Raw genomic sequence first — 57,120 nt, 5'->3', positions numbered from 1 at the left:
CGATGATCGCCATGGCCATCGCCAACGACCCCGACCTGCTCATCTGCGACGAGCCGACCACCGCGCTCGACGTCACCATCCAGGCCCAGGTGCTGGAGGTGCTGAAGACCGCGCAGCAGGAGACCGGCGCCGGCATCGTGATGATCACCCATGACCTCGGCGTCATCGCCGGCATGGCCGACCGGGTGCTCGTCATGTACGCGGGCCGGCCGGTCGAGCAGGGGCCGGTGGACGACCTCTACTACCGGCCGCGCATGCCGTACACGATGGGCCTGCTCGCCTCGATCCCGCGGATCGACGGCGAGGAGGGGCCGCTGGTGCCGATCGAGGGCAACCCGCCCTCGCCGTCGTCGCTGCCGCCCGGCTGCCCGTTCGCGCCGCGCTGCCCCATGCGGGTGGACATGTGCGACGACGAGGAGCCGCCGCTCATCCCGTTCGGACCCGGCGGCGGGCGCAGCGTGGCCTGCATCCGCTCCCACGAGATCGAGCACAAGGGCCTGACCGGCGCCGACGTTTTCCCCGTGCCGGTGATCCCGCCGAGCGAGGTGGTCCGGGTGCCGCGCGCCGAGCGCGCGACGGTCCTGGAGCTGGACGACATGATCCGGCACTACCCGCTCATGAAGGGCGCGGTGTTCAAGCGCCGGGTCGGAACGGTCTACGCCGTGGACGGCATCACCCTCGACATCGCCGAGGGCGAGACGCTGGCCCTGGTCGGCGAGTCGGGCTGCGGCAAGACCACCACGCTGCAGCAGATCATGCAGCTCGCGCCGCCGGAGGGCGGCCGGGTGGTGGTGCTCGGCAAGGACAGCGCCAAGATCGACAAGGCCATGCGCCGGGCGCTCCGCCGGGACGTGCAGATCGTCTTCCAGGACCCGATGGCCGCGCTCGACCCGCGCATGCCGGTCCAGGACATCATCGCCGAGCCGCTGCGCGCCCACGGCCGCAAGGACGTGCGCGCCCGGGTCGCGGAGCTGCTGGAGCTGGTCGGGCTGTCGCCGGAGCACGCCGAGCGCTACCCGAGCCAGTTCTCAGGAGGCCAGCGCCAGCGCATCGGCATCGCCCGCGCGCTCGCGCTGGAGCCGAAGCTGCTCGTCCTGGACGAGCCGGTCTCGGCGCTCGACGTCTCCATCCAGGCGGGTGTGATCAACCTGCTGGAGGAGCTGAAGAACACCCTGGGGTTGTCGTACCTCTTCGTCGCCCACGACCTGGCCGTGGTCAGGCACCTGGCCGACCGGGTGGCCGTGATGTACCTCGGCAAGATCGCCGAGATCGGCACGGTCGAGGAGGTCTACGACCGCCCCGCGCATCCCTACACGCAGGCGCTGCTGTCGGCGATCCCGCTTCCGGACCCCGAGATGGAACGCACCCGGAAGCGGATCCTGCTCGAAGGCGACCTGCCCAGCCCGGCCAACCCGCCCACGGGTTGCCGGTTCCGCACCCGCTGTCCCAAGTTCGCCACCCAGCTCAACGAGGCGGAGCGGCAGCGGTGTGTGGATGAAGAGCCCTCGGTTGCTCGGCTGGCGGGCGCCGTGGACCACGGCGCCGCCTGCCACTACGCGGAGGAGATCGAGGTCATCACGGCCTCGGACGATCAGGAGGAAAAGTGAAGGTTCGTTACCAGGCGACCGCGGGGCTCGCGGTTCTGGCCCTGGCCGTCGCGGCTTGTGGCGGTGGTGGCGGCGAAGCCAAGAAGCCGAGCGCCGAGCAGACGCAGCAGGCTCAGGAGCAGATGTCGCAGACTCCGTCCATCAGCATCAACCCGGTGCCGTACGAGCAGGTCAAGGACGGCGGCACGCTGACCCTGGCCGTCGGCCAGTGGCCGCAGCAGTGGAACGGCAACCACGTGGACGGCAACCAGGCCGACACGGCGGACATGCTCGACGTGATCCTGCCGCAGCCGATCGTGTTCGACGAGCAGGCCCAGTGGTCGGCCAACCCGGACTACCTCTCCGACGTCAAGAACGAGCTGAGCGCCGACAAGCACGTCGTCACGTACACGATCAACGACAAGGCGAAGTGGTCGGACGGCACGCCGATCACCTGGGAGGACTTCGAGGCCGCCTGGAAGGTCAACAGCGGCAAGGACAAGAAGTACAAGCCGGCCTCCACCGACGGCTGGGACCGGATCGAGTCGGTCACCAAGGGCGACACGGACAAGGTCGCCGTCGTGACCTTCTCCAAGCCGTACCCCGAGTGGATGGGCCTGTTCTCCCGCTCGCCGCACCTGTACCCGGCCAAGCACATCCTGGACCCGGACAAGTACGAGAACGACTACAAGGGCAAGATCCCCGTCACCGCCGGCCCGTTCAAGGTCGAGAAGATCGACGAGGGCACCAAGTCGCTCACGCTGGTGCGTGACGACAACTGGTGGGGCAAGAAGGCCAAGCTCGACAAGATCATCTTCCGTGGCATCGAGTCGCCGGAGGCGCAGGTCAACGCCTTCGCGAACGGCGAGATCGACGGCGTCGAGATCCCGTCCGGCGCCCCGGCCGAGCTGAAGCGCGCCAAGGAGGTCCCGAACGTGGACATCCGCAAGGCGCTCAGCCCGAACTGGCGGCACATCACGGTCAACAACGTCAGCGAGAACCTGAAGGACAAGACGGTCCGCCAGGCCATCGCGTACGGCATCAACCGTGACGTGATCACGCAGTCCGACCTGAAGGACATGGACTGGCCGCTGCAGACGCTCGGCAACCACGTCTTCATGAACAACCACAAGGGCTACGTCGACAACTCCGGCGACCTCGGCAAGTACAACCTGGAGAAGGCCAAGCAGCTCCTCGACCAGGCCGGCTGGAAGCAGGAGGGTGAGTACCGCAAGAAGGACGGCAAGGAGCTCGAGCTGAGCTTCGTCATCCCGACGGGCACCCCGGTCGCGCAGACCGAGGGTGAGCTGACCCAGGCCATGCTGAAGGAGGCCGGGGTCAAGGTCAACATCCGCCCGGTCCCGGTCGACAAGTTCTTCGTGGACTACGTCATCAAGGGCGACTTCGACCTGGTGCCGTTCTCCTGGATCGGCACGCCGCTGCCCATCGGCGGCCTGTCCCAGATCTACAAGACCGGCTCCGAGAGCAACTTCCCCAAGGGCAGCGACCCGGCCCTGGACGAGGCCATCGAGGCGGCCGTGAGCGAGCTCGACCCGGAGCAGGCCATCGTCAAGGCCAACGCCGCGGACAAGCTCATCTGGGACATGGTGCACACGATTCCGCTGTACCAGCGTCCCGACATCCAGGCGGCGAAGAAGACCCTCGCCAACTGGGGCGCGAAGGGCTACAAGTCCTACGACTACTCGATCGTCGGCTTCACCGGCTGATCTCGGTCAACCCCTGGAAAACCCCCGTCCGGCCTCCCGCCGGGCGGGGGTTTCCCCTTTTCGCGAAGTCAAGGGTCTTGTACGGCCTTGGTGATCGTTCTTCAATGGGTGAGCCTCGGCACCCTCAGGAGGACAGATGCGCCGCTTACAAGCGTCCGCCGCCGTTCTGACGCTGACCCTCGCGACCCTGACCGTCGCCCAACCTCCCACCCCGGCCGCCGTCGCCGGGCCCGCCGACCCCGAGCCGGCCTCGCTGGTCACGCTCTCCGTCCCCGACCGCGCCGCGATGGAGCGCCTGGTCGCCTCCGGCGCCGACCTCACCCACCGGGTACGCCCCCAGCCCGACGGCAGCGTCCAGGTGGACGCCGTGCTGACGCAGAGCGAACTGGACGGCCTGCGCGCCCTCGGCGCCACCCTCGCCGCCGAGGGGCCGTCCGCGAGGCGCGGCAGGCCCACGCCCGCGCCCACGGCAGGGCGGGACCAGGTCGTGATCGAGCGGGCCGTGTGGTTCAGGTCCCGCGACGGCTACTTCCTGTCCGTCGAAGCCTCCAGCAGCCTCGCCCAGGCCGCCACGCTCACCGTGAGCTGGCGCGGGAAGCAGGGCTCGGCCGGGCAGGCGGAGCTGGTGCCGTACGTGGACGCCGGCGCCTACCTCGGCCACCAGCTCAGCACCCCCGTCCCGGCGACGGCCCGCCCCGAGTGGGTCACCGTGACCTCGGCGGGCGGCGGCAAGGCCGACGCCCGGGTCGCGGAATGGCCCGACGGGGACGCGCCCGACCGGCGGGCGAAGGGCTACCGGACCGACTTCGTCACCCAGTACATGCCGCCGGACCAGCTCAACGAGCGCATCAAGGCCCTCCACAAGGAGTTCCCCCGGCTCACCGAGCTCGTCACACTGCCGTACCCGACCAACGGCTACCGCCGCAAGGCCCAGGCCCTGCTCGGAACCCCGCCCGGCGCGGCCGTCGTGGTCACCTCGGCCGCGTACGGCTCCGAGGGCGGCAACGACCTGGCCGTCGAGCTGACCGATCCAGGCGCGCCCGGCCGCGCCCTGGAGGTCACCGTGGACGGCAAGATCATCAGGGTCGCCCTGGCCACCGACGGCTCCGGCGCGCTCACCAGCACCGCCGCTCAGGTCGTGGCCGCGATCAACGCCACCCCCGGCGTCCCCCTGCGGGCCTCGCTCTACCGGACCGACCCCGGCGCGGGTGTGCTGGCCCCGGCGCCGCTCACCCAGCTCAGCGACTTCCTGCGCGCGCCGGCCGACGTCTCCAGGGCGCCCGCCAGGGTGCTGGCGCTGCGCATCGGCGCCCACCGCGACGGCTCACGCACCGGCGTGCTCGCCTACGCCCAGGAGCACGCCCGCGAGTGGGTGGCGCCGCTGGTCGCGATCGAGGCGGCGGAACGCCTGCTGCGCAACCACGACCGCGACCCCGCCACCCGTCGCCTGCTGGAGCGCACCGACGTGTTCATCGTGCCGACGGTCAACCCGGACGGCGCGAACTACAGCTTCTACGACTTCAACGGCCAGCGGAAGAACCTGACCAACCACTGCCCGGACAGCCAGTCCGACCCGGCGCTGCGCAACAACTGGGGCGTGGACGTCAACCGCAACTACGCGGCCGGCTCGCTGTCCGACGGCTACTTCGGGGCCTCGGCCAGTTGCACGAGCGGCACCTACGCCGGTCCCGCCGAGCGCTCCGAGCCGGAGAGCCGCAACGTCATGTGGCTGGCCGAGCGCTACTCCAACATCCGCTTCGCGATGAACATCCACAGCTACGGCGGGTACTTCATGTGGCCTCCGGGGGCGTACAAGCTGGACGGGCGGGTCACCCTGCCCCGTCCCGCGCCGCGTGAGGAGGCGTACTTCCTGGAGTCGGCCCGCACGATCGAGCAGGCCATCGCCGCCGAGCGCGGCACGGTCATCTGGCCGCAGCAGACCGGTCCGGTGACGGACGTGCTCTACTCGGCGGCCGGCAACTCGGCCGACGAGCTCTGGTACGACCACGGGATCTACGGCTGGGACTTCGAGGTCGGCGCCGACCTGTGGAACGCCTCGACGGGCGCCTGGGAGGGCGTCGGCTTCCAGCCGCCGTTCGCCGAGGGACACCAGGAGGCGCTGGAGTTCGCGGCCGGGCTGATCGCGCTGATCGGCATCGCGGCCGAGCACCGCGACAGGCGCTGACCCACGCGCGCCCCGGAGAAGGTGAAAGTTTCACCTTCTCCGGGGCGTTCGCGCTGGTGCCGGGGGAGGGGCGGGCGGCGCGGATGGGCGCGCTGGTGCCGGTGACCTACAGTGCGCTTGGGAGCGCTCCCAAAACAGTGCCGGCAGCCAGGGGTGGAGGGTCATGCGAAGCAGGATCGGGAAGTGGGCGGCGGGGGTGGCGGTGACGCTGCTCGCCCTCGCGGTGCTGAACGTGCCGGGCACGCCGGCCGGCGGGCCGCGAGCGTACGCGGTGGCGGCGCTGCCGTACCAGGATCCGACGCTGCCGGTGCCCACCCGGGTGAGCGACCTGATGTCCCGGATGTCGCTGGACGACAAGATCGGCCAGATGACGCAGGCCGAGCGCGGCTCGGTGAGCGCCGCCGACGTCACCGCCTACCGGCTCGGCTCGGTGCTGTCCGGCGGCGGCTCCGCGCCCTCGCCGAACACGGCCACGTCCTGGGCCGACATGTACGACAGATTCCAGAACGCAGCCCTCGCCACCCCGCTCGGCGTCCCCATCCTGTACGGCGTGGACGCCGTGCACGGCCACAACAACGTCGCAGGCGCCACGATCTTCCCGCACAACATCGGCCTCGGCGCCGCCCGCGACCCCGCGCTGGTCCAGCGCATCGGCCGGGCGGTCGCCGAGGAGGTCTCCGGCACCGGCGTGGACTGGAACTTCGCACCCTGCCTCTGCGTGGCGCGCAACGACCGGTGGGGGCGCACGTACGAGTCGTTCGGCGAGACGCCCGCCCTGCCGTCCGAGATGACGACGTTCATCACCGGCCTCCAGGGCACGGCGCTGAACGGCCCCGCCTCCGTCCTCGCCACCGCCAAGCACTACGTCGGCGACGGCGGCACCACGGGCGGCGTCGACCAGGGCGACACCCAGCTCTCCGAGGCCGAGCTGCGGGCGATCCACCTGCCGCCGTTCCGCGCCGCCGTCGAGAAGGGCGTCGGCTCGGTGATGATCTCCTTCAGCAGCTGGAACGGCGCCAAGCTGCACGGCCACCAGTACCTCGTCACGACCGTGCTCAAGGGCGAGCTGGGCTTCACCGGCTTCGTCGTCTCCGACTGGAACGGCATCGACCAGATCGACGGCGCACCCGGCGCCTCCGCCTCCGACGTGCGCACCGCCGTCAACGCCGGCATCGACATGGTCATGGCGCCGACCTCCTGGCGGCAGTTCATCGACCTGCTGCGGGCCGAGGTCCAGGCCGGCCGGGTGAGCACCGCGCGGATCGACGACGCGGTCCGCCGCATCCTCACCAAGAAGTTCGAGCTCGGCCTGTTCGAGAAGCCGCTCACCGACCGCTCCTACACCGCGACCGTCGGCTCCTCCGCGCACCGCGCCATCGCCCGCGAGGCGGTCGCGAAGTCGCAGGTCGTGCTGAAGAACAGCGGGAACGTGCTGCCGCTCGCGCCCGGCGGCAAGATCTTCGTGGCCGGCAAGAGCGCCGACGACATCGGACTGCAGAGCGGCGGCTGGACGATCTCCTGGCAGGGCTCGGCCGGCGCGATCACCCCCGGCACCACCATCCTCCAGGGCATCAGGAACGCCGCCGGCTCCGGCACGACCGTCACCTACAGCCGCGACGGCGGCGGCATCGACGGCTCCTACCGGGTGGCGGTCGCGGTCGTGGGCGAGACGCCGTACGCGGAGGGCGAGGGCGACCGGCCCGGCTCCCTGGGCCTTGACAGCGCCGACCTCGCCACGCTCGCCACCCTGCGCGCCGCCGGCGTCCCGGTCGTGGTCGTGCTGGTCAGCGGCCGGCCGCTGGACGTCGCCGCCCAGCTCCCCGGCTGGAACGCGCTGGTCGCCGCCTGGCTGCCGGGCACCGAGGGCCAAGGGGTGGCCGACGTGCTGTTCGGCGCCGTCAAGCCCACCGGCAAGCTGCCCGTGACCTGGATGAGCAGCGCCTCCCAGCAGCCGATCAACGACGGCGACGGCAAGACGCCGCTGTTCCCGTACGGGTTCGGCCTGACCTACGGCGGCTCGCCCGGCGACACCACGCCGCCCACCGCACCCGGCACGCCGTCGGCCGGCGACGTCACCTCGTCGTCGGTCCGGCTGACCTGGGCCGCCGCCACCGACGACGTGGGCGTCACCGGCTACGACGTGGTCCGGGTGACGGGCTCCGGCGAGACGGCCGTGGCCTCCTCCGCCACGCCCGCCGCGACGGTGAGCGGTCTCGCCGCGAACACCGCGTACACGTTCGCCGTGTACGCGAAGGACGCGGCGGGCAACCGCTCGCCCCGCTCGGCCACGGTCGCCGTGACCACCCGCCCCGACGGAGGGACGGGCGGCTGCTCGGTCACGGCGAGCGTGCAGAGCCAGTGGGGCAACGGGTACGTCGTCCAGGTCACCGTCACCAACACCGGCACGAGCGCGCTCACCGGCTGGGCCGTGACCTTCACGCTGCCCGCCGGCCACCAGGTGACCGGCTCGTGGAACGCCGGCCTGACGGCGAGCGGGCAGAGCGTCACCGCGAGGAACGCCGCGCACAACGGGTCGCTGGGGCCGGGCGCGAGCACGTCCTTCGGCTTCCAGGGCAGCCGCCCGGCCGGCGACACGCGCCTGCCGGACGGCTACCGGTGCGGGTGAGTCGTCAGCGGTCCACGTGCAGCCGGTCGAACTCGACGAGCGGCGCGGCGGAGCCGATGAAGGCCCGGTCCACCGCCGCCCGCTCGGCGGCGCTCGGGTAGGCGTTGGTGCAGCTCGTGGGCGCGCTGGAGCCCGACATCAGATCGCTGCACAGGCCGGTGCGCCGGTCGGGCAGGCCGAGGATGTGGCCGATCTCGTGGGCGGCGATGCGGACCGGGTTGTAGCCCTGGGAGGTGGCCTCGCGGCCCATCCAGACCGTGCCGCGGCCGAGGCTGGTCGGCAGGGCGCGGGGCCAGCCGTTGTCGGCGATCACGGTGAAGTGCGCGGGCGTGCCCTTGACCAGGCGCACGTTCGACACACTGGAGTTCCAGATCGCGGCGGCCTGGTCCACGGCCGAGACGAACTCGGCCGCCCGGCTCGAGTCGTACCGGAGCACCGTGACCAGGGCGGTCGCGCGGGCCGGGGTGGCGACCGCGAGCAGGGCGAGGCCGAGGACGAGGGAGAGCGCGAGACGTAAGCGTCGGGGCATGGGGGTCCTCCGAGGGGTGGGGGTGGCTGTCACGGTATGCGCGCCCCCGCGCCTCGGCACCTGTCAGCTTGCCCCTATCACGGTGTTATGACCTTCGCCGACGGCGAGTCTGTCGGTCCGGGCGGGCACACTCACCTCATGCCCGAAGATCCCCCCGAACCCAGCCCCCGGCCCGTGCCCGAGCCGGATCTCGAACTCGGCGAGATCGCGCCCTCCACCTTCCACTTCCACCACGACACCATGGCCGCGGTCGGCTTCCTGACCATGGCCAGGCGGCTGCCCTCGCTCATCGCCGAGGCGCTGCGCCTGGCGTGGTCCGCCAGTCCCCGCGACACCGTGTCCACCGTCTCGCTCAGCCTGCTCGGCGGGATCGTCACCGCGTTCGGGCTGCTGGCCACCACGGGCGCGCTCACCGCGCTGCTCAGCGAGGGCCCGACCCCGGACCGGGTGATGGCCGCCCTGCCCAGCCTGGTCCTGGTCGGCGTGGCGGCCGTGGCCCGCGCGCTGCTGCAGGCGGGCGCCGGATGGGCCGAGGCGCGGCTCGGCCCGCAGCTCGAACGGGCCGCCGAGACGCGGCTGTACGGGCTGACCAGCAAGGTCGAGCTGATCGCCTACGACGATCCGGAGTTCCACGACGCGCTCGAACGCGCCGAGGGCTACGGCATGAACACCGTCGGCGTCGTCGTCTCCGCCGCCGTCGACGTCGTCACCTCGCTCGTCGGCATCGTGGCGGCGGCCGGCGTGCTCGGCGTGCTGCACCCGGTGCTGCTGCCGCTGCTCCCGCTGGCCGTGCTGCCCGACGCCTGGGCCGCGATCCGTGCCGCCCGCCAGCGCTACACCACGGTCAACGGGCTCGTCCCGGCCCGCCGGCGCAAGTACATCATCAGCCGCCTGCTGGCCGACCGCGACTGCGCGGCCGAGGTCCGCGCCTTCACCATGCGCGCGTTCCTGCTGCGCGTCTACGACACGGTGGCGCGGGCCGAGCAGCAGGAGATGCTCAAGCTGGTCAGGCGGCAGACCCTCACCCGGCTGACCGGGCAGGCGCTCGGCGGCCTCGGCAGCGCCCTGGTCTACGTCGCGCTCGGCGTGCTGCTCGCGCTCGGCGCGATCCCGCTGGCCGTGGCCGGCACCGCCGTCCTCGCCATCCGGTCGGCCCAGGGCTCCCTGTCCAGCCTGCTGTTCACCACCAACACGCTGTACGAGCAAGGCCTCTACTTCACCGACTTCCTGCGCTTCTGCGCCGACGCCGAGGGCCGCCTGGTCCCGCCCCGCCCGCGGCCGGCCCCCGAGGGCTTCGACCGCATCGCCGCCGACCACCTGACCTTCACCTACCCCGGCGCGGAGCAGCCCGCGCTGCGCGGGGTGTCCGTCGAGATCAAGCGGGGCGAGATCATCGCGTTCGTCGGCGAGAACGGCTCCGGCAAGACCACCCTGTCCAAGATCCTCGCCGGCCTGTACGAGCCCGACACGGGGACCGTCCACTGGGACGACACCGACCTGCGCGAGGTCGATCCCGAGGCCCTGCGCGCCCGCACCGCCGTCATCGCCCAGGACCACACCCGCTGGCCGCTCGCCGCCCGCTACAACATCACGATGGGCACCGACAAGGGCGAGCAGGCCCTGCACTCGGCGGCGACGGTGGCCGGGGCCGACGAGGTGATCGCCGGGCTGCCGCACGGCTACCGCACCCTGCTCGACCGCCGGTTCAAGGACGGCCACGAGCTGTCCGGCGGGCAGTGGCAGCGCATCGCCGTGGCCCGCGGCTTCCACCGCGACGCCGACCTGCTCATCTGCGACGAGCCCACCGCCGCGCTCGACGCCCGCGCCGAGCACGCGCTGTTCGAGCGCATCCGCAGCCATGCCGACGGCCGCACGGTGCTGCTCATCACCCACCGCCTGGCCAGCGTCCGCCTCGCCGACCGCATCTACGTGCTGGAGCACGGCAAGGTCGTCGAGCAGGGCGACCACGACGCGCTCATGGCCAGGGGCGGCCTCTACGCCGACCTCTACAGCCTCCAGGCCGCCGCCTACCGGTGAGCTACGGGAGCGGGGTGGAGGCGGTGGCGGTGTGGACGAAGGCCAGGCCGTCGAACTCCTCGCCCGGCACCACGGGCTTGAACGCCAGCGAGGCGGTGAGCCGGCCGGCGACCGCGCCGAACGACCGGACGTGCGCGGTGCCCGCCAGCCACTCGGCCACGGCCGCCGGCCGCTCCCCGCCGCGCAGGTCCACGACGTGGTCGGCGGCGCAGGCGGCGGCCAGCCGCGTCTCCACGGCGAGCGGCGTCCCCGCGGGCGGCACCCGGAACGTCCGCGTCGTCACCCGGTCCTCCGGAGAGGGAGCGCCGAACCGGAGGAACCAGGGCCGGCGGCGCAGCCGGGACTTGGGGACGGCGCGGAACTCGCCGGAGCCGAAGAGGGCGCCCAGGGCGTAGTAGGCCGGGCCGTGGGCGCCGGCCAGATGGTGTCCCATGGTGGCGGCCCCGCCGATGCGGCCCTTGCCGATGTGGCCGTTGTGCGCCCACAGCACGACCTTCGCGCCGGGCTCGGCGAGCAGCAGGCTCGCGTTCTCGGCCATGTAGCGGTCGCGGGCCGCGCCCAGGGTCAGCTCCGGATCGGTGTGCGTGAAGGGACGGCACGACAGGTCGGCTGCCTGACGGACGACGCGGGCGGCTTCACGGACAACGCGGGCGGCCTCGCGGGCTTCGGCGCCGCTGGCCTGGTCGGTGCCGTGCAGGCCGGGCTCCAGGCCGTGCTCGGGGCCGTGATCAGCAACATGCTCGGCCACGTGATCAGCCAGCCGACGCGCCGCGGCCTCGACCTCGGGCCCCAGCGGCTCGTCCCGCCCCCACCGCGACCGGGCGAGCACGTCCAAGGGGCCGAGCAGCTCCTCCGCCGCCCCTCCCAGGTGCTCGCGCAGGCTCCGCAGCGCCGCGCCCGGGTGCTGCGGATCGACGCCGACGAACCGTACGGGCCGCTCGGCGGTGCGGTTGTGCTCACGCAGCCACTCGACCACGGCCAGCATCTCGGCGGTGTCCAGCGTCCAGAAGCCCAGCCCGGCGACCACCTGCCTGGCGTCCCCGCGGCCGGTGCGCACGTGGTCGTCCACGGCCCGGGCCGCCGCCGCGCTGGCCTCGATCGCGAAGATGGTGAAGCCGAGCTCCCGCACCAGGAGCTCGGTCAGCCGCCGGCGCAGGGAGAAGAACTCGGCGCTGCCGTGCGTGGCCTCGCCCAGCCCGGCCAGCCGCACCCCCTCCAACGCGGCTTTCAACGTGGCGCGGAAGGGGGCCGGCTCGTCGAGCGGGACCGCCCGCCCGGCGAGCCATCGGGTGATCTCGTCGTCGGTCACGCGCCCAAGTTACTTGCTGAACCCCGCGGTCAGGCCGGCGAGGAGCTGGCGGCGGCCCAGCACGTACAGGACGAGGATGGGCAGCGTGGTCAGCACGACCGCGGCGAGCACCGCCGGCACGTTGATGCTGTACTGGCCCTGGAAGCTCGCCAAGGCCAGCGGCAGCGTGCGCTGCTCCGGGCTCTGCGTCAGGATCAGCGGCAGCAGGAAGCCGTTCCAGATGGCGAGCGCGTTGTAGATGGTCACCGTCACCACGGCAGGACGGGTCAGCGGGAGCGCCAGGTGCCACAGCGTGCCCCACTCGCTGGCGCCGTCCAGCCGCATCGACTCGAACAGCTCCTTCGGCACGTCCCTGATGAAGTTCGACAGGACCAGCACCGACAGCGGGATCGCGAACGCGATCGACGGCAGGATCAGCGCCAGCAGCGTGTCGTACAGGTGCAGCCTGATGATGATCAGGTAGATCGGGATGACCGTGGCCTGGAGCGGGATGGCCAGCCCCATGAGGAACAGCGAGTTCGTGGAGCGCAGGAAACGGCTGCCGCCGCCGCGCACGATCGCGTACGCCGCCATGAACGACACCGCGACCGCCGGCGCCACCGCCCCGATCGCCACCACCAGGCTGTTGATGAAGTAGCGGATGAAGCCCGACTCGATGACGAGGTCGTAGTTGGCGAGGGTGGGCTCGGCCGGCGGCGCGAACGGGTTCTCGGCGTAGTAGTTGCTCTGCGACTTGAAGCTCGTGATGACGATCCAGTAGATCGGCACGATCACGACGAGCAGCCAGATCCAGCTGATCGCGCCGCCCAGCCAGTTGGGCCGATCCCCGAGGCGGCGCCGGGGCGGGCGGGCGTGCTGGGCCGCGGTCCGCGACGGCTCCTTGGTCAGCGTCGTCGCCATGTCAGGCCCCTTCCAGCTGGCTGGCGCTCGCGTCCCGGCCGCCGAGCCGGCGCAGCAGGAGCGCCAGGACCAGGCCCACCAGAACCAGGATGCAGGCGATCGCGCTGGCCGGGCCCATGAGGTTGGCCTGGAAACCGCGCTTGTACATGTCGATGGCGAGGACCCGGGTGGCATCGCCGGGACCGCCCGCGGTCAGCACGAAGATCAGGTCGAAGAACGTCAGCGAGCCGACGACCATGAGCGTCGAGGACGTGATGATCGTGTACTTGAGCTGCGGCAGCGTGATGCTGAAGAACTTGCGCACCCGGCCGGCGCCGTCCAGCTCGGCCGCCTCGTACATCGAGCGGGGGATCTGGCGCACGCCGCCCTGGTAGATCAGCGAGTGGAACGGGATGAACTGCCACGACACCACGAAGATGATCACGCCCATCGCCAGGGCGGGCTCGCCGAGCCAGTCCTGCACCAGCAGGTCGATCTGCAGCCCGGCGCCGAGCCCGAAGTTGGGGTCGAGCAGCGCCTTGTAGGTGATCGCGATGGCCGCCGAGCTGAGCAGCAGCGGGATGAAGTACAGCACCGCGAGCACCGCGCGGTAGCGCTGCTGCCCGGCCAGGAACACCCCGATGAGGATGCTCGCCGGCGTCTGCACCAGCCACGACAGGGCCATGACCAGGAACGTCACCCAGAGCGCGTGCGGCAGCCCGGGGTCGGCGAGGACCGCCCGCCAGCTGTCGAAGCCCGTGACGTTGATGTCGCCGAGCCCGTCCCATGAGGTGAAGCTGAGCAGGAGCACCCCGATGAGCGGGATCACGCCGAAGCCGACGAAGAACACCAGGGCCGGGACCGCGAGCCAGGGGAGCGCCGAGGCCCCCCGGCCGCCGGACGAGGCGGCCGGGGGAACGTTCCGCCCGGACGGGAGGGGGATGACGCTCACTTGCCGATGACCGCGTTCATGTTCGAGGTGAACTGCTGCGGCGAGATCGAGAGCTGGAACAGCTTGGCGATGTTGTCCAGCAGCACCTCGGCGGCCGTCGGGCTGAGCGCCTGGTCCCAGGACTGCGCGAAGGACTTGGCGTTGACCGCGATGCCGTAGACGAACTTGAGGAACTCCGCGTCCGGCGAGGAGGTGAACATCGAGTCGGCGCCCTTGACGATCGGCACCGCGCCGGTGCCCACCCACTCCTTGGCCGAGGCGTCGCTCATCAGCTCGGTGGCGAAGAACTTCTTGGCGATCTCCTTCTGCTCGGGCGTGGCCTTGGAGGAGATCGACATGTACTGGCCGGGGTTGCCGACGGTGTTGCCGGGGTCGCCCTTGCCGCCGTCGACCGGCGGGAAGTTCATGTAGCCGAGGTTGCCGCCGGAGACGAAGTCGCCGCCGTCGGTCTTCATGCTGCCGTACGTCCAGCCGCCGTGCAGCATCATCGCGGCCTTGCCGGTGTAGAGCAGGGCCTGGTCGGCGTTGGAGTCGGCGGTGATCGAGGAGAAGCCCTTGATGAAGCCGTTGGCCTTGATCAGCTCCTGCATCTTGGTCAGGGCGTCGAGGGCTGCGGGGTGCGACCAGGCGTCCTTCTCGCCGTCGAAGACGGCCTGGAAGACCTCGGGGCCGGCGATGCGGTCGAAGAGGAACTCCAGCCACATCATGTTCGTCCAGCGCGACTGGCCGCCCAGCGAGAACGGCGCGATGCCCTTGGCGTTGAACTTCGGCACCAGGTCCATGATGTCGCCCCACGTCTGGGGCGGCTGCGCGCCGATCTTCTCGAAGGCGCGCTTGTCGTAGTAGAGGACGATGGGCTGCATGGTCTCGCACGGCATCGCGTAGATCTTGCCGTCGATCGTGGCCGCGCCGAACGAGGAGGGGAAGAGCCGGTCCTTCAGCTGCTGGTTCTGCTCGAAGAACGGCGTGAGATCGTCGACCTGGCCGGCCTGCACGTAGCTGCGCAGCGTGCCGCCGCCCCAGCCCCAGATCAGCGTGGGGGCCTGGCCGGCGCCGATGGCGGTCTTGATCTTCGTCTTGAAAGCGTCGTTCTGGAAGGTCGTGCCCTCGATGGTGCCGTTGGGGTTGGCCTTGTTGAAGCGCTCCATGGTCCTGGTACGCACGCCCTCCTGCGGCTGCGTGGACAGGTACCAGTAGGTCGCGCTGCTGCCGCCCCCTCCGCCGCCGGTGCTGGCGGCGGTGCCGGGCCTGGTCGGCCCCGAACTGCCGCAGGCGGCCAGGGCGGCTCCCAGGGGAACGCCCATGGAGAGGCTGAGGAACGTGCGGCGGGAAGTTGTCCTGGTCTCCACGCTGATCTCCGTACTCGAACGCCGGGGGGTTGGGCGCGCGTCCCCTTGAACCAGGGATGCGAGGTGAGCTTGTCGAAACATTTGCGACATGCCGCGTGGCACGCCAATCTAGGTTTCGGGAATGTGCCTGTCAAGACCGCCGCTGTGCGATGCCTCCCTATTCGAACAGGGGTCGAGTAAAGTACGCTGGCGCGGCGCTTAGCTGCTCATCTGGTGACGAGGAGGTCTCGCTCAGAGGTCGCTGACGGCGTCGAAACATTTCGAAAAATTAGCGCTGGTATTCGGCTTTTAAGGAGCACAGATGACGGCCGTCGAGCGAACTTCCGAGGTGGCCGCGGACCGCCCTTGGCAGGACTCCGCACTCCCCGTGGCGGACCGGGTGGAGGCGCTCCTCGCGGAGCTGACCCTTGAGGAGAAGATCGGCCAGCTCGGCAGCCGGTGGATCGGCAACGACATGCAGTCCGAGCCGGCGGCCGGTGCTGACGATGTTGATCATGGCGACGTTGATCATGGCGACCCCGGTGATGACGCCGCCCTCAACGTGGCCCCCATGCAGGACGTGTTCGCCGCGTCCGGCACCGTGCCGTTCGCCGAGGCGATCCGGCACGGACTCGGCCACCTGACCCGGGTGCACGGCAGCGCGCCCGTCACGCCCCAGGAGGGCGCCGCCGAGGTGGTCAGGTTGCAGCGCCAGGTGATCGCGGCCTCACGGCTCGGCATCCCGGCCATCGTGCACGAGGAATGCCTGACCGGGTTCACCGCGTACGGCGCGACCGTCTACCCGGCCGCCATCGCGTGGGGCGCGACGTTCGACCCGGAGCTCGTCGAGCGGATGGCGGCGGCGATCGGCCGCGACATGGCCGCGGTCGGCGTCCACCAGGGCCTGTCGCCGGTCCTCGACGTGGTGCGCGACTACCGGTGGGGGCGGGTCGAGGAGACGATGGGCGAGGACCCCTACCTCGTCTCCATGCTCGGCGCCGCCTACGTGCACGGCCTGGAGAGCGCCGGCGTCATCGCCACGCTCAAGCACTTCGCCGGCTACTCGGCCTCCCGCGCGGCCCGCAACCACGGCCCGGTGCCGATGGGGCGGCGCGAGCTGATGGACATGATCCTGCCCGCGTTCGAGACCGCGATCGCGCTCGGCGGGGCCCGCTCGGTCATGAACTCCTACTCCGACGTGGACGGCGTGCCCGCCGGGGCCGACCCCTGGCTGCTCACCGAGGTGCTGCGCGACGACTGGGGCTTCACCGGCACCGTCGTCTCCGACTACTGGGCGGTCCCGTTCCTCGCCACCATGCACCGGGTGGCCGCGGACGCCGAGGAGGCCGGCGCGCTCGCCCTGGCCGCCGGCATCGACGTCGAGCTGCCCGACACCCTCGGCTTCGGGCAGCAGCTGGCCGAGCGGGTGCGCCGCGGCGAGCTGTCAGAGGAGCTGATCGACCGCGCCGCGCGCCGCCTGCTCACCCAGAAGGCGCAGCTCGGGCTGCTCGACGCCGGCTGGACGCCGGAGCGGTCCGTGACCGGGGCCGCCACCGTCGACCTGGACGGGCCGGGCAACCGGGAGCTCGCCCGCGAGCTGGCCGAGCGCTCGATCGTGCTGCTCGACGCGGGCAGCGCCCTGCCCCTGATGGACGAGGGCCGGCCCGCGCCGCGCCGGGTGGCCGTCGTCGGGCCCTGCGCCGACGAGCCGCGCACGTTCATGGGCTGCTACGCCTTCCCCAACCACGTGCTGCCCCGCCACCCCGGCCTCGGGCTCGGCGTCGAGGCCCCGAGCCTGCTCGACGCGCTGCGCGCCGAGCTGCCCGGCACCGAGATCGTCCACGAGCGGGGCTGCGACGTGCAGGGCGGCGACCGCTCCGGCTTCGCCGCCGCGACCGCCGCCGCCCGCGAGGCCGACCTGTGCGTGGTGGCCGTCGGCGACCTCGCCGGGCTGTTCGGGCACGGCACGTCGGGGGAGGGCTGCGACGCCGACGACCTGCGGCTGCCCGGCGTGCAGGAGGACCTGGTCACCGAGCTGGCCGCCACGGGGACGCCGGTCGTCGTGGTGGTCGTGTCCGGGCGGCCGTACGCGCTGGGCGAGGTGCACGCCGTCGCCGCCGGGCTCGTGCAGGCGTTCATGCCCGGCGAGGAGGGCGGCGCGGCCATCGCCGGCGTGCTGTCCGGACGGGTCCAGCCGTCGGGCCGGCTGCCGGTGCAGATCCCGCGCGGGCACGGCGGCCAGCCGGGCACCTACCTGCAGCCGCCGCTCGGCGCCGACAGCGCCGGCATCAGCAACCTCGACCCGACCCCGCTGTTCCCCTTCGGCCACGGCGCCTCCTACACCGCCTTCGCCGTCGACGACCTGCGGATCAGCGACGCCGAGGTGCCGACGGACGGCGAGTTCACGGTGGCCGTACGGGTGCGCAACACCGGCGGGCGGGCCGGCGACGAGCTCGTCCAGCTCTACCTGCACGACGTCCTCGCCCAGGTCACCCGACCGGTACGCCAGCTCACCGGGTTCGCCAGGGTCCGGCTGGAGCCCGGGGCGGCGGCCCGCGTCACCTTCCGCGTGCACGCCGACCGCACCGCCTTCACCGGACGCGATCTGAGGCGCATCGTGGAGCCAGGGGACATCGAGGTGCTCGTCGGCACGTCCGCCGCCGACCTGCCGTGCCGCGGCGTGGTCCGGCTGACCGGCCCCGTACGGGCCGTCGGCCACGACCGCCGCCTCGACACGCCCTTCTCCGTGGACGTTCAGGAGGGAATCGATGCCGGCCACTCCTAGGCGCGCCACCCTCGCCACGGTCGCGGCCTCGGCCGGGGTGTCGGTGGCGACCGTGTCCAAGGTGCTCAACGGGCGCAGCGACGTCGCCCCGGCGACCCGCTCGCTGGTCGAGTCGCTGCTGCGGCAGCACGACTACGTGTCGCCGTCGCCGCGCCGGGGTGAGAGCGCCGGGACGGACACGGTCGAGGTGCAGTTCGACGACGACATCAACGCGTACTCGACCGAGATCATCCAGGGCCTGGTCACCGCCGGGGCCGAGCTCGGCGTCGGGGTCGTGGTCAGCGTCAGGCGGGACGCGGCCCGCCCCGGCTCCTGGGCCCGCGAGCTGGCCGCCGCCGGGCGGCGGGCGCTCATCGCGGTCACCAGCGAGCTGACCAGCGGGCAGCTCACCGCGCTGGCGCGGGCTCGGGTGCCGCTGGTCGTCATCGACCCGCTCAACCTGCCGCGCACCCGCGTGACCAGCGTCGGCTCGACCAACTTCGCCGGCGGGCTGGCCGCCACCCAGCACCTGCTCGGGCTCGGGCACCGGCGCATCGCCTACATCGGCGGCCCGGCCACCGCGGCCTGCAACCAGGCGCGGCTGCACGGCTACCGGGCGGCGCTGGAGGCCGAGGGCGTCGTCGTGCCGCCCTGCTACACGCACTTCGGCCACTTCCGCTACCAGGACGGGCTGAAGTACGGCGCCACCGTGCTCGACCTGCCCGAGCCCCCCACCGCGATCTTCGTCGGCTGCGACGAGACCGCGCTCGGCGTCATGGAGGCGGCCCGCGCGCGGGGCCTGCGCATCCCCGAGGACCTCAGCATCGTGGGCTTCGACGACACCCAGATCGCCCGGATGGTCTCGCCGCCGCTGACCACCGTCCGCCAGCCGCTGCGCGAGATGGGCAGCGTCGCGCTGCGCACCGCGCTGCGCCTGGCGGCGGGCGAGCCCATCGACTCCCATCACGTCGAGCTGGCCACCGAGCTGATCGTGCGCGGCTCGACAGCGGAGGTGACCTGCGCGCGTCAGGGCTGAGAGACGCCCCGCCCGGGTAGGACCCGGTGATCGGGGGGTGGGGCGTCATGCGGGGCGACGGGGACCCGGGCGTCGAGGACGGCGACGGGCTCGGCGACGGCGACGAGGTCGGTGAGGGGATGCTCGGCGCGCTGCTGCGCGACGGGCCGCCGGCCTCGCTGGAGGACCTGCCCGAGCTCGTCACCGAGCACGCCGGCCGCGCCGGGCTCGCCCACCCCATGCTGTACGTCGCCGACCTCCAGCAGCAGTTCCTGCTCCCGCTGCCGGGCCAGCGCGACGAGACCGGCGCCCCGCTCGACCGCATCCCGATCGACACGACCATCCCCGGGCTGGCGTTCCGCACGCTGGAGCCGGTGCAGGCCCGCACCGCCGTCGCCGCGGGCGAGCCCGCCGAGCCCTTCACCGGGGAGGGGCCGCGCCGGCTGTGGGCGCCGCTGCACAGCGGCACCGAACGCCTCGGCGTGATCGGGGTGATCGTGCCGCACTCCGACGGGGACGTCCTCACGCGCCTCACCCGGCTGGCCGGCCTGGTCACCCTGCTCGTGCAGAGCAAGCGCGGGTTCAGCGACGGCTACGCCCAGCTCGTCCGCACCCGGCCGATGGCCCTGTCCGCCGAGGTGCTGTGGAACCTCATGCCCGGCGCGACCTTCGCCAACGACCGGGTGGTGGTGAGCGCGGCGCTGGAGCCCGCGTACGAGGTGGGCGGCGACGCCTTCGACTTCGCGCTCAACGGCGACGTGCTCCGGCTGTCGATCTTCGACGCGATGGGCCACGACACCTCGGCCGGGCTGACCGCCACCATCGCGGTCGGCTGCTGGCGCAAGCACCGCCGCGAGGGCGCCGACGTGGTGGCCGCGGGGGAGGCCGTGGACGACGCCATCGCCCGGCAGTTCGGCACCACCCGCTTCGCGACCGGCGTCCTCGCCGACCTGGACACCCGTACGGGCTGGCTGGTGTGGGCCAACCGGGGGCATCCCCCGCCGGTGGTGCTGCGCCGGGGCCAGCTCGTCGCCACCCTCGACGCCGCGTTCGGCGCCCCGATGGGGCTCGGCCTGGGCCTGCCCACCGAGCCCGGCCGCTACCAGCTCGAACCGGGCGACCGGCTGCTCCTCTACACCGACGGCGTCATCGAGGCCCAGGACCCGCAGGGGGAGCTGTTCGGGCTGGAACGGTTCATCGACTTCGTCATCAAGCGCGAGGCCGACGGCGTGTCCGCGCCCGAGACCCTGCGCCGCCTGATCAACGCGATCCTCGACCACCAGCGGGGCTGGCTCCAGGACGACGCGACGGTCCTGCTCGTCGAATGGCGTCCCCCGTCCTCGCCCTGACGCCCTTACGCGGCCTCGCCGGGGAGGTGCGCGCGGACGGCGGCGAGGCACCGCTCCACGGCCGGGCGGGGGTCGAAGGCGTACGTGCCCGGCCCGAACAGCTCGAACGTCAGATGTCCGGCGTACCCTCGCCGGTCCAGCGCCTCCAGGTAGTCCGCCAGCGGCAGCTCCCCTTCGCCCCACGCCAGGTGCCCGGTGGGCCGCCCGTCGATCAGGTGCACGTGCCTGACCCGGTCACCGAGCGCGTCGAAGTATCCGTCCACGGTGTCGCCGGCGGCCGCCATGGCGACGGTGTCGAGCACCGCCCCCAGGTTGGGCGCGCCGATCTCGCCGATCATCCTGGCCAGCCCGGCGGCGTCGTTGACCAGGTTCGACTCCACCCGCTGCAGCGCCTCCAGCACGCACGTCACGCCGAGCGTCGCGGCGTGGGCGGCGATCTCGCCGATCGCGTCGGCCGAGCGCCGCCAGGCGGCCGCCACCGGCTCGTCCTCGAAGCCGCGCCCCGGCGTGAGCAGCAGCAGCTCCGCGCCGAGCTCGGCGGCCAGCTCGGCGGCGCGGCGGAACATCGCGATGCTCTCCTGCCGCAGCCACGCCTCCGGCGAGGCCACGTTGACCGGGTACATCACCTGCTCGGGCGTCAGGCAGCGGACGGCCAGCCCGCGCGTCCCGGCCGCGCGGCGCACCGCCCGCGCCTCGGCGTCGCTCATCCGCGGCACGTGGAGCTGCGGCGCGATCCCCCACAGCTCCAGGCTCTCGCGGCCGAGCGCGGCGGCGTCGTCGAGGAAACGCTCGAAGGGCAGGTGCTGGTAGGAGAAGTTCGAGCCGGTGAACCGGGCGAGCGACAGTGCCATGAAGACAGACTCCCTTACTTGCCGACTTACTTGCCGACGCCGTCGGCGAGACCCTTGACGATGTAGCGCTGCCCGAACAGGAACAGCAGCACGACCGGCAGCGCCGCGATCACCATCCCGGCGAACACCACCGGGTACTCGGTGCCGTGCTTGCTCATCAGGCTGGTCAGCCCGACCGGCAGCGTCTGCACGCCGGTCCCGCTGGTGAAGACCATCGCGAAAAGGTACTCGTTCCAGGTGAACAGGATGTGCAGCAGCACCGTGGAGACGAGGATCGGCTTGCACATGGGCAGCGTGATCCGCCAGAAGCAAGTCCAGCGGCTCGCGCCGTCCATCGACGCGGCCTCGTCCACCTCGCGCGGCAGGTCGATCATGTACGCCCGGATGAGGAACGTCGTGAACGGCACCCGGAAGGCGGTGTAGAGGATGAGCAGCGCCCAGAAGGTGTTGTACAGCCCCATCGCCTGGAACATCTTGACCAGCGGCACCAGCGCCACGGTCGGCGCGAGCATGAGCCCGCCCAGGATGATCCCGGTCAGCCCCCGCCCGAACGGCAGGTCGGCGCGGGTCAGCCCGTACGCCGCCCACGCGCTGACGAACACGGTCACGACGGTGGAGGTGACCGTGACCAGCACGCTGGTGCCGAGGTAGCCGCTGACGCCCCGGTTCCACGCCTTGGCGTAGTTGTCGAAGCTCCAGTCCATCGGCAGCGCGAACGGGTCGCCGAACAGCTCGGCGTTCGTCTTGAACCCGTTGAGGGTCATCCACAGCAGCGGGTAGAGCACCACCACCGCGAGGGCCAGCAGGAACGCCCACACGAACACGCGGGCTACCGCGCCGAGGAAGCTCAGCCGCGTCACCACTCCACCCTTCTCCTGCGCGAGGCCCTGAGCTGGGCGATCGCGATGCCGAGCGTGATCACGAACAGCACGGTCGCGATCGCGGCGGCGTAGCCGAAGTTGTTGCGGACGAAGCCGCTGCGGTACAGCCACGTGCCCAGCACCTGCGTGGAGTTGTTGGGCCCGCCGGCCGTCATCACCATGACCTCGTTGAACACCTGGAACGCGCCCGAGACGGTGAGGATGGTCATGATCCCGGTCATCTCGCGCACCAGCGGCAGCGTGACGTGCACGAAGCGGCCGACGGGGCCGACGCCGTCGATGGCGGCGGCGCCGTAGATCTGCGACGGGATGCGCTGGATCGCGACCGCGAACAGCAGCGTCGAGTAGCCGAAGCCCTGCCACTGGCTCATCGCGATGATCGCCGCCATCGCGGTGCTCTCCTGGCCCAGCCACGCCTGCGCCAGCTCGGGCAGGCCGACGGCCTTGAGCGCGTGGTTGAGCGGTCCCAGGTTCGGCTCGTAGATGAAGTAGAACAGCAGGCCCGCGACGGTCATCGAGATCGCGCACGGCACGAAGTAGATCGCCCGCAGCGCCCGCTGCCAGCGCTGACTGCGCACGCTCTCGATGAGCGCCGCCAGCAGCAGCGCGCCGAACACCTGGAACACGATGGAGACCACCGCGTACAGGACGTTGTTGCCGAGCGAGGACCAGAAGACCGGGTCGTCGAGGAGCCGGGCGTAGTTGTCCAGGCCGACGTACTCCTGGCGTCCGCTGTAGATGTCCCACTTGAGGGTGCTGAACTGGAGGTTCTGCACGAGCGGCAGGTAGACGAACACTCCGACCAGCACGAGGGCGGGGACGACCCACGCGAGCCCGAGCGTCCTTCGCAGCAGGGTGGCGCGCAACGGAGGCTCCTACCTGGCGGACTCGGAGGCCTGGCGCACGCTTTCGAGCACCTTGTCGGCCGTCATGCCGCCGCTGACCATGGCCTCGCCGCCGGCCAGCCAGGCGTCGGCGACCTCGGGCACGGTGACGGTGTCGAGCCAGATGGCCAGCTTGGGCGCCTTGTTGACGAGCTGGATGCCCTCGTAGACGGCCTTGCTGGAGGTCTCGGGGGTGACCGCGCCGACGACCGTGCTCGGCTGCCCGTACGGCGGCGCCGACAGCGTCTTGGCGTTCTCCAGCTCGGTCACGAACTTCATGAAGTCGACCGCGAGCGCCACCCGCGGCGACTTGGCGTTGATCAGGTAGCCCTCCGGAGAGCCCTCCAGCACGCCGGGGTCGCCGGCCGCGTTCGCCGGGACGGGGAGCTGGAAGATGCCGAAGTCGTCCGGCTTGACCTTGCCCGAGGTGGCGTTGTCGAACTCCAGGATCTCCTGGTAGTACATGGCGGCCTTGCCGCCCGCGAACGCCTCCTGCGCGGAGGTGTAGAGCACGCCGTTGGTGCCGCTCTTGGTGTCGGTGCACTGCTCGACCAGCGTCTTGAACTGGTTGAGCGCGGTGACGTAGCCGGGGTCGGCGAGCTTGGCGGTCTCGGGCGCGAAGTCGGCCTCCAGCGTGGCCTGGGGCACGTTGTAGGCGAAGAGCTGCTGGAGGTAGTGGAGCGCGGGCCAGCCGTCCTTGTTGCCGAAGGCGACGGGCTCGTAGCCGGCCTTGCGCAGCGGTCCGCAGGCGGCGATGAGCTCCTCGAACGTCTTCGGCACCTCGACGCCGGCCTTGGCGAAGGCGGCCTTGCTGTAGCCCATGAACTTGCCGTTGCCGTACAGCGGGATGCCGTAGTACTTGCCGTCGCGGGCGAAGGCGTCCAGCGAGCCGGGGCTGAAGGTCTTGCCCCACTCGGTGCTCGGGCCGATCACCCCGGTGAGGTCGGCCGCCCGGCCGCCGCGGATGTAGTTGTCGGCCCAGTTGCCGGTCCAGGTGAAGTAGATGTCCGGCAGCGCGTCGGAGGCCGTGAGCGTCTTGAGCTTGTCCTTGACGCTCTGGTCGGTCTCCTGGATGAGCTCGATCTTCACCTGCGGGTGCCGCTTGTTGTACTCGGCCGCGAGGTTCTCGAAATAGGGGCCGGTCGGGTCGCCGGCGAACTTCGTGAGAACGCTCAGGGTGCCGGAGAACTCCGGCGTGGCGGCGGCGTCGGCCGCGGGTGCCGCCTCCGGCTGCCCGCCGGAGCAGGCGGCCAGCGCGAGTGTGGTCCCGAGGAGTGCCGCGAACGTCGAGAGTGCGCGAGGGCGCATGGGCTTCCTTTCTCCCGCCTTGGTGTTGGCCGACCTTACAGCCGCTCTGATACCGGTACCAGACCCAGTGGCGAAGATCTTTTCTTCGTTGCTCCGCCGTGACCTTTTCCATCCAGCAAAGTCCCAGGTAAAAGCGGCCTGACTCGACTGCCGGGTTGACGCGGAGCGGAGCGCTATGCCAACGTGGCCCCGCCTGATACCGGTATCAGAGTCATGAAAGGACTCCCTCATGCTCGGATTCAACGAGCCGGAATTCCTCGCCCAGTCGGCGAGCGCCGTGGCCCTCCGGCCCCAGATCGAGGAGCTGGTGGACCGGCTCGTGGACCAGGGCTTCGACACCCTGCTCCTCGTCGGCGCGGGCGGCACGTACGCGCAGATGTGGCCCTACGAGCATCTGGCCCGCCGCTCCTCCACGCTCGACGTGCGGGCCGTCATCGCCGCCGAGCTGATCGTCTCCGGCGACGCGCGGCTCGGCGAGCGCACGGTCGCCGTGTTCACCTCGGTCTCCGGCACCACCGACGACAGCGTCCGGGCCATCGAGTACTGCCGGTCCAAGGGCGCGTACACGATCTCCTTCACCGGCCACCCCGAATCGCCGGTGGCGACGAAGGCGGACATCGCCCTGGTCTCGCAGCCGAAGACCTGGCCGTTCGACTTCCAGCTGCTGCTCTTCATGACCCGCCTGCTGGACCGCCGGGGCGAGTTCGACGGCTACGAGCGCTTCGCCACGGAGCTGGCCGGCATCCCGGAGATCCTCGTCGAGGTCGCCCGGCAGGCCGAGCCCGTGGCCGCCGCCTTCGCCGAGGACCACAAGGACGCCGGCTACCACTTCCTCATCGGCGGCGGGAACCTGTGGGGGTTCACGTACCTCTACTCGATGTGCATCCTGGAGGAGATGCAGTGGCTGCGCACCACCCGCGTGCACAGCGCCGAGTTCTTCCACGGCTCGCTGGAGCTGCTGGAAGAGGACACCAGCGTGATCATCTTCCAGGGCGAGGACGAGACCAGGCCGCTCACCGACCGCGCCGAGGCGTTCGCCCGCCGCGTCTCCAAGGACGTCACGGTCTTCGACACCCGCGACTACCCGCTGACCGGCATCAGCCCCGAGTTCCGCGGCCTGCTCGCGCCGCTCGTGCTCGACACCGTCATGAGCCGGGTCAGCAAGCACCTGGAGCGCGTCCGCGGCCACTCCCTCGACCTGCGCCGCTACTACCGCGTCATGGACTACTGAGGCGACCATGAGAGTGCTCGGCTTCGGCGACAACATCGTCGACCGATTCGTCGACCGCGGGGTCGACTACCCGGGCGGCAACAGCGTCAACGTCGCCGTGTACGCCAGGCGTCTCGGCGCCGACTCCGCCTACCTGGGCGTCTTCGGCGACGACGACCTCGGCAGCTTCCTCGGCGGCGCCATCGCCGCCGAGGGGGTGGACGCCGGCCGCTGCGTCGTCCGGCGGGGCGAGAGCGGCGTGTCCCACCTGCGGGTGGACGACGGTGAGCGGATCTTCCTCGGCTGGAACGGCGGCGGCGTCACCGTGCGCGAGCCTCTCGCGCTCGACGACGTCCTGCTCGGCTACGCCGCCGGCTTCGACCTCGTGCATTCGAGCGTCTACAGCCGCAGCGAGCCCGAGCTGCCCAAGCTGGCCGCACTCGGCGGCCCGCTGGTCAGCTTCGACCTGTCCAGCGAGGAGGAATTCCGCGACCCCGCCTACCTCGACCGGGTCTGCCCGCACGCCGACCTCGTGCTGCTGTCCTGCTCCCATCTCAGCCCGGAGGCGACGGAGGAGCTGCTGGCCGAGGCGGTGCGCAGGGGGGCCGGGCTCGCGCTCGGCACCCGCGGGGTGGACGGGGCGATCGCCGGCGACGGGCGGGTGACGGTCTCCGGGCCGGCCCGGCTGGTGGACGACGGCGCCCTCGTGGACACGATGGGGTGCGGCGACGCCTTCCTCGCCGGGTTCGCGGTGTCGCTGCTGCGCGGCGGCTGGACCCGGGGCGCGCGGCCCGCGCCCGGCCTGATCGAGCGGGCGCTGGCGGACGGCGCGCTGGCCGCCTACGACCAGTGCTTCGTCGAGGGCGCCTTCGGCCACGGCCGGCCGAGCCCCGTGGCTAGCATGTGACGGGCTGATCAGGAACGAGGGACGACAACCATGGCGACTGAGCGGGGCCAGGCGGGGCCGACGATCTCCGAGGTGGCGGCCGAGGCCGGGGTGGGCCGCGCCACCGCGGCCCGCACGCTCGGCGGCTACGGCTACGTCAGCCCCGAGCTGCGGGCCCGGGTGCTGGCCGCGGCCGAGAAACTCGGCTACCGCGCCAACGCGCTGGCCCGCAGCATGTCCACCGGCGTGAGCCACACGCTCGGGGTGATCGTCGCCGACATCGGCAACCCGTTCTTCGCCGGGCTGCTGCGGGGCGTCTCCGACACCTCGCGGGCCCGCGGGTTCGACGTGATCGTGCTCAGCACGTACGAGAACCTCCAGGAGGAGGTCGCGGCCGCGAACGTGCTCATCGACAAGCGCGTGGACGGCTTCATCGTGGCCTCGGCCGCCCTCCAGCGCGGCCAGGTCGCCCACCTCAAGGCCGCGCTCGACCGCGGCATCCCGGTCGTCCTGGTCGACCGCGCGGTGACGGCGCTCGACCTCGACGCCGTCGTCATCGACAACCGCGACGCCGCCCGCGAGGCCGTCGAGATGCTGATCGCGGCGGGGCACCGGCGCATCGGGTTCGTGTGGGGGCCGCCGGTGGCCGAGCCGCCCGCGACCCGGCGCGAGCTGCTGGCGGCGGCCTCACGCAACCTGTGGACCGACGGCGAGCGGCTGCGCGGCTACCTCGACGCGCTCGACGACGCGCACATCCCCTTCGACCCCGAGCTGGTCATGGCCGGGCCGAAGACGGAGGAGCGGGTGGTGCGCGAGGTCGGCCGCATGCTCGCGCTGCCCGACCGGGTCACCGCCGTCTTCTGCACCGAGACCGACGGCATGACCGGCTCGCTGCGCGCCCTGCGCGCCGCCGGGCTCTCCTATCCCCACGACGTCTCGCTCGTCGGCTTCGACGACAACGCGTGGGCCGCGGTCATGGAGCCGCCGCTCACCATGATCGCGCAGCCCGTGCACCAGCTCGGCGCCAAGGCGGCCGAGGTGCTGCTCGACATCCTCGGCGGGGCCGAGCCGGCCCGCGAGATGCACACGCTGCGCTCGCGCCTGATCCGCCGCGCCTCGGTCGCGCCGCCGCCGGGAACGCCGAGGGTCAGCGGGAGCTCCACCTGACCTCGTACGGCTTCAGCTCCCACTCCTTGCCGTCCACCTCCGCCGTGGCCGCCGCGTTGGAGGTGTTGACCAGCACCAGCTGCTCCGGCTGGGCCAGCACCCGGACCTTCGGGTCGGAGGAGGAGACCTCGTCCAGCTTCGCCCCGGCGGGGAACCACTTCACGAAGTTCTCGACGAGCCGCTGCGTGGCGGACGGCGCGCCGGTGCGCGGGTCCCACAGGCAGCCGTTGCAGGCGCTGTCCTTGGTCTGCGGGTTCCAGTAGAGCGCGGTGGCGGCCCCGCTGCGCGCGAACTCCATCATCGAGGCGGCCTGCACGGCCAGGCGCTTGTTCTCCGGCCAGGTGGTGCCGTCCTCGGGCTGGAAGTACCACTCCGACCACCAGATCGGCATGTCGCCGGTCTTCTCGCGCAGCCAGGTGGTGATCGCGCTGAACTTGCTCAGCGCGCCGAACTCGTCGGGCAGCAACTCGTGGGCGTCGGTCGGGGAGGCGCCGTCCACGACGATGAAGTCGGCGCCCTTCTTGTTCTCGTACCAGTAGTTGAACGCGTCGAGGACGTGCTGGTTGACCACGCCCCAGTCGCCGCGCAGCTCGGAGCGGCCGCTCCTGTTGCTGTCGAAGCCGAGGTACGGGCCGCCGACCTTGGCGTCGGGGCGGACCGCCTTCACCGCGTCGTAGACCTTGTTGTAGAGCTGCGTGTAGCCCTTGTAGTCGGCGGGCTTGCGGTGGTCCTTCCAGAAACCCTTGAACTCGTTCCAGACCATGAAGTACTCGACGTCGCGGTAGCGCTCGGCGACCGTGGCGGCCAGCCTGGCGAAGTCGTCGAAGTGCTGCGGGTAGGGGGCGTCCTCCAGGTGCTCGGCCCAGCCCTCCTCGGAGGTCGGGCCCTCGGGGCCGCCCTTCATCCAGTCGGGGGCGCAGCAGAGGGTGATGACCTGGGTGCCGCCGGACTCCTTCATGAAGCCCGTGCGGCTGTCCAGGTCCTCCCAGAAGAACTCCTGGCGGCGGGGCTGCGGGTTGAGCGCGCCGAAGCCCATGATGTGCTGGTTCTGCAGCATGGGGGTCTGCGAGAGCGAGCGGGCGACGGCCTGCTCGAAGCCCGGGTTGATGTTGTTGGCGCTGGTGCCGGTGTGGGTGAAGCCCCAGCGCGGCCAGCCGGGGTCCACCGCCGGCGGCTTCGCCTCGGCGGACGGCTGCGCGGGCGCGGTCGCGGTCGCCTCCGGCTTGGCCTGCCCGGTCTCGGGGCCCGCGCCGTCGCCCGGGCCGCAGCCGGCCACGATCATCGCCAGCGCGACCGCGGCGATCGCCCCTGCCGGCCGCCTCCACATCGTTTTCCCGCTGTCCGCAGCCACCTAGATCCACCCGTTTCTGATGATTTGTGATTGTGAGCATCGCACGGCGAAGCCCGTGCGGGGATCCCGGATCTGCTCGGGCACCGGCAGGCGGCTCATCCGCGCACCCGCAGGTCCGCGAAGAGCGCACGGTGGTCGGAGCCAGGAAGATCGTGGATCCGTACGGCGACCGCCCCCGCGCGGTCGTCGGTGAGCACGTGGTCGATGGCCACGAGCGGTGGGAGCCGGCGCATCGGCCAGGTCGGCACGAGCCCCTGGCCGGTCGCCGCGGCGGCGTCGGTGTAGCCGGTGTCCAGCAGGCCGCGGAACACGGCGTGGTCCAGCGTCGCGTTGAAGTCGCCGGCCAGGATGCGCGGCGGCCCGGTGGCCGGCGCGGGCGGCAGCGTGGCCACCCCGGCGTGCCACTCGGGCACGGTCGAGGGGACCGGCGCGACCGGATGCACGACGACCACCTCGACCGCCTGGCCGCCGGGCAGCGCCACCTCGGCCACCGGCATGTGGTGCCCGACCGGCTGGAACAGCCCGATGCGCTCGCGCAGCGGGTGGCGGGCGTAGATGCCGCTGCCCACCGGCCCCCAGGTCGCCGGTTTCGCCACCTGGTACGGCAGCAGGCTCTCCAGCCCGGCCGCCCGCAGCCGCTCCTGCTCGGCGAAGGTGAGCTCCTGGAGGCTCAGGACGTCCACGTCATGGTCGCGGACCAGGCCGACGATCGTCTCCGCGTCGGCGCGGCCGCCGTTGAGGTTGGCCGTCAGCAGCCGGAGCGGCCGCCCCTCCGCCGGCGCGGCGGACGCGACGGCGCGCGGGACGACGCACCAGGCCAGGCAGACGCACACGGCCAGCATGACGGCGGTCGCCGCCCTGCTCCGTACGGCCGCCGCCAGCCCCAGCGTCAGCAGCGCGGCGAGCGCGAAGTACGGCGTGAACGAGACCAGCGGCACCAGCAGCGCCCCGGACTCCAGGCCGCCGAGCCGCACGGCCGTCCCCGCCGCGAACACCACGGACACCGCCACGACGAGCCGTCCCGCCCACCGCCGGCGGGGCCGCGACGGCGCGATGGCCCCGCCCGCCACCTCTTGCCTTAACACAGGCACGCACTCTAGGTGGCCTTCATGAGATTTCCATGATGGGCGGGGCGGTGAGTGACGGGGTTTTTACGGCAGGCGGGCGGGAGGCGCCGGCGGGGCCGGGTCCTCGGCGGGGTCGCGGAAGGCGCAGGAGAAGACGTGCTCGCCGGAGCCGACGACGATCGGCCCGCTTTCCCCACCGGCCTCCGGGAGGTGGACGGTGGCGGTCGTGTTCGGGGGGACGACCACGCGCAGTTCCAGGCGCCCGTCCGCGCGGGACCAGCCGGCCTCGGCCCGCCCGTACGGCGTGTCGAGCGTGGCCCGCGCCCGCGACAGCCCGCCGCCCGGCTGGGGCCGCACCAGCAGCTCCCGGTAGCCGGGCGCGCCAGGGGCGAGGCCGGCGACGGTGCGGTGCAGGAAATCGGCGACCGCCCCCAGCGCGTAGTGGTTGAAGGAGGTCATCTCGCCCGGGTTGACCGAGCCGTCGGGCAGCAGGCTGTCCCACCGCTCCCAGATCGTGGTCGCCCCCATCGTCACCGGGTACAGCCACGACGGGCAGTCCCGCTGGAGAAGCAGCCCGTACAGGCTCGCGTACGCGCCCGCCGAGGCCAGCGCGTCGCAGATCAGCGGCGTCCCGACGAACCCGGTGCCGATCCGGTGGCCGTCGGCGGCGACCAGCTCGGCCAGCCGCCGCCCGGCCCGCTCCCGCTGCCCGGCCCCGTCGAGCAGGTCCAGGCGGAGGGCGAGGGCGTAGGCGGTCTGGGTGTCGCAGGCGAGCCGGCCCGACGGGGTGACGAACTCGCGGCGGAAGGCCGCCCGCACCTCCTCGGCCAGCTTCCCGTAGCGGGCGGCGTCGTCGTCGTGGCCGAGCAGCGCGGCCGTGTCCGCGACCACCCGCGCCGACCAGGCGTGGTACGCGGTCGCCACCAGCGCGTGGTCCGTGCGCGCCCGTCCAGGGTCGTCCGGCGGCGCGGCCGGGTCGAGCCAGTCGCCGAACTGGAAGCCCTCGTCCCACAGGTGGTCCTCGCCGGCCAGCCCGGTCACCTGGTCCACCCAGGCCGTCATGCTCGCGTACTGGGCGCGCAGCACGCCGAGGTCGCCGGTGCGCTCGTACAGCGTCCACGGCACGAGCACCGCGGCGTCGCCCCAGGCGGCGGTGGGCTCGGGCGGGAACATCAGCGGCACCCACGGCACGTACGGCGGCACGGTCCCGTGCTCGGCCTGCTCGGCGGCGAGGTCGGCGAGCCAGGAGGACAGCGCCCCCGCGCAGTCGTAGAGGAAGGCGGCGGCCGGGGCGAAGACCTGGAGGTCGCCGGTCCAGCCGAGCCGTTCGTCCCGCTGCGGGCAGTCGGTGGGCAGGTCGACGTAGTTGCCGCGCATGCTCCAGCGCACGTTGGCGTGCAGCCGGTCGAGCAGCGGGTCCGAGCTGTCGAAGTCGCCGACGGGCCGCAGGTCGGTGTGGCAGACGACGGCCACCACGTCGCCCGGGTCCAGGGGGCCGGGCCAGCCGTCGATCTGCGCGTAGCGGAAGCCGTGGGTGGTGAAACGCGGCTCCCACTCCTCGCCGTCCGCGTCGCCGCGCAGCGTGTAGCGGTCGAGGGCGGCGGCGTTGCGCAGCGGGCGCAGCGCGAGCGCGCCGTCCTCCAGCACCTCGGCGTGGCGCAGGGTGACGGTGTGCCCGGCCGGGCCCTGGACGCGGATGCGCAGCCGGCCGGCGAAGTTCTGCCCGAAGTCGAGGATGGTCTCGCCGGACGGGCCGGTCAGGACCTCGGCCGGGGCCAGCGTCTCGGTGCGGCGCACGGGCGGGCCCGTGGGGGCCACCAGCAGCGCGGCGTCGTGGGGGAGCGCGTCGGCGGGCAGCCACTCCGAGTCGTCGAAGCCGGGCCGCGACCAGCCGGCCGGCTCCAGGCGGGCGTCGTGGTGCTCGCCGTCGTACAGGCTCGCGGCGGTGACCGGGCCGGGCGCGCAACGCCAGGAGCCGTCGGTGACCACGGTCTCCGTGCCGCCGTCCGCGTAGGTGATCTCCAGTTGGGCGATGAGGGCGGTGCGGTCGCCGTAGAGACCGGTCCTGCCCTCGCGGAAGCCGACGCGGCCCCGGTACCAGCCGTCGGCGAGGGTGGCGCCGACGGCGTTGGGGCCCTCCTGGAGCAGGGCGGTGACGTCGTGCGTGCGGTAGCGCAGGCGGTGGCCGTAGCTGCTCCAGCCGGGGGCGAGCACGTCGTCGCCGATCACCTGGCCGTTCAGCTCGGCCTCGTACAGGCCGTGCGCGGTGACGTACAGGCGGGCCCGCTCGACCGGGCCGCGCAGGGTGAACTCGCGGCGCAGCAGCAGCGCGGGGCCGTCGGGCGGGCCCAGGAGCGCCGGCGGCGGCGCGGCGGCCGAGGCCCGCCAGTCGGCCGGCTCCAGCAGCCCGGTCTCCACGTACGACCAGTCGCTCCACTCGCTGGCCGAGCCGTCCGCGCCGTGCACGCGCACCCGCGCGCCACGCCGCTCCCGCGAGCCGAGCGCCGGCCCCGGCCAGGGCACCAGCACCGACTCCGCGGACTCGACGCGGCCGGTGGTGAAGCCGTCGCCGAGCTCGATCTCGTACGCCCGCTGGACCCAGTCCCTGAGGTCCGTGGTGACGGTCCAGGACAGGCGGGGCTCGGGCTCGCCGACGCCGAGCGGGTCACGGTGGTGTTCGAAGGAAGGTGCGGAAACGTGCAGAGAGGTCATGTCATCCCTTGATGGCGCCGGCCGTCATGCCGGCGACGATCTTGCGGTTGAAGAAGACGAACAGCAGCAGCGGCGGAATCGTGATCAGCACGATGTCCATGAACAGCAGGTTCCATTGCGTGTTGTACTGGCTCTGGAAGTTGTAGAGAGTGACCTGCACGGTGGCGTTCTCGTCGCCGGGCAGCAGGTAGAGCGGGTTGACGAAGTCGTTGAAGATGTTGACCGAGCTGACCAGGATCACGGTGATCGTCACCGGCCGCAGCAGCGGGAAGATCACCCGGAAGAACAGCCGGAAGCCGGTGCAGCCGTCGATCTGGGCGGCCTCGTCCAGCTCGCGCGGGATCGCCGCGACGAACGCCCGGAACAGCAGCATGGCGAACGACAGGTGGAAGGCCACCTCGGCCAGGATCATCCCGGGCAGCGTCTTGAACAGGCCGAGCGCCTGCAGCAGCCAGATGGTCGGCACCACCGCGGGCGGGATGATCAGCCCGGACAGCACCAGGAAGTCGGCCACCTTGGCGACCTTGCCCGGCCGGCGTTGCAGCACGAACGCGGCCATCGCGGCGAAGAGCACGAGCAGCGTGACCGAGGCGACGGTGATGACGGTGCTGTTGACGTAGGCGCGCAGCAGCACGTAGTCGCGGGCCTCGACGACCGCCATGAAGTTCTCCACGACGGGCCAGTTCGTCGGCCAGGCGAAGTCGAGGTCGACGGCCTGCGTCTGGTCCTTGACCGCGGTCAGCAGCATGAGCGCGAAGGGGATCAGGAAGATCACGGTGGCCGCGACCAGCACGACCGCCTCCACGCCGAGCGAGCGGATGCCCCTTCTCACATCGCCCTTTCTCACATCGCCACCTGCCTCTTGCCGAGGTAGTAGTTCAGCGGCACGGCGATGGCCGTGACGATGAGGAACAGCAGCACGTTCCCGGCCGTGGACAGGCCGAAGAAGCCGGCCTGGTACTGCTTGTAGATGATCGAGGCGATGGTGTCGCTGGTGAAGCCGGGCCCGCCGCGGGTCATCGTCCAGATCAGGTCGAACGAGCGCAGCCCGCCGATGAACGACAGGATGATCACCGAGTAGGTGGCCGGCCAGCTCAGCGGCAGCGTGATGTGCCGGAAGCGGTGCCAGGCGCTGCCGCCGTCCACGGCGACGGCCTGGTAGAACTCGGTGGGGATGGACATGATGCCGGCGATGTAGATGACGGTGGCCAGGCCGACGCCCTTCCACACGTCCACCAGCGCCACCGACAGCAGCGCGGTGGTGGCGTCGCCGAGCCAGTCGCGCCCGTCGATCCCGACCAGGGCCAGCGCCTGGTTCACCAGGCCGGTCTGCGGCTTGAGCAGCATGCTGAAGGTGATGCCGACCGCGACCGTGGACACCAGCGTCGGGAAGAACACCACCGAGCGCAGGAAGCCGCGCAGCCGCAGCTTCGAGGTGAGCAGCACGCCGAGCAGCAGCCCGAGCACCACCTTCAGCCCGCTGGTGAGCACGGCGTAGACGATGGTGTTCTGGAAGCCGATGCGCAGGTTCTGCTCGGCGAGGAAGTCGCGGAAGTTGTCCAGGCCGACGAACTCACTGTCGAACAGGGTCCAGCGGGTCAGCGCGAAGTAGAACGCCATCACCGTCGGCACCAGGAAGATCACCAGGAACACGACGGCGGCCGGCAGGTACAGCGCGTACGGGTACGCCGACCTGCGCCTGGCGGCCTGTCCCGTCACCACCCCGCGAGCCCCAACTGCTTGGCCTGCTTCTCGACGTCCTTGTCGTACTGGGCGGCGCCCTCCTCGGGTCTGGTCAGCCCGGAGCCGACGGCCACGGTGATCTGCTCCAGCGACGGGCCCTTCACCGGGGAGACGAACTCCAGCGCGGGCGCGGTACGGCCCTCGTCCACGTACGTCTGGAGGTCCTTGGCCACCTGGATGGCGTCGTCGGGCAGCTTGGCGCCCTCGATCCGGTAGGGCCCGGCCGGCTGGACCGCCTTGTTCATCGCCTCGGCGGCGGCCGGCGAGGCCACGAAGGCCAGGAACTTCTTGGCCGCGTCCAGCTTCTCGGTGGTCTTCGGGATGTAGAGGCCGGCCGGCTCCCAGAGCGTGGCGCCGTTCTTGGCGGCGTCGGCGCCGGGGATGCCGAAGAAGCCGATGTCGGTGGCGGCCGCCGGTGTCGTGGCCACCAGCGGCGGGACCTGCGCGCTCAGCATCGGGTAGTGCGCGCCCTTGCCCTCCGCCAGCAGCTTCATGCCCTGGTCGGCGGTGGCCGAGCCGAAGCCCTCCTGGAGGAGGCCCTTGGCGTGCACCTCGGCCAGGTGGTCGAAGCCCGCGCGGGCGGCCGGCGTGGTGGCGAACTTGGCCTTGTTGGCCGTGTAGTCCTGCGCGAAGCCCGGCGCGGCGGCCTGCACGTTGTAGTAGTCGCCGAGCACGAAGAGCTGCGAGGTCCAGGTGTCCTTGAACGTGGAGATCACCGGCGCGATCCCGGCGGCCTTGATCTTGTCGTTGTTGGCCATGAAGTCGGCCCAGGTCTTGGGCACCTCCAGGCCGAGCCGCTCGTAGACCTTGCGGTTGTAGAGGATGCCGCCGCCCATGGCGGTGCCGGCGGGCACGCCGTACGCCTTGCCGTCCTGGCTCACGACCGGCAGGAAGTCCTTCTGCACGTTGGCGAGCGCCGGGTCGCCGGTCAGGTCGACCAGGGTCTGGCCGGGGTTGAGCGCCTGGAGGAGTGAGCCGGAGTTGTACCAGAACACATCCGACATGTCGCCCGTGGAGAGCCGGGTCTTGATGATGTTGTCGCCCTCGCTGCCTCCGGGGCGGATCTCCGTCTCGATTTTGATCGTGGGATTGGCCTGCATGAAGGCGTCGGTGAGCGCCTTGGCGGTGCTCACGGTCGCCTGGCTGTTGTCGACGAGGAACTTCAGTGTCACCGTGCCGCCGCCGGACGAGCCGGCGTCCGAGCCCGAGCCGCAGGAGGTCAGGGCCGCGATCGCGAGAACGGCCAGCGCCGCTCCCATGGTGCGGTGAGAGGTCTTCACAACGCCCCTCCGGGTCCGTTGAAACGTTTTAACAAGCCCCGATGCGAGTTAACGTAGGCGTCATCTGCGGCCATCGTCAAGGGCGGATTTGGGGAACGATCCTCAATCGTGATCCTGGGAGAGGCCGGTGGAGCTGCACATCTGGGCCAAGAAATGGGTAACGTTCCCCATGATCGGAGCGGAGGAGCGCGCATGGCAGAAACCGGTGGCCGCGGACGCCGGGTGACGATCGCCGACGTCGCCGACCACGCCCGGGTCTCCACCACCTCGGTGTCGAAGGTGCTGCGCAACGCCTACGGCGTCAGCCCCGCCACGCGCCTGCGCGTCCAGGCCGCCATCGACGAGCTCGGCTACCGGCCGCACAACGCGGCGCGGGCGATGCGCGGGCGTACGTTCACCATCGGCGTGCTGCTGCCGCACATCAGCAACCCGTTCTTCGCCGAGATCCTCGACGGGCTCACGGAACAGCTCGGCGGCACCGACTACCAGGCGATCATCGTCCAGGGCGGCCGGGACGACGCCTCCGAGCGCCGCGCCGTCGACGCCCTGGTCGACCGGCAGGTGGACGGCATGCTCATGGTCGCGCCGCTCAGCTCCAAGTCACGACTGGAGGAGGTGGCCGCGGGCACGCCCACCGTCGTGCTCGGCCCGCACGAGCGCTCGACCGTCTACGACTCGGTGAACGACGACGACGAGGCGGGCACCGAGCTCGTCGTCGAGCACCTGATCCGGCTCGGCCACCGCCGGGTCGCGCACATCGGCCAGCGGGACGCCGGCCGCGGCCGGCCCGCCACGACGCTGCACATCATCAGGGAACGCACCTACCGGCGGGTCATGACCGAGCACGGCCTGGCCGCCGAGATCGCCGTCGCCACCACCTCCTACACCGAGGACGGCGGCCACCGGGGCATGCAGGAGCTGCTGGGCCGCGACCCGCGGCCCACCGCCGTCTTCGCCGGCGCCGACCTCGCGGCCTTCGGCGCGCTCGCCGCGCTGCACGAGACGGGCCTGGCCGTCCCCGCCGACGTCTCGCTCGCCGGCTACGACAACACCCGCTCGGCCGGGCTCGCGCACATCGCGCTCACCACCGTCGACCAGGACGGCGTCATGATGGGCAGGACCGCCGGGCGGCTGCTGCTCGAACGCATCGGTGGCCGTACGTCGTCGGTGCGCTTCTCCGTCACGCCGACCCTGATCGTCCGCCGGACGACGGCCCCGCCTTCAGAGCCGCCTTCAGATTCGTCTCAGGTGACCTGAGTACAACAGGGGTATGAGCCGAGCCGCCCCCGCCGCGAAGGTGCTGGTCGTCGACGACGAGCCGAACATCCGTGACCTGCTGTCCGAGGCGCTGGAGCTGAACGGCTTCGCCGTCAGGACCGCCGCCTGCGGCCGGCAGGCGCTGGAGGCGGTGGCGCGCGAACGGCCCGACCTGCTCGTGCTCGACGTGATGCTGCCCGACCTGGACGGCTTCGCCGTGGCCAGGCGGCTGCGCGCGGCGGCGGACGGCCCGCTGGTGCTGTTCCTGACCGCCAAGGACGCCGTCCCCGACCGCATCGCGGGGCTGACCGCGGGCGGCGACGACTACGTCACCAAGCCGTTCAGCCTGGAGGAGGTGGTGCTGCGCATCCGGGCCATCCTGCGCCGCGCCCGCCCGCCGGAGGAGCAGGGCGGCGACGGCGTGCTCCGCTACGCCGACCTGGAGCTCGACGAGGAGGCCCACCTCGTGCGGCGGGCCGGGCGGCAGATCCATCTCTCGCCCACCGAGTTCAGCCTGCTCCGCTACCTGATGATCAACGCCGAGCGGGTGGTCAGCAAGGCGCAGATCCTCGACCGGGTGTGGGAGTACTCCTTCGACGGCGACAGCCGCATCGTCGAGTCCTACATCAGCTACCTGCGCCGCAAGATCGACCGGGACGGGCCGCCGCTCATCCACACGCTGCGCGGCGTCGGCTATCGCCTCCAAGGTCCGCAGGGGACGTCGTGAGAGCGGCGCGGGGCGCCTGGCCGTTGCGGCACCGGCTGCTGGCCGCGCTGCTCGGGTTGTGCGCGGCCGGGCTGGCGGTGTTCGCGGCGGCCGGGGTGCTGCTGCTCGACCGGTCGCTGCTGTCGCGGGTGGACGCGCAGCTCGCCGAGACCGTCCGGTCCTTCGCCTTCCGCCCGCCGCCGATGCCGCCGCCCGTGCCGCCGTCCGCCCGCCCCGGCGACGTGGAGCTGCCCACCCAGTTCAGGATCAGCTTCTACGCCCCCTCGGGGCTGCTGCTCCGCGAGCTGCCCGGCGGGGTCGCCGACCGGCCGGACGTCCCCGCCGGGCTGGTCGCGCGGCCGCCGGCGGGCGCGGTCACCGTCGCGGGGCGGGACGGCACCGGCGACTGGCGGGTGCTGATCAGGGGCCTGCCGGACGGCGGCCGGGTGACGGTGGCCATGTCGCTGGAGCCCGGCCGGGCCACGGTGCGGCAGTTCCTCGTCATCGAGCTGGTCGCGGGCGTGCTGGTGCTGGCCCTGCTCGGCGCGGTCGCGCTGGCCGTCGTACGGCTCGGGCTGCGCCCGCTGACCAGGATGGAGCGGACCGCCGAGGCCATCGCCGCCGGGGAGATCGACCGCCGGGTCGGCGACACCGACCCGCGCACCGAGACCGGGCGGCTCGGCCGCGCGCTCAACACCATGCTCGAACGCCTGGCCAGCGCCCTGCGCGAGCGCGAGAGTTCGGAAGAGCGGCTGCGCCGCTTCGTCGCCGACGCCTCCCACGAGCTGCGCACGCCGCTCACCTCGATCCGCGGCTTCGCCGAGCTCTACCAGCACGGCCAGGCCCCGCGTGACCCGGCCGTCGAGCGGCTGCTGCGCCGCATCGAGGGCGAGGCCGAGCGGATGGGCGTGCTGGTCGAGGACATGCTGCTGCTGGCCCGCCTGGACCGCGAGCCCGCGCTGGAGCCGGCCGCCGTGGACCTGCGCGTGCTGGCCGGCGACGTGGTGCACGCGGCGCAGGCGCGCGAGCGTGACCGGCCGATCCGGCTCGCCGTCTCCGACGAGCCGGTGTTCGTGCTCGGCGACGAGCACCGGCTGCACCAGGTCATCGCGAACCTGGTCGGCAACGCCATGACCCACACCGCCGCGGGCACTCCGGTCCTGGTGCGGGTCGAGCGCCGGGCCGCGGCCGGGCCTCCGCCGGAGGACGTGGCGCGCTCGGGTGACGGTCCCGCGCCGGACGTCGAGGCCGCGCTGGTCGAGGTGCGCGACGAGGGCCCGGGTATCGACCCCGAGCACCTGCCGTACGTGTTCGACCGGTTCTACCGCGCCGACCCCAGCCGCGCGCGGCACCACGGCGGCACCGGTCTCGGCCTCGCCATCGCCGCCGCGCTGGTGAGCGCACACCAGGGCCGGATCGAGGCCGGCGGCGCGCCGGGCGGGGGGACGACGTTCCGCGTGCTGCTGCCGCTGCACCACCCCGACGACTGAGGTCTCCCGTCAGAGGCGATGGGTGGCGTCGCTGCGGTAGTCCGTGTACGTGTACGGGTTGTCGAGGATCTTCGTCTCGGGGATGTCCGGGTTCATGCCCTGCCGCCACGCCTCCTCGCCCATCTCGGCCCGCAGGTAGGCGACGGTGTCCTCGACCTGGCGGCGGGCGGCGGCGAGGTCGACGCCGACCAGCTCGTGCTCGTGCTTGACCACCCGCCCGTTCACCAGGACGGTGTGCACGTCGCCGCGCTGCGCCTGGAACGCCACGTGCCCGAACGGGTTGAGCACCGGGAACGACACCGGCGAGCGGTCGTTCTTGATCAGCACGAGGTCGGCCTTCCTGCCCGCGGCCACCACGCCGAGGTCGTCGCGGCCGAGCGCGCGGGCGCCGCCCCTGGTGGCCCACTCCACGACCTGGTCGGCGCGGAGGCCGGCGTGGGTGACGGTGTCGCCGTTGGCGTGCGCCTCCAGGTGCTCGCGCGAGCGGTCGGCGCCGAGCGTGGCGCGCATGGCGGAGAACAGGTCGCCGCTCCACCAGACGCTGGTGTCCATGGACAGCGAGACCGGGATGCCGTGCGCGCGCAGCGCCCACGTGGGCGGGTAGCCCTGGCCCGCGCTCTGCTCGCTCTCCGTCGAGACCGACACCGAGCCGCCGGTGGCCGCGATGCGGTGGTAGGAGTCGGCCGACAGCGAGGCGGCGTGCACGTAGATCGTCTCGGGGGTCATGAAGCCGTGCTCGTGCATGAGCCGGATGCCCTCGTCGCTGGTCGCGCCCCACACGCCGGCGTGGGTGGTGACCGCGACGCCGAGCTCGCGGGCCACCTCGAAGGCGGCCCGCTCCGGGAAGGCCGGGTCGCCCAGCACGTCGAAGGCGAGCTGGAAGCCCAGCAGGTCGTCGCCGGTGATCCGGCGGCGGACGAAGTCGCGGAACTCGGGTGCGGCGGTCCACTCGGCGGGCGGCTGCTGGATGTTGCCGTACGCGAGCACGTAGCGGCCCGGCACCGAGCGCAGCGCGTCCACGGCGGCGTCGGCGTGCTCGACCGTGCGCAGCCCGTGCGACCAGTCGACGACGGTGGTGACGCCGGCGTCCAGCGCCTCGATCGCGGCCAGCACGTTGCCCGCGTGCACGTCCTGCGGCCGGAACAGCTTGCCGTGCTCCAGGTAGAACCAGACGAAGTACTGGGTGAGCGTCCAGTCGGCGCCGTAGCCGCGCAGCGCGGTCTGCCACATGTGCCGGTGGGTGTCGATCATGCCGGGCATCACGATGCCGCCGGTGGCGTCGATGACCAGGGCGTCGTCCGGCGCCCGCAGGCCGGGGCCGACCTCGGCGATCCGGTCGCCGGTCACCAGGACGTCGGTGTCCTCCAGCACCGTGCGGGCGCCCTCCATGGGCAGCACGGTGCCGCCGCGCAGCAGTACGGGCCGTCCGGCCCCGGCTTCGTTCCGCTCGCTCATCCTGAGCTCCTAGATCTTCCGAACGGTTGTCCGCTACACGGTCATGCTGCTCGCCGTAACTCTACGATCGGCCGTTCGGCTGTCAAGGGCCTATGCCGTTGGGGGCCGGATGTGCCAGAATCCCGGTTGCGGACAACTGTCCGTACAACGGAGGGAGACTGATGGTGGACGACGGGGCCGGACCGCTCACGGGCGTGCTGGTGGCCGACTTCTCCCGCGTCCTGGCCGGGCCCTACGCCACCATGCTGCTGGCCGACCTGGGCGCCGACGTCGTCAAGGTCGAGGGCCCGCAGGGCGACGACACCCGGAGCTGGACGCCGCCGGTGCGGGGCGAAACCTCGACGTACTATCTCGGCGTCAACCGCGGCAAGCGCTCCATCGCGCTCGACCTGCGCGACCCGGACGACGCGGCCGCGGCCCGCGAGCTGGCCCGGCGCGCCGACGTCCTCATCGAGAACTTCCGGCCGGGCGGCCTGGCGAAGTACGGCCTCGACCACGCCGCCGTGAGCGCCGCCAACCCCCGCGTCGTCTACGCCTCCATCAGCGGCTTCGGCTCAGGACCCGGCGCCCGGGTGCCCGGCTACGACCTCATGGTGCAGGCCATGTCCGGCCTGATGAGCCTGACCGGCGAGCCCGACGGGCCGCCCTACCGGGCCGGGATCTCCGTCTTCGACGTCATGGCCGGCAACCACGCGGTGATCGGCATCCTCGCCGCGCTCCGCCACCGCGAGGCCACGGGGGAGGGGCAGCACGTCGAGGTCAACCTGCTGTCCTCGGCCCTCACGGGGCTGGTCAACCACAGCTCCGCGTACGTGGCGGGCGGCGTCGTGCCGTACCGGATGGGCAACGCGCACCCGAGCGTGTTCCCGTACGAGCCGCTGCCGACCGCCGACGACGACCTCATCGTCGCCGCCGCCAACGACGGCCAGTTCCGGAAGCTGTGCGAGGTGCTCGGCATCCCGGAGACCGCCGACGACCCGCGCTTCGCCCGCAACGCCGACCGCACCGCCCGCCGCGAGGAGCTCCGGCCGATCCTGGTCGCGGCGCTGGCCGCCAAGGGCGCGGTCGAGTGGTTCGAGCTGCTGGTCGAGGCCGGGGTGCCGAGCGGGCCGATCCAGACCATCGACGGCGGCTTCGCCATGGCCGAGCGGTTCGGGCTGGACCCCGTCGTCGAGGTGGGCGAGGGCGAGCGGGCGGTGCCGACCACCCGCCACCCCATCCGCTTCTCCGCCACGCCGGCCCGCTACCCGCTGCCGCCGCCCGAGCTCGACGAGCACGGCGCGGAGCTGCGCGCCTGGCTGGCCGGCCCGGACCGGCCGCTCGGAGGGGAGAAGCCGTGAGCGGGCGCGACCACGTGAGCGGGCGCGACCGCGACTATCCGACGGCGCTCGGGGCGTCGTCGCCGACGACGATCACCCTGCTCGGGCAGGACCTCGCCGAGGACGTCATGGGCCACGTGGGCTTCGGCGAGCTGGCGTTCTGGCTGGCCGCGCAGCGCCGGCCCACGGCGGGCGAGGCCCGCGTGTTCGAGGCGGTGCTCGCCGCCCTGGCCGACCACGGGTTCACGCCGACCGCGATCGTGACGCGGTTGACGTACCTGTCGGCGCCGGACTCCGTGCAGGGGGCGCTGGCGGCCGGGCTGCTCGGCGGCGGCTCGCGCTTCCTCGGCGTCACCGAGGACTGCGGCCGGTTCCTCGCCGAGGTGCTGCGATCCTGCGAAGGGCCGCTGCCGGCCGACGACGCCGGGTGGGACGCGCTCGCGCTGGAGACCGTACGCGCCCGCAGGGAGCGCCGCGAGCTCATCCCCGGCCTCGGCCACCACGTGCACAAGGACGGCGACCCGCGCACGCCCCGGCTGTTCGCCATCGCCGCCGAGGAGGGCCTGGTGGGCCCGCACCTGTCGCTGTTCGCCGCCGTCGGCCGGGTCCACCCCCAGGTGCTCGGCCGGACGCTGCCGCTGAACGGCGCCGGGGTGTGCGGGGCCGCGCTCGCCGACCTCGGCCTGCCGCTGGAGCTGCTGCGCGCCTTCGCCCTGCTGGCGCGGACCGCCGGGCTCATCGGGCAGCTCGCCGAGGAGCTGCGCAACCCCGTGGCGGGCGACATCTTCCTGTCCGTGGACCTCAACAACCGGTCCATCCCCCCCGAGCCGTACGCCGACGGAGGTCTGCATGGCTGAGCTCGTCGCGGTCATCGCGTCCACCCACCATCCCTTCTACTACCGGGCGTCCACGGCGACCGGCGCCGACCGGCCGCCGTTCGCCGACGAGTGGGTCCGCAAGGTCATGGCCTTCCGCGAGACCCTGACCAGGGCGAACCCGGACGTGCTCGTCATGGTGGGCTCCGACCACTTCCACCAGCTGTGGCTGGACAACATGCCGCAGTTCCTGGTCGGCAAGGCGCCCTTCTACGATGCCAACTGGTACAACGAGGAACGCGAGTTCGGCCTGCCCCGGATGACCTGCCAGGGCGAGGAGGACCTGTCGGCCCACCTCCTGCGCGGCGGCCTCGACCTCGGCTTCGACCTGGCCTTCTCCAACGAGTTGCGGATCGACCACTCGATCACGTGCCCGATCATCACCCTGCGCCCGCAGAACGACCTGCCGATCGTGCCCGTCTACACCAACATCTTCGCCCCGCCGCTGCCGCAGCCCAAACGCTTCGTGCAGCTCGGGCAGGCCATCAGGGAGCTGATCGAGTCGTGGCCGGACGACCGCAGGGTCGCCGTCATCGGCACCGGCCACCTGTCGCTGGAGCTCGGCGGGCCGCGCCAGTTCGGGCCGCACGGCCCCGACCCCGAGTTCGACCGCAAGGCCGTCGAGTGGATCTCCACGGGCGACCTGGAGGGCTGCCTGTCGGAGGTCACCCTCGACAGCCTGTGGAACCCCGGCAACGCCACCCACGGCTTCATGGACTTCATGCTGATGATGGGGGTCGCGGGTGAGGGCCGCAAGGCCGACTACACCGACACCTACGACCTGTTCCACACCATGGAGGCGTACTTCACCTGGTATCCGGACGGAGGCGGCCGCGCATGAGCAAGTATCTGCTCGACAAGTTCCTGTTCACCGTCGATCGCGATCCCGAGCTGGTCGAACGCTACCGCGAGGAGCCGCGGGCCACCGTCGAGTGGTGGGAGGCCGAGGAGGCGGGCCGCATCCTCGGCTCGCACCTGGACGAGCGCTCGACCTGGCTGAGCTTCGACGAAACCGAACGGGAGGCGCTGGCCACGCACGACTACCCGAAGCTGTTCGAGCTGGGGGCGCATCCGTTCCTGACGCTGACGCTGTTCATCGCGATGTTCGAGCGGGACTACGCGGAACCGCTGGGGTTCCAGCTGGAGTATGCGCAGAGGTTGTCCGGGTACAGCCTCCCGTATCCAGACATATCCACCTGAGCGAAGGGATGCGCGATGCGAGCCGCGCGGATCGTGACGTGCGGCGAGCCGCCCGTCGTCGCCGAGTGCCCCGACCCCGAACCGGGGCCTGACGAGCCGCTGGTCCGGGTGCTCGCCGCGCCCATCACCCCGCTCGACCTGCTGTGCGCGAGCGGGACGTCGTACTTCGGGACGCCGGCGACGCCGTACGTGCCCGGCGTGCAGGGCGTCGGCACGCTCGCCGGCGACGGGCGGCTCGTGTGGTTCCCGACGCGGGCCGGGATGGCGCCGGGCGACGGCAGCATGGCCGAGCTGGCCCGCGTGCCGGCCGCGGACCTGGTCGAGCTGCCCGCCGGAGCCGACCCGGTCGCGGTGGCCGCGCTCGGGCTGTCGGCCGTGGCCGCGTACCAGGCGCTGACCTGGCGGGGCGAGCTGGCGGCGGGGGAGCAGGTGCTCGTCCTGGGGGCCGGGGGAGCGGTCGGTCAGGCGGCCGTGCAACTGGCCCGCGTGCACGGCGCCCGCCGGGTCGTCGCCGCCGCGCGCTCGGCCGCCGCCCGCGAACGCGCCGCCAAGGCGGGCGCCGACGCCGTCGTCACGCTGGAGCCCGGCGACGACGTCGCCGGACTGGCCGCCCGCCTCGCCGCCGCCTGCGACGGCCCCGTGGACCTGGTCCTCGACCCGCTGTACGGCGTCCCGGCCGCGGCCGCCGCCCGTACGCTGCGGGCCGGCGGGCGGCTGGTCAACCTGGGCGGCTCGGCGGGGGAGACGTCCCCGCTCGACTCCTCCACCCTGCGCGGCCGGTCCCTGCGGATCCTCGGCTACACCAACAACGAGCTGACGGGCGAGCAACGGGCGGCGGCGATGGGCCACGTGGCCTCACTGGCGCTGGAGGGCCGCCTCCACGTCGCCCACGAACGCGTCCCCCTGACGGATGCCCCGGACGCCTGGCACCGCCAGTCCACCGGCACCACCTCCGGCCGCCTGGTCCTTACTCCCTGACGTCCGGAGGTGCGGTGGCGATCACCTCTTGAATGAACTCGCCGGTCAGGCGGGGGACCTGGGACGGGTCGAGGGCGGGGCCGGGGACGCTGCGGCGGTGGGCGAGGGCGAGTTGGAGGAGGGGGTGCCAGCGGGTGTCGAAGGTGTCCAGCGCGTACGCCCCCGCCTCCTCCTTCGAGATCACCTCGCCGGTCACCACCGTACGGTGCAGCCGGGGCGGCGACAGCGCGTACGCCAGCGCCAGCCGGTAGGGCGACTGCAGCCGCCTGCGCGGCGGCCGGGCGGAGAGCGCCCGCGCCGCGTAGCGGGCCCAGTGGCCGCGGAGCTGGTCGAGGGTCCAGGAACGGAGCAACGAAGGCTCCGGGTCGAGACCCAGCGTGGCCGGGGCGGGCCCGCGCACCGCGATGCCGCGTTCGCGGAGCACCGTCCACATCACCGGGTTGACGTCGAACCCCTGCCCGCGCCGGAACGACGGCCCGCTGTGCGAGGCCACCGGCCGGATCCTGGTCACCGGTTCGCCCAGGTCGCCGGCGGCGACGAAGACGGCGTTGACCGTGCCGGGCAGGTGCGGCTGCCGGCGCGCGAGCGCCCGCCCGGCGGCCCGCAGGTTGCCCAGCTTGTGCAGCAGCGACAGCCGCCGCAGCTCCCGCTCGCCGGCCGCCCCGCCCACGACGGCGCCCACGACGGCGACCACGTCGATGTCGCTCACGTCCGGCCGCCAGTCGCCGAGCGCGGCCGAGCCGACGACGTAGCAGCCGGTGACCAGCCCCGGAGCCAGGCGGTCGGCGACGGACAGGTAGTGCTCCACCGCCCGCGACAAAGCCGGCGGGGTCACGAGGTCATCGTGACGTGCGGGACCGTCTCGTACGCCGCCCAGTCGGCGCTGATCGCGCTCGCCGTCCGCAGCAGCAGCGGCAGGTGCTCGTCGGACAGGCGCTCCACCGAGGTCTCGGCGGCGTGGGCGTTGACGTTGAGCGCCGCGATGACGTTGCCGAGTCCGTCGCGCAGCGGCGCGGCCACGCTGCGGATGCCGAGGGCCAGCTCCTCGTCCGTGATCGCCCAGCCCTTGGCGCGGACCTCCCGCAGCGCGGCGTCCCGCTCGGCGGGGCCGGGCCGCCAGCGCGGCTCGACGCCGGACCGGCTCGGCTCGGCCAGCACCCGGTCCACCTCGTCCGGCGGCAGGGCGGCCAGCAGGACCTTGCCCAGGGACGTCTGCAGGGCCGGGAAGCGGGTGCCGATCTGCACGGACAAAGTGACGATCTTGGGGACGGCGACGCGGGCGACGTACACGATGTCGGAGCCGTCGAGCTGGGCGATCGAGCAGGACTCGCGGGTCTGCGCCACCAGCCGCTCCATGTGCGGCCTGGCCACCTCCCACAGGCCCATCGAGCGCACGTAGGAGACGCCGAGCTCCAGCACGCGGGGCGTGAGCGCGTAGCCGCCCGCCTCGCTGCGCGCGTAGCCGAGCTCCTGGAGGGTGAGCAGGATGCGGCGGGCGGTGGGCCGGGCGAGGCCGGCCGCCGTGGCCACCTCGGTCAGGGACATGACCGGCCGGCCCGGCTGGAACGCCCTGATCACGTCGAGGCCGCGGGCCAGCGCCTCGATGAAGTCGGGGCCGGTGTCAGCACGTGCCATGTGAACGCCCTCCCTGCTCTGATCCCGCCGCTCCGACTCTAGACCGTCGTGGCGGGTTGTCCGCACAGCGGCGGCTGGGGCGGGCGGGAAACTGCCCGTCCCAGCCGCGGTCACGGGGTACGGCGAGCAGGGGGCGTCACGGCCGGTCGGCCTACGGACGTCTGTCCGTGGTCAGAGGTCCGTGGCGATGATGCGTTCGATGTTCCGCTCGGCCAGCGCCGTGATGGTGACGAACGGGTTGACGGTCGTGTTGCCGGGGATCAGCGCCCCGTCGATGACGTAGAGACCGGGATGGCCGGACAGGCGGCCGTAGTTGTCGGTGGCCCGGCCGAGCACCGCGCCGCCCAGCGGATGGTACGTCAGGTGATCCCCCCAGACCTTGTAGACGCCGAACAGGTCGGTCCGGTAGATCGTTCCTTCCTTGGAGTTGATCTTGTCGAAGATCGTCTTGGCCATGTCGATGGACGGCTGCTTCCACGCCGTCTGCCAGCTCAGGTCCACCCGGCCGGCCGCGGCGTTCCAGGTGAACTCGGCGCGGTTCGGGTTGCGGGTGATCGACAGGTAGAAGGAGGCGAACGTCTCGATCCCCGTCGGCAGCGGCGCGACCTCGGCGAACGCGCCTCCGGCCGCCCAGTTGTCGATGCCCGCGCACGGGATCGCCGACTGCCGGTCGCCGGTCGGGTCCCACAGGTGGTTCGCCCGGCCGCACATGACGTTGCCGTTGTCGCCCCAGCCCTTGCCGACCTCGCCGTTCAGGCCCGGCAGAACGCCGGTGGCCTTGAGCTTGACCAGCAGCTTGCTGGTGCCGACGCTGCCCGCGGCGAAGAAGACCCGGTCGGCGGTGACCGTCTTGGTGGCGGTGACCGCGCCGGAGGTGCCGAGCTGCTCGATCGTCACCGCGTACCGGCCGGGGCCGGCCGGGGCGACCGACGTGACGCGGTGCAGCGGCGAGATCGCCACCCGGCCGGTCGCCTTCGCCTGCGCCAGGTACGTCTTCTGCAGCGACTTCTTGCCGGCGTTGTTGCCGTAGAGGATCTCGGCGGCCAGCGCCGACTTGGGCACGGTGCCGGCCTCCTCCTGCTTCATGTAGTTCCAGTCGTAGACGTCCGGGACGAAGACGAACGGGAACCCGGACCGCTGGGCGTGCTTCCTGCCGACCCTGGCGTACTGGTAGTAGGCGGTGGACTCGAACCAGGCCGGGTCGATGGTGCCGACGCCGAGCCCGGCGTTGGCGCGCGGGTAGTAGACGTCGTACATCTCGGCCGCGTTCACCGTGGGGAGGACAGAGGCGAAGTTCTCCCGCTTGGGGGTGACCGCCATGCCGCCGTTCACCAGCGAGCCGCCGCCGACGCCGCGGCCCTGGTAGACGGTGATCCCGGCGAACTCCTCAGCGTCGAGCACGCCGGTGTAGCGGGGGATGTCGCGGTCGATGGGGAAGCCGAGGAAGTAGTTGAGCGGCGCCTTCGTACGGGTGCGCAGCCAGTACGACCGGTAGTCGGGCTCGCGGGTGTTGCAGAAGATCTTGCCGTCGGTGCCCGGCGTGTCCCAGGCCATCCCCATCTCCACCATGTGGACGTCCACGCCGGCCTGGGCCAGGCGGAGCGCGGCGACCGCGCCACCGTAGCCGGTGCCGATGACCAGGACCGGGACATGGGCGCCGTCCGCGATCGGCCCGGCGGCGGCCGCCCGCGCGGGGGCGGCCCCGCCCAGGACGACCGCGGCGCCGGTGCCGGCGATGAACCCGCGTCGGGTCAGCCGAAGGTCGGAGGAGGGGCGTAAGGAGGAGGCGTCGTTCATGGGGGGTTCCTCACTTCTCTCGACGACGCTCGCCGGCGGGGGACCGTCCGGCGCCGGGAAGCACGCACGCGGTGTCCAGGCCGAGCACCCGGTTGAGCCGGCCGAAGGCCCACCAGGAGCCGATGCACATGCTCAGCTCGACGATCTCGGCCTGGCTGTAACGGGCCGTCATCCGGGCCCAGAACTCCTCGTCCAGGCCGTGGTGGTCGAGGGCGTAGCGCTCGGCGTACTCGGCGGCCAGGCGGGTGCGCTCGTCGAAGGCGTCCGTGGTGCGCCACTCGGCCAGCGCGTCCAGGAAGCCGTCCTCGACCTTCTCGCCGTCCCGCTCGGTCCGCCAGTCCAGGCAGAACGCGCACCCGTTGAGCTGGGCGATCCGCAGCCTGGCCGCCTCGAACTCACGCAGGCCCAGCGTGGTGTGCGCGTACACGGCCAGGGAGAAGCCCGCGGCGGCGGGGCCGATGCCGGGGACCATCTCGCCCCACACGTACGCGATCGGGTCCTTGTCCTCGGGAATGTCGACGATCACGGGTGCTTCCTTCCGAGTCGGCCCGTCGCGGGGCGGAGCGGCACGTCGAGTGCGTCGTACAGGCCGGGCTCGGCCGCCGTGAGCCAGTCGATGGCGTTCACCAGGCGGCCGGCGGCGGTCGCGTTGCCGCCCGCGGCGCGGTTGCCGCCCTCGTCGGTGGCCTCCACCGTCACCTCGATGCGCGGGCTGCCCTCGATGATCACCCGGTGCGCGCCGTCGCCGCCCGCCGGGGGCGCGGGCCAGTCGGGGGCGCAGGAGGGATGGATGCGGGTGACGTGCTCGACGACGATGCGCGCCTCGCCCTCCACCACGCCCTGCACCTCGAAGCGGAGCGCGCCCTGCGTGCCCGCCTCGAACACGCCCATGGCCGGCGTCGTGACGCTCGCGTCGAGGGGGCGGCGCTCGACGCTCTCGCGGATCTCGTCCAGCTCGACGCCGAGGGCGCGGGCCATGAGCCGTACCTGGCCGCCCCACACCATGGCCGGGACGGTGGGGGCGATCATCGGCGGCTCGTAGTCCATCGGCTGGCCCATGCCGACCAGGTAGCGGACAGAGTCGGGCTGGTCGTAGGCGGTGTAGTCGAAGATCTCCTGGCAGCGTACGGCGTCCACGGTGGCGCCGAGACCGCTGATCAGCAGCGGCAGGACGTCGTTGCCCCAGCCGGGGTCCACCCCCGACACGAACAGCGAGCCGCCGCCCTCCTCGATCGCGGCCAGCACCCGGGCGCGCAGCTCGGGCGGGGCGTTGCGCTGGTCGTACAGGGCGTAGAGGGACGGGGTGACGACGACGGCGCCGGCGCGGACCGCGCGCAGGACGTCGGTCAGCGCGTCGTCGGGGCGGATGTCGCCGGAGGCGGCGTAGACGACCGCGCGGGGGGCGGCGGCGAGGACGGCGTCCACGTCGGTGGTCGCCGCCACGCCGAGGTCGTGGCCGAGGCCGCTCAGGGGGCCGGCGTCGCGGCCGGCTTTGTCGGGGTCGTGGACGAGGACGGCGGCCAGCTCAAGGCCGGGATGCGCCTCGACGGCGCGGATGGCGGCGCGGCCGATGTTGCCGGTCCCCCAGATGACGGTGGGCACCATGGGCGGAGCGTAGCAAGCGCTTGGTTAACTGTATAGAGCGGTTCACGCCCGCGCGTGGGCAATGGTGAGGGGGCGCCGCGATGGTGCAGGGGCAGGGTGTGGCGGGGTGGGTGTGCGCGCCCCGCAGCCGGCGCGGACCTCGCCTCGCGTGACCTGCCCCTGCGACCGGCCGCCGTCTCCCCGGTGACGTTCGTGCCCGCCGTCCCGATCTCTGTGATGCTGATCGGGTCGTGGCTGGTTGCCCGAGTCTGCGACCTTCCGCCCGACAAGTCAATGGCCGGTGGCGGGTCAGGGGGTGGGTGAGGCCGCCGGAGCGGCAGGGCCGCCGGGCGGCGGCGTCAGGTGGGCGTACGATCCGGCCCGCTCCATGACCGGCACATTCAGCCGCACCGGCGAGGCTCCGGTGAAGGTGAACGTCATCGGCACCGTGCCGCCGCTCACCCCGGTCACCGTGGCGATGGGCTGCTCGCCGGTGCCGACGGGCTGGAGCGGCCGCACGGTGACGGGCCCGGGCAGCTGCACCGAGCCGCCCCCTTCCGGGGTGATCCGTTCGAGCTGGGCCGGCTGGTGCCCGTTGTTGATGAGCACTCCGTACAGGTAGTTCTGCTGGGAGGGCACGGCCGGGTCGGTGGCGCTGAGCAGGAACACGTTGCGCAGGTGGAGGGTCTGGCTCGCGTCGCCGTTGGCGCCGTCGTTCTGGGACGCGTGCTGCGCGGTGTCGATGGTCGCCACCGTGCATCCGGCGGTCAGGGCCGCCAGGGACACGGCAACGGCGATGGTTCGCATGTTCACTTTCCGCAACTACCCGCGCACTCAGCGTTGAATCAGCCGGAAACGGCGTCATCCGAGCCGCCGGTCGAGGAAGCCGATCAGCGTGCGGGCCAGCGCCACCCGCTGGTCGGCGAGGGCGTGGTCGGTGTCGAGAACGAGGTGTTCGAGGAGGCTGCCGGGTTGGGCCGCGTACGCCTCGACCAGGGGCAGGTGGTGGGCCTCGGGCGGCGCGACGGTGTCCAGGCCCGCGCCGACGAGCAGGACCGGGCGTCCCGCGAGCCGGTCGGCGAGGCCGGCCAGGCGGTAGGCGTCGCCGGCCGCCAGCATCTCGGCCACCAGGTCCTCGGCACTGGTGCCGGCGAGGGGCAGCAGTTCGTCCCGCCACGCCTCGACGTAGGCGGCGGCGAGCGCGGGGTCGGCGCGGCAGGCGGCGGCGGCCGCCCCGAAGTCGAAGCCCGCGATCGACCCGGCGGCGGCCACCGACGGCAGCGCGGCCGCGGTCATGAGCGCGGCGAACCCGCCCGCGCTGTGCCCGACCACGGCCAGCCGGTCGGGGTCCAGGCGCCAGGCCGCGACGGTCGCGGGGTCGCGCGTCGCCGCCACGGCCGCCGCCGCGTCCTCCAGCACGTGCGCCCAGGACCAGGATCCGCCGGCGCCCCACGAGCCGCGGTAGTGGAACACCAGGGACGCGTAGCCGGCCCGGCGGGCGGCGTGCGCCAGGTCGAAGTTGCGCTCGTTGCCGGGGAAGCCGTGCAGCAGGATCAGCACGGGGTGCGGGCCTGGCCCGGCGGGCACGTGCAGGACGCCGGGCAGCGGCGTGCCGGCGCTGCCGACGGTCAGCGGGACCGTGGCCGCGCGCGGGCCGGGCACGTCAAGGGGGTCGGTGATGAGGGGGTCGGCCACGGTTGCTCCCTGGGATGGTACCGATCGGTTCGAGGAGGAGCGTAGCACCGCCGCAGGGTGCTCCCTCGAAGCGGGCGAAACGTAGCATCTTGGGCGTGTCATCGCGCTTCGAGGTCGTGACCCTCATCCACGCCCCGCCCGAGCTCGTCTTCGACACCTCGCTGTCGGTCGAGCTCCACACCGCCTCGATGGCCGCCTCCCGCGAACGGGCGGTCGCCGGCGTCACCTCCGGCCTGCTCGGGCCCGGCGACCGAGTGACCTGGCGGGCCCGGCACTTCGGCGTCCCCTGGCGGATGACGTCGCTGATCAGTGGCTACGACCGGCCGGCGTACTTCATGGACGAGCAGGTCGCGGGCCCGTTCCGGCGGTGGCGGCACGCGCACCACTTCGTCCTCGCGCCCGACGAGGAGGGGACGGTCATGCGGGACGTGGTCGACTTCGCCGCGCCCGCCGGGCCGCTCGGCGTCGTGGCGGAGGTCCTGGTGCTGCGCCGCTACCTGGCCCGGCTCATCCTGCTCCGCAACGCCCACCTCAAGCGGATCACCGAGGAGGCCGCCGCCCCGCCCGGCTGAGGGGCCCGCGGCGCTGAGTCGTTCACGCCGCCCCGCGCGACTGACGGCCGCGCCGCTCAGCCGATGACGCCGTCCGCGCGCAAGGTGGCGACCTCCGACGGCGGCAGGTCCAGCAGCTCGCCCAGCACCGTCTCGGCGTCCTCCCCCAGCTCGGGGGCGGGCTCCGGCGGGGTCTGCCGGCCGTCCAGCACGAGCGGCGACCCCGGCGCGAGGTGCGGGCCGACGCCCGGCTGCGCCAGCTCGGCCATCAGCGGGTGCCGCGCCAGGTCCGTCGCCGTCTCGGCGAACGTCCGGTAGTGCGACCACAGCACCGACGTGCCCGCCAGCGCCTCGCCGGCCTCGGCCGCCGTCCGCGCGGCGAACCACGGCGCGAGCAGCCCGGCCAGCGCCTCCCGGTGCGTGTAGCGGTCGCGGTCGCGGCTGAAGTCGGCCGGCAGCGCCTCCTCCAGCGCCGCCATGACCCGCCCCAGCCCGGTGACCGCCACCAGGTCACGCCAGTGCCGCGCGGTGAGCGTGACGACCATGACGCGCCGCCCGTCGGCGGTGGCGAAGTCGCGGCCGAAGTCGCCGTACAGGTCGTTGCCGATGCGCGGCCGGGCCTCGCCGAGCTGGGCCTGTGCCAGGTAGCCGAGGTTGCCGGCGGTGGCGAGGGCCACGTCGTGCAGGGCGAGCTCCACGTGCCGGCCCTCTCCGGTCGCCGCCCGCCGCCGCTCGGCCGCCAGCAGGCCGATCGCCAGGTAGAGGCCGCACGCCACGTCCCAGGCGGGCAGCACGTGGTTGACCGGCCCGTCGTGCCGTTCGGGGCCGGTCGCGTACGGGAAGCCCAGCTCGGCGTTGACCGTGTAGTCCACGGCGCTGCGGCCGTCGCGGTGGCCGAGCAGCCGCGCGTACACCAGGTCGGGCCGCCGCTCCCGCAGCTCCTCGTACGTCAGCCCCGGCCGCGGCGGCGCGTTGGTCACCAGCGTGCCGGCCGCGGCGGCGAGCCCGGCGACCAGCTCGCGGCCACGCGCCGAGCGCAGATCCACGGTGAGCGAGCGCTTGCCCTTGTTGAGCCCCGCCCAGTAGAGGCTCCGGCCGGAGGGCGCGAGCGGCCAGCGCCCGAGGTCGGGGCCGCCGCCGATCGGATCCACCCGTACGACGTCCGCGCCGAGCTGCGCCAGCGTCATCCCGCCGAGCGGCGCGGCGACGAAGCTCGACAGCTCGACCACCCACAGCCCGGCCAGCGGCGCCGTCCGATCATCGATCACGTCCCAGACCCTATGCCGGGGCGACTGTCCCGGGCCACCGGCCGGAATCGGCGAAGATTTTCTACGGAAAAGTAATTCGTGTATTCTTCGTCGCGGTTACCGTGGAACCGCCGGGGTCCCCCGGTCCCACGACGCGGGCGAGGAGGCAGTGATGACGCAGGTGCTGCATCCGCTCCGGGCGCCCACGCGGCCGGCCGCGACCGGGCACGACGAGAGCGGAGTCGCCGAGCACCTGCTCCACGTCGATCCTCTTCTCCGCGTCACCTGCACCGTCCGTCCCGGCCCCTCGCTGGTCCGGGTCGTCGGCGAGATCGACCGCGGCAACGCCGCCGAGCTGCGGCGCACGCTGGAGCAGGCCGGGCGGATCGACGACGAGCTGGTCGTCGACGTCGGCGGGGTGAGCTTCACCGACGTCACCGGCCTGCGGGCGCTCGCGGCCTTCGCCGCCTCGGCCCGCGCGGTCGTCCGTGACGTCCCGCACCAGATGAGCCGGCTGATGGGGCTCGTCGGGATGCCCGCGTTCGGTGAGCCGGTCGAGCCTCCTGTGGCGTGAGCCGCCGCCCGTGGGGTAGGCGGGCGCCATGGCAGAGGAGAGAACGGCCGGCGACGACCAGCGGCGCATCGCGCTGCCCGGCGTGGTGCTCGGCATCGGGCTGGGCGGGTTCGTCGACGGGATCCTGCTGCACCAGATCCTGCAGTGGCACCACATGCTGAGCAGCACGGACACCGACAACATCGGCGTGCGCGACTATCCGGTGACCACCGTGCCCGGGCTCCGGATGAACACCCTCTGGGACGGCCTGTTCCACACCTTCACCTGGATCGCGGTGCTGGCCGGCCTCGGGCTGCTGTACTCCCGCGTCACCGCCTCGCGCGGGCGGGTGTGGCGCTCGCGGGCGCTGTGGGGCTGGGTGCTCGTGGGGTGGGGGCTGTTCAACCTGGTCGAGGGCGTCGTGGACCACCACCTGCTGGGCATCCACCACGTACGGACCGGGCCGGGACAGCTCGCGTGGGACCTCGGGTTCCTGCTGTTCGGCGCGCTGCTCGTGGCGGGCGGCTGGGGCCTGCAACGCGGGGCGCGGGTCGTCGACCTGTGTGAGCCAGGTACGGCGGACGGCCCCCTGCGGTGACGCACCAGCACGAGCACGTCGCCACTCTCGCCGCCATCGGGCCGGTGCTGCTCGCCGGCTGCTATCTCGTGGCGGCGGCGCGGACGCCGGGCTGGAGCCGGTGGCGGACGGCGGCGTTCACCGGCGGGGCGGCGCTCGCCGCGTTCGCGCTCACCGGGCCGCTCGCCGCGTACGCCGCCGCCGACTTCCGCGGGCACATGACGCAGCACCTGCTGGTGGCCATGCTCGCGCCGCTGGGGCTGGTGCTCGGCGCGCCGGTGACCCTGCTCCTGCGCGCGCTGCCCCGCCCGTACGCGCGCCGGCTCGGCAGGCTGCTGCGTGCCCGCGTGCCGCACCTGCTGTCGCACCCGGTCACCGCGCTCGTGCTGAGCACCGGCGGGGTGATCGTGCTCTACTGCACGCCGCTCTACCGCGCCGCCACGGTCACGCCGTGGCTGCACGAGCTGGTGCTCGTGCACTCCCTGCTGGCGGGATACCTGTTCGCGTGGGCGATCGCCGGGCCGGACCCCGCGCCGCGCCGCCCCTCGGTGCCGGCGCGGCTGGTCGTGCTGGGCGTGGCCGTCGCGGCCCACGCCGGCCTCTCCCAGCTCATGTACGCCGGGCTCTGGGTGGACCTGCCGGTGCCCGCCGCGCAGCGGACCGGCGGCGCCGAGATCATGTACTACGGCGGCGACCTCGCCGAACTCCTGCTGGCGGGCGTCCTGGTGGCCGGTTGGCGGCCGGCGAGGCGGATCGCGTACGCCCGCCGGCCGGGCTGACCGACCACGTTCCGGCATCAACCGATCGGTTGATGCCGGAATCCACCATCTCGCTCCCCGCCCGGACGATCCGTCACCCCTCGCCCTCGCGCGATTCTCTAGGCATGCCAACAAACCGGGAGCCCGCCCTCCGCACCACCGGACTCCGCAAAGCCTTCGGCGACCACCTGGCCGTCGACGACATCGATTTGACCGTCCCCGCCGGATCCTTCTACGGCCTGGTCGGCCCCAACGGCGCCGGCAAGACCACCACCCTGGCCATGGCCGTCGGCCTGCTCCGCCCCGACTCCGGCAGCGCCGAGATCTTCGGCGTGGACGTCTGGCGTGACACCGTACGGGCAAAGGGCCTGATCGGCGTGCTGCCCGACGGCAACGCCATGCCGGAACGGCTGACCGGCCGCGAGGTCCTCACCTACCTCGGCCTGCTGCGCGGCATCGAGCCCGACGTCGTCGCCGAGCGCACCGAGGAGCTCCTCCAGATCCTGGAGCTCGACTCCGCGGAGCGGACCCTGGTCATCGAGTACTCCACGGGCATGCGCAAGAAGATCGGCCTGGCCGTCGCCCTCCTGCACGCGCCCCGCCTGCTCGTCCTGGACGAGCCCTTCGAGGCCGTCGACCCCGTCTCCGCGGCCACGATCAGGACGATCCTGCGCCGGTTCGCGGCCAACGGCGGCTCGGTGATCATCTCCAGCCACGTCATGGCCCTCGTCGAGCAGCTCTGCGACCACGTGGGCGTCATCTCCGACGGCCGGGTCGTGGCGGCGGGACCGCTGGCCGACGTACGCGGCGCCGGATCCCTGGAGGACGCCTTCATCGACCTCGTCGGCGCCCGCGCCGGTGGAACGGAGGGGCTGGCATGGCTCACCTCGTGACCCCGGGCCCGGCCGCCCTGGCACAGCACATGGTCCGCATGCGGCTGGCCCTCATGCGCAACTCCCTGCGCGGCGACAACGCCACCAACCTCTACACCGGCGTCTCGCTCGGGCTGATCCTGGCCTTCGGGACGATCGCCGTGGCGGTCCTGTGGCCCGCCTACCTGCCGCTCACTCTGGCCGCGTGGCTCTCCGGCTGGATCTTCGGCCCCATCTTCATCGGGGGCGGCAACGAGGCCCTGCGGCCCGAGTACTTCTCCATGCTCCCGGCCACGCCGGGCCGGATCGCGACGGCACTGCTCGCCGGAGCCTTCGCGGGCCCCGCGCCCGTGGTCAATCTCATCGCCCTGCTGTCCCTGCCGGTGTACGGCTGGCGCTTCGGCCCGGCCGGAGTGCTCATCGGCCTGGTCGCGGCGGTCGCCACGCTCGTCACCATGGTGATGATCTCCCGCGTCATCGTGGCGCTCATCGGCCTGTTCGTCAGATCCCGTACGACGGCGGCCGCCGTCGGCATCCTGACCGGCACCGCCATCGCCCTGTGCAGCAACGGCTGGGCACTCGTCGTGGCTCTGGGCGGTTCGGACACCGCCGCCTGGTCCGAGCTCCTCGTCCGTCTCCTGCCCTCCGGGTGGGGCGTGGCCGCCGTCGAAGCGCCCTGGCCCCTCGCCCTCGCCGTCCTCGCCGGCAACGCCGGCGTGATCGCCCTCCTCCTCGCCGCCTGGTCCGCCCTGCTGTCGCGGCGCGTCGTGTCGGCCGCGCGCGGCGGTGTGCCGCCCCGGCGCGGCGCGCCCCGCCCTTTCCCCGCCACCAGCGGCGCCCGCGTCGCCGCCGCCAAGGAACTGCGTGCCTGGTGGCGCGACCTCGTCCGCATCCAGCTCCTCGCCACCGCCTTCGCCTTCGCCATCGTCACCCCCCTCCTGCTCG

At 72.5% G+C, this 57,120-nt stretch carries 49 protein-coding genes (2 of these 49 cut by a window edge); 25 read left to right on the top strand and 24 right to left on the bottom strand.

Translation table 11 applies throughout. The features are described 5' to 3' along the window. From SMD20_RS17780 to SMD20_RS17765, 4 genes are all read left to right on the top strand, one after another. Positions 1–1,607, top strand: partial view of an ABC transporter ATP-binding protein gene (locus SMD20_RS17780; protein ID WP_329582168.1) — the 3' portion only. 472 nt of this gene lie to the left of the window's left edge; 1,607 of the gene's 2,079 nt are visible here — the last part of the coding sequence; its start codon lies off the left edge, out of view; the stop codon is at positions 1,605–1,607. Then, a complete protein-coding gene (locus SMD20_RS17775) occupies positions 1,604–3,313 on the top strand; it encodes an ABC transporter family substrate-binding protein (RefSeq protein ID WP_329582167.1) in 1,710 nt (569 codons plus the stop codon). Before SMD20_RS17780 ends, SMD20_RS17775 begins: the two co-directional genes overlap by 4 nt. A 136-nt stretch (positions 3,314–3,449) precedes the next feature. Next, the gene (locus SMD20_RS17770) at positions 3,450–5,498 is read left to right on the top strand and encodes a M14 family zinc carboxypeptidase (RefSeq protein WP_329582165.1); all 2,049 of its coding nucleotides are present in this window, start codon (positions 3,450–3,452) and stop codon (positions 5,496–5,498) included. 163 nt (positions 5,499–5,661) lie between these two features. Next, positions 5,662–8,124, top strand: a complete 2,463-nt coding sequence (locus SMD20_RS17765; protein WP_329582163.1) for a glycoside hydrolase family 3 N-terminal domain-containing protein — start codon at positions 5,662–5,664, stop codon at positions 8,122–8,124. Positions 8,125–8,128: 4 nt separating this feature from the next. On the opposite strand, the gene SMD20_RS17760 is transcribed toward SMD20_RS17765, so the two are convergent. Continuing rightward, entirely contained in the window at positions 8,129–8,653 is a 525-nt protein-coding gene (locus SMD20_RS17760) for a snapalysin family zinc-dependent metalloprotease (RefSeq protein ID WP_329582161.1), read from the bottom strand. Positions 8,654–8,791: 138 nt separating this feature from the next. On the opposite strand from SMD20_RS17760, the gene SMD20_RS17755 reads away from it, so the two are divergent. Continuing rightward, the gene (locus tag SMD20_RS17755; RefSeq protein WP_329582158.1) at positions 8,792–10,690 is read left to right on the top strand and encodes an ABC transporter ATP-binding protein; all 1,899 of its coding nucleotides are present in this window, start codon (positions 8,792–8,794) and stop codon (positions 10,688–10,690) included. A gap of 1 nt (position 10,691) precedes the next feature. Here SMD20_RS17755 and SMD20_RS17750 read toward each other — a convergent pair whose 3' ends face one another. From SMD20_RS17750 to SMD20_RS17735, 4 genes are read right to left on the bottom strand one after another with little or no spacing between them, the layout of a single operon-like run. Beyond that, positions 10,692–11,999, bottom strand: coding sequence for an erythromycin esterase family protein (locus SMD20_RS17750; protein WP_329582157.1), 1,308 nt, complete (start codon positions 11,997–11,999; stop codon positions 10,692–10,694). Between the two features lie 9 nt (positions 12,000–12,008). After that, positions 12,009–12,899 (bottom strand): carbohydrate ABC transporter permease, encoded by an 891-nt coding sequence (locus tag SMD20_RS17745; RefSeq protein WP_329582154.1) that lies wholly within the window; start codon positions 12,897–12,899, stop codon positions 12,009–12,011. 1 nt (position 12,900) lies between these two features. Next, positions 12,901–13,830: a carbohydrate ABC transporter permease gene (locus SMD20_RS17740; protein ID WP_329582151.1), complete on the bottom strand. Its 930-nt coding sequence runs from the start codon at positions 13,828–13,830 to the stop codon at positions 12,901–12,903. Continuing rightward, positions 13,827–15,179 (bottom strand): extracellular solute-binding protein, encoded by a 1,353-nt coding sequence (locus tag SMD20_RS17735; protein WP_329582148.1) that lies wholly within the window; start codon positions 15,177–15,179, stop codon positions 13,827–13,829. Before SMD20_RS17735 ends, SMD20_RS17740 begins: the two co-directional genes overlap by 4 nt. A gap of 301 nt (positions 15,180–15,480) precedes the next feature. On the opposite strand from SMD20_RS17735, the gene SMD20_RS17730 reads away from it, so the two are divergent. The 3 genes from SMD20_RS17730 to SMD20_RS17720 are packed head-to-tail and all read left to right on the top strand — an operon-like array spanning position 15,481 to position 20,286. Next, positions 15,481–17,943, top strand: coding sequence for a glycoside hydrolase family 3 N-terminal domain-containing protein (locus tag SMD20_RS17730; protein ID WP_329582146.1), 2,463 nt, complete (start codon positions 15,481–15,483; stop codon positions 17,941–17,943). After that, a complete protein-coding gene (locus tag SMD20_RS17725) occupies positions 17,927–18,958 on the top strand; it encodes a LacI family DNA-binding transcriptional regulator (RefSeq protein WP_329582145.1) in 1,032 nt (343 codons plus the stop codon). The genes SMD20_RS17730 and SMD20_RS17725 overlap by 17 nt, the downstream gene beginning before the upstream one ends. A 47-nt stretch (positions 18,959–19,005) precedes the next feature. Beyond that, on the top strand, positions 19,006–20,286 hold the full coding sequence (locus SMD20_RS17720) for a PP2C family protein-serine/threonine phosphatase (protein ID WP_329582143.1): 1,281 nt from the start codon (positions 19,006–19,008) through the stop codon (positions 20,284–20,286). Between the two features lie 5 nt (positions 20,287–20,291). On the opposite strand, the gene SMD20_RS17715 is transcribed toward SMD20_RS17720, so the two are convergent. From SMD20_RS17715 to SMD20_RS17700, 4 genes are read right to left on the bottom strand one after another with little or no spacing between them, the layout of a single operon-like run. Further along, on the bottom strand, positions 20,292–21,137 hold the full coding sequence (locus SMD20_RS17715) for a sugar phosphate isomerase/epimerase family protein (RefSeq protein ID WP_329582141.1): 846 nt from the start codon (positions 21,135–21,137) through the stop codon (positions 20,292–20,294). A 26-nt stretch (positions 21,138–21,163) separates the two neighbouring features. After that, positions 21,164–21,997, bottom strand: coding sequence for a carbohydrate ABC transporter permease (locus SMD20_RS17710; RefSeq protein WP_329582138.1), 834 nt, complete (start codon positions 21,995–21,997; stop codon positions 21,164–21,166). Next, a complete protein-coding gene (locus SMD20_RS17705; RefSeq protein WP_329582136.1) occupies positions 21,994–22,884 on the bottom strand; it encodes a carbohydrate ABC transporter permease in 891 nt (296 codons plus the stop codon). Before SMD20_RS17705 ends, SMD20_RS17710 begins: the two co-directional genes overlap by 4 nt. A gap of 9 nt (positions 22,885–22,893) precedes the next feature. Beyond that, the gene (locus tag SMD20_RS17700) at positions 22,894–24,210 is read right to left on the bottom strand and encodes an ABC transporter substrate-binding protein (protein WP_329582133.1); all 1,317 of its coding nucleotides are present in this window, start codon (positions 24,208–24,210) and stop codon (positions 22,894–22,896) included. 229 nt (positions 24,211–24,439) lie between these two features. Between SMD20_RS17700 and SMD20_RS17695 the strand changes: the two genes are divergently transcribed. Genes SMD20_RS17695 through SMD20_RS17685 form a run of 3 tightly spaced genes read left to right on the top strand, consistent with a single transcriptional unit; the run spans position 24,440 to position 27,473 of the window. Further along, positions 24,440–25,441: an SIS domain-containing protein gene (locus SMD20_RS17695; protein WP_329582130.1), complete on the top strand. Its 1,002-nt coding sequence runs from the start codon at positions 24,440–24,442 to the stop codon at positions 25,439–25,441. A gap of 7 nt (positions 25,442–25,448) precedes the next feature. After that, positions 25,449–26,327, top strand: coding sequence for a PfkB family carbohydrate kinase (locus SMD20_RS17690; RefSeq protein WP_329582127.1), 879 nt, complete (start codon positions 25,449–25,451; stop codon positions 26,325–26,327). A gap of 30 nt (positions 26,328–26,357) precedes the next feature. Further along, entirely contained in the window at positions 26,358–27,473 is a 1,116-nt protein-coding gene (locus SMD20_RS17685; protein ID WP_329582125.1) for a LacI family DNA-binding transcriptional regulator, read from the top strand. On the opposite strand, the gene SMD20_RS17680 is transcribed toward SMD20_RS17685, so the two are convergent. From SMD20_RS17680 to SMD20_RS17655, 6 genes are all read right to left on the bottom strand, one after another. Further along, positions 27,454–28,800: a xylan 1,4-beta-xylosidase gene (locus SMD20_RS17680; protein ID WP_329582122.1), complete on the bottom strand. Its 1,347-nt coding sequence runs from the start codon at positions 28,798–28,800 to the stop codon at positions 27,454–27,456. The two genes, SMD20_RS17685 and SMD20_RS17680, sit on opposite strands and share 20 nt — an antisense overlap. Positions 28,801–28,919: 119 nt before the next feature. Next, positions 28,920–29,909 carry an endonuclease/exonuclease/phosphatase family protein gene (locus SMD20_RS17675; protein ID WP_329582120.1) on the bottom strand — a complete coding sequence of 330 codons (990 nt, stop codon included), beginning with the start codon at positions 29,907–29,909 and terminating at the stop codon, positions 28,920–28,922. 66 nt (positions 29,910–29,975) lie between these two features. Then, positions 29,976–32,603 carry a glycoside hydrolase family 78 protein gene (locus SMD20_RS17670; protein ID WP_329582117.1) on the bottom strand — a complete coding sequence of 876 codons (2,628 nt, stop codon included), beginning with the start codon at positions 32,601–32,603 and terminating at the stop codon, positions 29,976–29,978. A 1-nt stretch (position 32,604) separates the two neighbouring features. Then, the gene (locus SMD20_RS17665; RefSeq protein ID WP_329582114.1) at positions 32,605–33,435 is read right to left on the bottom strand and encodes a carbohydrate ABC transporter permease; all 831 of its coding nucleotides are present in this window, start codon (positions 33,433–33,435) and stop codon (positions 32,605–32,607) included. A gap of 11 nt (positions 33,436–33,446) precedes the next feature. After that, positions 33,447–34,325 carry a carbohydrate ABC transporter permease gene (locus tag SMD20_RS17660; protein ID WP_329582112.1) on the bottom strand — a complete coding sequence of 293 codons (879 nt, stop codon included), beginning with the start codon at positions 34,323–34,325 and terminating at the stop codon, positions 33,447–33,449. Continuing rightward, positions 34,319–35,626 (bottom strand): ABC transporter substrate-binding protein, encoded by a 1,308-nt coding sequence (locus SMD20_RS17655; RefSeq protein WP_329582109.1) that lies wholly within the window; start codon positions 35,624–35,626, stop codon positions 34,319–34,321. The genes SMD20_RS17660 and SMD20_RS17655 overlap by 7 nt, the downstream gene beginning before the upstream one ends. Positions 35,627–35,818: 192 nt before the next feature. Between SMD20_RS17655 and SMD20_RS17650 the strand changes: the two genes are divergently transcribed. Genes SMD20_RS17650 through SMD20_RS17640 form a run of 3 tightly spaced genes read left to right on the top strand, consistent with a single transcriptional unit; the run spans position 35,819 to position 39,079 of the window. Further along, entirely contained in the window at positions 35,819–36,883 is a 1,065-nt protein-coding gene (locus SMD20_RS17650; RefSeq protein ID WP_329582106.1) for a LacI family DNA-binding transcriptional regulator, read from the top strand. Between the two features lie 13 nt (positions 36,884–36,896). After that, complete coding sequence (locus SMD20_RS17645; protein ID WP_329582102.1) at positions 36,897–37,610, top strand: response regulator transcription factor; 714 nt, start codon at positions 36,897–36,899, stop codon at positions 37,608–37,610. Continuing rightward, positions 37,607–39,079 (top strand): sensor histidine kinase, encoded by a 1,473-nt coding sequence (locus SMD20_RS17640; RefSeq protein ID WP_329582098.1) that lies wholly within the window; start codon positions 37,607–37,609, stop codon positions 39,077–39,079. The genes SMD20_RS17645 and SMD20_RS17640 overlap by 4 nt, the downstream gene beginning before the upstream one ends. Before the next feature lie 9 nt (positions 39,080–39,088). Here SMD20_RS17640 and SMD20_RS17635 read toward each other — a convergent pair whose 3' ends face one another. Further along, positions 39,089–40,534 carry an amidohydrolase family protein gene (locus tag SMD20_RS17635; RefSeq protein ID WP_329582095.1) on the bottom strand — a complete coding sequence of 482 codons (1,446 nt, stop codon included), beginning with the start codon at positions 40,532–40,534 and terminating at the stop codon, positions 39,089–39,091. A 161-nt stretch (positions 40,535–40,695) separates the two neighbouring features. On the opposite strand from SMD20_RS17635, the gene SMD20_RS17630 reads away from it, so the two are divergent. The 5 genes from SMD20_RS17630 to SMD20_RS17610 are packed head-to-tail and all read left to right on the top strand — an operon-like array spanning position 40,696 to position 44,906. After that, entirely contained in the window at positions 40,696–41,874 is a 1,179-nt protein-coding gene (locus SMD20_RS17630) for a CaiB/BaiF CoA transferase family protein (protein ID WP_329582093.1), read from the top strand. After that, the gene (locus SMD20_RS17625) at positions 41,871–42,710 is read left to right on the top strand and encodes a citryl-CoA lyase (protein ID WP_329582090.1); all 840 of its coding nucleotides are present in this window, start codon (positions 41,871–41,873) and stop codon (positions 42,708–42,710) included. The genes SMD20_RS17630 and SMD20_RS17625 overlap by 4 nt, the downstream gene beginning before the upstream one ends. Beyond that, the gene (locus SMD20_RS17620) at positions 42,703–43,569 is read left to right on the top strand and encodes an extradiol ring-cleavage dioxygenase (RefSeq protein WP_329582086.1); all 867 of its coding nucleotides are present in this window, start codon (positions 42,703–42,705) and stop codon (positions 43,567–43,569) included. The genes SMD20_RS17625 and SMD20_RS17620 overlap by 8 nt, the downstream gene beginning before the upstream one ends. Then, the gene (locus SMD20_RS17615; protein ID WP_329582085.1) at positions 43,566–43,928 is read left to right on the top strand and encodes a hypothetical protein; all 363 of its coding nucleotides are present in this window, start codon (positions 43,566–43,568) and stop codon (positions 43,926–43,928) included. The genes SMD20_RS17620 and SMD20_RS17615 overlap by 4 nt, the downstream gene beginning before the upstream one ends. Positions 43,929–43,943: 15 nt before the next feature. Further along, positions 43,944–44,906: a zinc-binding alcohol dehydrogenase family protein gene (locus SMD20_RS17610; protein WP_329582083.1), complete on the top strand. Its 963-nt coding sequence runs from the start codon at positions 43,944–43,946 to the stop codon at positions 44,904–44,906. Here SMD20_RS17610 and SMD20_RS17605 read toward each other — a convergent pair. The 7 genes from SMD20_RS17605 to SMD20_RS17575 all read right to left on the bottom strand — a co-directional run bounded on the left by SMD20_RS17605 (position 44,896) and on the right by SMD20_RS17575 (position 51,617). Next, positions 44,896–45,741: an aminoglycoside adenylyltransferase domain-containing protein gene (locus SMD20_RS17605; protein WP_329582080.1), complete on the bottom strand. Its 846-nt coding sequence runs from the start codon at positions 45,739–45,741 to the stop codon at positions 44,896–44,898. The genes SMD20_RS17610 and SMD20_RS17605 overlap by 11 nt on opposite strands. Then, entirely contained in the window at positions 45,738–46,541 is an 804-nt protein-coding gene (locus SMD20_RS17600; protein WP_329582078.1) for an IclR family transcriptional regulator domain-containing protein, read from the bottom strand. The genes SMD20_RS17605 and SMD20_RS17600 overlap by 4 nt, the downstream gene beginning before the upstream one ends. 171 nt (positions 46,542–46,712) lie before the next feature. Beyond that, a complete protein-coding gene (locus tag SMD20_RS17595) occupies positions 46,713–48,338 on the bottom strand; it encodes a GMC oxidoreductase (RefSeq protein WP_329582075.1) in 1,626 nt (541 codons plus the stop codon). A 10-nt stretch (positions 48,339–48,348) separates the two neighbouring features. Beyond that, entirely contained in the window at positions 48,349–48,864 is a 516-nt protein-coding gene (locus tag SMD20_RS17590; RefSeq protein WP_329582072.1) for a carboxymuconolactone decarboxylase family protein, read from the bottom strand. Then, positions 48,861–49,943 (bottom strand): NAD(P)H-dependent amine dehydrogenase family protein, encoded by a 1,083-nt coding sequence (locus SMD20_RS17585; protein WP_329582069.1) that lies wholly within the window; start codon positions 49,941–49,943, stop codon positions 48,861–48,863. Before SMD20_RS17585 ends, SMD20_RS17590 begins: the two co-directional genes overlap by 4 nt. 288 nt (positions 49,944–50,231) lie before the next feature. Further along, a complete protein-coding gene (locus tag SMD20_RS17580; RefSeq protein ID WP_329582066.1) occupies positions 50,232–50,729 on the bottom strand; it encodes a hypothetical protein in 498 nt (165 codons plus the stop codon). 54 nt (positions 50,730–50,783) lie between these two features. Continuing rightward, positions 50,784–51,617 carry an alpha/beta fold hydrolase gene (locus tag SMD20_RS17575; protein WP_329582064.1) on the bottom strand — a complete coding sequence of 278 codons (834 nt, stop codon included), beginning with the start codon at positions 51,615–51,617 and terminating at the stop codon, positions 50,784–50,786. Positions 51,618–51,712: 95 nt separating this feature from the next. On the opposite strand from SMD20_RS17575, the gene SMD20_RS17570 reads away from it, so the two are divergent. After that, positions 51,713–52,189, top strand: coding sequence for an SRPBCC family protein (locus SMD20_RS17570; protein ID WP_329582061.1), 477 nt, complete (start codon positions 51,713–51,715; stop codon positions 52,187–52,189). 56 nt (positions 52,190–52,245) lie between these two features. On the opposite strand, the gene SMD20_RS17565 is transcribed toward SMD20_RS17570, so the two are convergent. Continuing rightward, positions 52,246–53,436 (bottom strand): CoA transferase, encoded by a 1,191-nt coding sequence (locus SMD20_RS17565; RefSeq protein ID WP_329582057.1) that lies wholly within the window; start codon positions 53,434–53,436, stop codon positions 52,246–52,248. Positions 53,437–53,587: 151 nt separating this feature from the next. Between SMD20_RS17565 and SMD20_RS17560 the strand changes: the two genes are divergently transcribed. The 5 genes from SMD20_RS17560 to SMD20_RS17540 form a co-directional block, all read left to right on the top strand. Continuing rightward, complete coding sequence (locus tag SMD20_RS17560; protein ID WP_329582055.1) at positions 53,588–53,989, top strand: STAS domain-containing protein; 402 nt, start codon at positions 53,588–53,590, stop codon at positions 53,987–53,989. A 28-nt stretch (positions 53,990–54,017) separates the two neighbouring features. Continuing rightward, a complete protein-coding gene (locus SMD20_RS17555) occupies positions 54,018–54,566 on the top strand; it encodes a DUF2243 domain-containing protein (protein WP_329582052.1) in 549 nt (182 codons plus the stop codon). Then, a complete protein-coding gene (locus SMD20_RS17550) occupies positions 54,563–55,324 on the top strand; it encodes a cytochrome c oxidase assembly protein (protein WP_329582050.1) in 762 nt (253 codons plus the stop codon). Before SMD20_RS17555 ends, SMD20_RS17550 begins: the two co-directional genes overlap by 4 nt. 104 nt (positions 55,325–55,428) lie before the next feature. After that, positions 55,429–56,196 (top strand): ABC transporter ATP-binding protein, encoded by a 768-nt coding sequence (locus SMD20_RS17545; protein ID WP_329582048.1) that lies wholly within the window; start codon positions 55,429–55,431, stop codon positions 56,194–56,196. Beyond that, positions 56,181–57,120 carry the 5' portion of a hypothetical protein gene (locus SMD20_RS17540; protein ID WP_329582046.1) on the top strand. It continues 884 nt past the right edge of the window, so 940 of the gene's 1,824 nt are visible here — the first part of the coding sequence; its start codon is at positions 56,181–56,183; its stop codon lies off the right edge, out of view. Before SMD20_RS17545 ends, SMD20_RS17540 begins: the two co-directional genes overlap by 16 nt.

This window comes from Nonomuraea sp. LP-02 (assembly GCF_036289125.1).
GTDB classification, from domain to species: Bacteria; Actinomycetota; Actinomycetes; order Streptosporangiales; family Streptosporangiaceae; genus Nonomuraea; species Nonomuraea bangladeshensis.
The sequence above is the reverse complement of the archived record's forward strand: the minus strand, read 5'-3'. Positions and strand labels throughout refer to the sequence as shown.

What these genes read in the sequence shown, in the direction of transcription:
- SMD20_RS17770 (WP_329582165.1), top strand. Translation starts at nt 3,450, where the DNA reads ATGCGCCGCTTACAAGCGTCCGCCGCCGTTCTGACGCTGACCCTCGCG.
- SMD20_RS17765 (WP_329582163.1), top strand. Translation starts at nt 5,662, where the DNA reads ATGCGAAGCAGGATCGGGAAGTGGGCGGCGGGGGTGGCGGTGACGCTG.
- SMD20_RS17760 (WP_329582161.1), bottom strand. Translation starts at nt 8,653, where the DNA reads ATGCCCCGACGCTTACGTCTCGCGCTCTCCCTCGTCCTCGGCCTCGCC.
- SMD20_RS17755 (WP_329582158.1), top strand. Translation starts at nt 8,792, where the DNA reads ATGCCCGAAGATCCCCCCGAACCCAGCCCCCGGCCCGTGCCCGAGCCG.
- SMD20_RS17745 (WP_329582154.1), bottom strand. Translation starts at nt 12,899, where the DNA reads ATGGCGACGACGCTGACCAAGGAGCCGTCGCGGACCGCGGCCCAGCAC.
- SMD20_RS17730 (WP_329582146.1), top strand. Translation starts at nt 15,481, where the DNA reads ATGACGGCCGTCGAGCGAACTTCCGAGGTGGCCGCGGACCGCCCTTGG.
- SMD20_RS17725 (WP_329582145.1), top strand. Translation starts at nt 17,927, where the DNA reads ATGCCGGCCACTCCTAGGCGCGCCACCCTCGCCACGGTCGCGGCCTCG.
- SMD20_RS17720 (WP_329582143.1), top strand. Translation starts at nt 19,006, where the DNA reads ATGCGGGGCGACGGGGACCCGGGCGTCGAGGACGGCGACGGGCTCGGC.
- SMD20_RS17715 (WP_329582141.1), bottom strand. Translation starts at nt 21,137, where the DNA reads ATGGCACTGTCGCTCGCCCGGTTCACCGGCTCGAACTTCTCCTACCAG.
- SMD20_RS17700 (WP_329582133.1), bottom strand. Translation starts at nt 24,210, where the DNA reads ATGCGCCCTCGCGCACTCTCGACGTTCGCGGCACTCCTCGGGACCACA.
- SMD20_RS17695 (WP_329582130.1), top strand. Translation starts at nt 24,440, where the DNA reads ATGCTCGGATTCAACGAGCCGGAATTCCTCGCCCAGTCGGCGAGCGCC.
- SMD20_RS17690 (WP_329582127.1), top strand. Translation starts at nt 25,449, where the DNA reads ATGAGAGTGCTCGGCTTCGGCGACAACATCGTCGACCGATTCGTCGAC.
- SMD20_RS17685 (WP_329582125.1), top strand. Translation starts at nt 26,358, where the DNA reads ATGGCGACTGAGCGGGGCCAGGCGGGGCCGACGATCTCCGAGGTGGCG.
- SMD20_RS17680 (WP_329582122.1), bottom strand. Translation starts at nt 28,800, where the DNA reads ATGTGGAGGCGGCCGGCAGGGGCGATCGCCGCGGTCGCGCTGGCGATG.
- SMD20_RS17670 (WP_329582117.1), bottom strand. Translation starts at nt 32,603, where the DNA reads ATGACCTCTCTGCACGTTTCCGCACCTTCCTTCGAACACCACCGTGAC.
- SMD20_RS17650 (WP_329582106.1), top strand. Translation starts at nt 35,819, where the DNA reads ATGGCAGAAACCGGTGGCCGCGGACGCCGGGTGACGATCGCCGACGTC.
- SMD20_RS17645 (WP_329582102.1), top strand. Translation starts at nt 36,897, where the DNA reads ATGAGCCGAGCCGCCCCCGCCGCGAAGGTGCTGGTCGTCGACGACGAG.
- SMD20_RS17635 (WP_329582095.1), bottom strand. Translation starts at nt 40,534, where the DNA reads ATGAGCGAGCGGAACGAAGCCGGGGCCGGACGGCCCGTACTGCTGCGC.
- SMD20_RS17630 (WP_329582093.1), top strand. Translation starts at nt 40,696, where the DNA reads ATGGTGGACGACGGGGCCGGACCGCTCACGGGCGTGCTGGTGGCCGAC.
- SMD20_RS17620 (WP_329582086.1), top strand. Translation starts at nt 42,703, where the DNA reads ATGGCTGAGCTCGTCGCGGTCATCGCGTCCACCCACCATCCCTTCTAC.
- SMD20_RS17615 (WP_329582085.1), top strand. Translation starts at nt 43,566, where the DNA reads ATGAGCAAGTATCTGCTCGACAAGTTCCTGTTCACCGTCGATCGCGAT.
- SMD20_RS17610 (WP_329582083.1), top strand. Translation starts at nt 43,944, where the DNA reads ATGCGAGCCGCGCGGATCGTGACGTGCGGCGAGCCGCCCGTCGTCGCC.
- SMD20_RS17600 (WP_329582078.1), bottom strand. Translation starts at nt 46,541, where the DNA reads ATGGCACGTGCTGACACCGGCCCCGACTTCATCGAGGCGCTGGCCCGC.
- SMD20_RS17595 (WP_329582075.1), bottom strand. Translation starts at nt 48,338, where the DNA reads ATGAACGACGCCTCCTCCTTACGCCCCTCCTCCGACCTTCGGCTGACC.
- SMD20_RS17585 (WP_329582069.1), bottom strand. Translation starts at nt 49,943, where the DNA reads ATGGTGCCCACCGTCATCTGGGGGACCGGCAACATCGGCCGCGCCGCC.
- SMD20_RS17580 (WP_329582066.1), bottom strand. Translation starts at nt 50,729, where the DNA reads ATGCGAACCATCGCCGTTGCCGTGTCCCTGGCGGCCCTGACCGCCGGA.
- SMD20_RS17560 (WP_329582055.1), top strand. Translation starts at nt 53,588, where the DNA reads ATGACGCAGGTGCTGCATCCGCTCCGGGCGCCCACGCGGCCGGCCGCG.
- SMD20_RS17555 (WP_329582052.1), top strand. Translation starts at nt 54,018, where the DNA reads ATGGCAGAGGAGAGAACGGCCGGCGACGACCAGCGGCGCATCGCGCTG.
- SMD20_RS17545 (WP_329582048.1), top strand. Translation starts at nt 55,429, where the DNA reads ATGCCAACAAACCGGGAGCCCGCCCTCCGCACCACCGGACTCCGCAAA.